This is a genomic window from Pseudomonas sp. P1_F1_2 (genome assembly GCF_056405815.1).
In genome coordinates this window covers 55,527-98,136 of the sequence record NZ_JBFUBK010000006.1, presented here as the reverse complement: position 1 = coordinate 98,136, position 42,610 = coordinate 55,527, and the positions used below count along the sequence as shown (strand labels likewise).

Sequence of the window (42,610 nt, the reverse complement as noted above, 5' to 3'; positions counted from 1 at the left end):
GCGGATAGCCCAGGTGGTGGCCGAGCTCAGCACTCAGGGCTCGCTCGATCAAAGCCTTCTTGAACGCCGCAGAGGCGTCCTCAATGGCTTCCGCTGTCATCGGTCCATCAGTGAATTGCTCGAGCAGCTCTTTCGGGATTTTCGGCAGCTCTCGCAACGCGGGTTTCTTCTTGGTTGGCATACATGCACCTCTTACTCATGTTATGCCCGAACACAAAATTTCTGACACCCCCGGCGGATACGTCACATTTGTCGGAACACCGACCGGATCTTGCTCCGGCCGGCATTGCGAAGTTGTTTTTGAACACTTAAGCCGTCGCCAGCGAGCCCTTCTGCGAAACACCCAAGAACCGCAGCAACGCCAACAGCGGAAACGCGCTGCCGACTATCACGATCCACAACCAGCCACCGTGCTCGTACACGGCGCTGGCCACCGAAGAGCCGAAGGCGCCGCCGATGAAGATGCTGGTCATGTACAGCGCATTCAGGCGGCTGCGGCTTTTGGCGTCGAGGGCGTAGACCGCGCGTTGGCCGAGCACCATGTTCATCTGCACACAGAAGTCGAGGACCACGCCGGTCACGGCCAGGCCAATGACGCTATAGAGCGGATGGATGAATGCCGGCAGAAAGCTCAGGCTGGCGAATAGCAGGGCCAGCAGCGAGGCGATGCGCGTGTGGCCGGCATCCGCCAGGCGCCCGGCGATGGGCGCCGCGATAGCGCCGATGGCGCCGACGAGGGCGAAGATCGCGATCTGGGTTTGCGACAGGCCGTGATTGCGCGCCAACTCCAGCGGCACGGCGGTCCAGAACAGGCTGAAGGTCGCGAACATGCAGCCTTGATAAAACGCACGCTGACGCAATACCGGTTGTTGGCGCAGCAATGTCCACAGCGAACCCAGCAATTGCCCATAAGACGCACTGTGATCAGGCTGGCGCTTGGGTATGGTCAGCGCCAGCACGATGCTGATCGCCGCCATCAACACCGCTGCTATCACAAACATCGCGCGCCAGCCGAAATAGTCAGCCACCACGCTGGACACCGGGCGAGCCAGGAGAATCCCCAGCAGCAACCCGCCCATGATCCCGCCGACCACGCGGCCACGCGACTCTTCCGGAGCCAGGTGCGCGGCCAGTGGAATCAGGATTTGCACCGACACCGAGCTGAAGCCCACCAGCAACGAAATCAGTAAAAACACATTGGGCTGATCGGTGAACGCGGCGCCCAGTAAACTCGCAATCGCCACCACGGTGGTGATGATCATCAGTCGGCGGTTTTCCAGCAAATCGCCCAGGGGCACGAGGAAGAAAAGCCCAAGCGCGTAGCCAATCTGCGTCAGTGAAACAATCAGGCTGGCCATGGTGTTGGTCAGGCCGATGTCTGGCGCGATCAGGCCGATGATCGGTTGGGCATAGTAGAGGTTGGCCACAATGGCGCCGCAACAGAAGGCGAAGAGCAGCACCATGCCTTTGGTCATTGTCGTGGCACCGTGAGGCGCCGGCGTCGCTGGATTCATAACGTGTCTCGCTGAACAGAAGGGAATGCGCGAAGGCTAAGCGGCAAGCCGGGACGGCGGAAGTGGGATTGAAGTGATAGTAATCATTCCATTGCGGAATGAGTGGCACCGGCATGTGCAGTTGGCCCATGCACCTTGCGTCCAAATAATCAGGTCCGATGATACATTCACTTACATCCTGTTCGATAGCGTGCTTATGTTCTCTCTCACGTTTCATCACCGCAAGGTACTTCCATGAATACGATGTTCCGTCACCTGATTCGCGGCGCTTCGGCCCTGACACTGATCACATTGTTCACCACAGGCCTGGCCCAGGCCGCCGACGCGCCGGGATTGCGTATCGGTGTTCGTGGCGAAATCACCGGGGTCAGCCCTGATGTGTTGAAGGTTCACGTCAACAGCGGCGAAAACGTCGTGATCAACCTGACCCCGGATACCAAAGTCCGCGCTGTCACGTTGGCCAATATCGACGACATCAAACCGGGCAGCTACATCGGCTCGGCGGCTATTCCTCAGGAGGATGGCACTCTCAAGGCGTTGGAAGTCCATGTCTTCCCACCGGAACTGGCGGGTAGCGGCGACGGGCATCGACCGTTCGACCTGGTCAAGGGCAGCAGCATGACCAACGGCAGCGTCGGCGATCTGGTGGTCAGCAACGGCCGGGTCTTGACGGTCAACTACAAGGGCGGCCAGCAGAAGATTCTGGTGCCGGAGGACGTGCCGATTGTGAACCTGATGCCGGGGGATCGCAGCTTGTTGAAAGTGGGGGTGAAGATCGTGACATTTGTGACACAGAGTGCGGACGGGACGCTGACGGCTCAGTCGATTTCTGCGGGTAAGGAGGGTGTGACGCCGCCGATGTAAGGGCTTGGCGAAATCCTTGTGGGAGCGGGCTTGCCCGCGAAGAAGGCGCTACATTCAGCATTGATGTGACTGATAAACCGCCATCGCGGGCAAGCCCGCTCCCACAGGATTGACGTCGTACAAGGAAACTGTAACCGCTGAAACCCACAAAAAAGGCGACCTGCAAAGGTCGCCTTTTTCATGGCCGCTCAGCGATTACTGACCGGTGTAAATCTGATCGAAAATCCCGCCATCATTGAAGTGAGTCTTCTGCACGGTGCGCCAGTCACCGAAGGTCTTCTCCACCGACAGGAAGTCCACTTTCGGGAAGCGATCGGTGTACTTGGCCAGCACCGCCGGGTCACGCGGGCGCAGGTAATTGGCTGCCGCAATTTCCTGGCCTTCCGGCGACCACAGGTACTTCAGGTATTCCTCGGCGGCGGCACGGGTGCCTTTCTTGTCGACGGTTTTGTCGACCACCGACACCGGTGGCTCGGCTTCGGCGGAAACGCTTGGGTAGATCACTTCAAACTGGTCGCGACCAAACTCGCGGGCAATCATTTCCGCTTCGTTCTCGAAGGTCACCAGGACGTCGCCGATCTGGTTGGTCATGAACGTTGTGGTAGCGGCACGACCGCCGGTGTCCAGCACCGGTGCTTGCTTGAACAGCTTGCCGACGAACTCCTTGGCCTTGTTCTCGTCACCGCCGTTCTTCAGCACATAACCCCAGGCGGACAAGTAGGTGTAGCGGCCATTGCCCGAGGTTTTCGGGTTGGGCACGATCACCTGAACGCCGTCCTTGAGCAGGTCAGGCCAGTCTTTCAGGGCTTTCGGGTTGCCTTTACGGACGATGAACACCGTGGCGGAAGTAAACGGCGCACTGTTGTTCGGCAGGCGCGTGACCCAGTTCTCCGGCACCAGTTTGCCGTTGTCTGCCAGGGCGTTGATGTCGGTGGCCATGTTCATGGTGATGACATCAGCCGGCAAGCCGTCGATGACTGAGCGCGCTTGTTTGCTGGAGCCGCCGAAGGACATTTGCAGGGTGATGTTTTCGTTGTGTTCGGCTTGCCAGTGTTTCTGGAAGGCAGTGTTGTAGTCCTTGTAGAAATCGCGCATCACGTCGTAAGAAACGTTGAGCAGGGTCGGTGCGGCCTGGGCCATGCTGGTCAGTGCCAGGCCAGCGGCCAGAAGTGAGGCGCCAAAGAGTTTTTTCACTGCGCAGTCCTTGTTCTATTTAAATTGAGGCAATTTGCCAGCGACTATAACTGGGCTCGCATAGAGCCTTAAAGATTAAAAAGCTCTTTGCTTATTCCTGTTTTTTGAACAGCGCATTGCCGCAGCGAGAGCAGAACGATGCTTCCTGTTCATGGTTGTCTTTGGTACACACCGGGCAATCGTGATGCAACTGGCCACCGCGCATGGCCGTGGCCAGTTCGGCGGTGAAGATCCCGGTGGGTACGGCGATGATCGAGTAACCGGTGATCATCACCATCGACGAAATCACCTGGCCCAACGCGGTCTTGGGCACGATGTCACCATAGCCGACGGTGGTCAGCGTCACGATCGCCCAGTAGATGCCTTTGGGAATGCTGGTGAAGCCATGTTGCGGGCCTTCAACCACATACATCAGGGTGCCGAACACCGTGACCAGGGTGCAGACGCTGAGGAGGAACACGAGGATTTTCTGCTTGCTGCCGCGCAGGGCATCGAGCAAGTAATGGGCTTGCTTGAGGTAGGGACCGAGCTTGAGCACGCGGAAGATGCGCAGCATCCGGATCACCCGAATGATCAGCAAGTACTGGGCGTCGCTGTAATACAGCGCGAGGATGCCCGGCACGATGGCCAGCAGATCCACCAGGCCGTAAAAACTGAACGCGTAACGCATGGGTTTGGGCGAGCAATACAGGCGCAGGAAGTACTCGCCCAGGAAAATCACCGTGAAGCCCCACTCGATGGCCGCCAGCAGGCCGGCGTAGTTCTGATGAACGTCATCGATGCTGTCGAGGATCACCACCACCAAGCTGGCGAAAATAATCAGCAGCAGGCTTGAGTCGAAGCGCCGTCCGGCGACGGTGTCGGTCTGGAAAATAATCACGTAAAGGCGATTGCGCCACGTGTCGTTGCTGTTCATTCAAATCGCCTTGGCCGCTAATCAGCGCAGCCTAGGTTGATTCTCCCCGGGAACGCAAGGCGCGCTTTCGACCGTGGCTTTGCCGAGCATCTGCACAACCGTGCGGATCAACCAGCCTGCGAGAATGAACGGCGCGGTCAGCGTGGGCAGGCCGATGGCGGCAAACACCGGCGTCAGTAACAGCGCCAGGCCGATGCCCACCAACGGCAGCCACGGTTGGCGACGCTGTGAGCTGAAGGCGAGGGCGGCGAGTACGGCGTTATAGCTCCCGAGACCGAGCAATGCGCTGTAGAAGTCGTGGTGCAACATACTCCAGCCCATGCCCGCGACAGACGCCAACAACGCCCAGCAGAATGCACGGCGATCTGCGATCAGCAAACCGACGGCAATCATCGCACCGGCCAGTGGATGGCCGAGGAACATCACCTGACCCACGCCTTTGAAGGGGGCGGCGAGCATGTTCAGCGTGTTGATTTCGATCAAATGCGCCGTTGTCGAGGGCGTGGCGAAGCACAGCAGCAACCAGCCCAGCCCGACGAAGGGCGCCGTGTAGGCCGGCAGGCATTGGCTGACCCGGACGCGCTTGAGCCACTGCTGGGTGATCATCGCGCTCAGACCGCCGGCGGCCAGAATTAGCGGTGGCATCATCGCCGACCAAGGGAAATACAAACTCAGCAACAGACCGAGCAGAACGCCGTTGTAGCTGAACAACCCGGCCTGACGATCAGCCTTGGCATAGTTGCGGCGTTGCGCAGTGAGCAAACCGGCGACACCGCCCAGCAGCGCACCGCCGAGCAACGTCGGCGCGGTAAACAGAATCGCCAACAGGCACAGCAGGCCGCACAGCGGATTGCGCTGGAGGAAGATCTGACTGAAGCCGTTGAGCAACGCTTCGGCCCAGTCGGGACAGTGGGTGTTGAAATGGTGGGCAGGCATTTTAGTTCAGTGTGTCAGTGGGACCGTGTCGCCTGCATCGCGAGCAAGCTCGGCTCCTACAGGTCCTCAACGAACCGTAGGAGCCGAGCTTGCTCGCGATGAGGCCGGATAGGCGCTAAATCAATGTCTCGATACGCAGTGAGTTAGTCGATCCCGGCTGCCCAAACGGCACACCTGCCGTGATCAATAATGTATCGCCACGCTTGGCCATGCCCTGTGCCTGGGCGATTTCCAGCGCCGTCGAGCACACTTCATCCACTTGCCGCAGTCGGTCATTGACCACCGAATGCACGCCCCACGCCACGGTCAAGCGGCGCGCGGTTTGCAGGTTCGGTGTCAGGTTGAGGATCGGCACCGTCGGCCGTTCCCGCGCCGCACGCAAGCTCGAGGTGCCGGACTCGCTGTAGTTCACCAGCACGGCCACCGGCAGCACGTTGCTGATGCGACGAATCGCGCAGCTGATCGCATCGGACACCGTCGCCTCGGCTTTCGGTCGGCTCACGTCAAGTTGTGCCTGATAGTCCGGGCCGTTTTCCACCTGGCGGATGATCTTGCTCATCATCTGCACGGCTTCCAGCGGGTACTCGCCGGAGGCGGTTTCCGCCGACAGCATCACCGCATCCGCACCTTCGGCCACGGCGTTGGCCACGTCGGTAACCTCGGCCCGGGTCGGGGCCGGGGAGAAGCGCATCGACTCCAGCATCTGCGTGGCCACCACCACCGGTTTGCCTAGCTCGCGGCAGAGGGTGATGATGTTTTTCTGAATCTGCGGCACGCTTTCGGCGGGCACTTCCACGCCGAGGTCGCCACGCGCCACCATGATCGCGTCGCTCAACTCGGCGATTTCCCGCAGTTGCGTCACGGCCGATGGCTTCTCGATCTTGGCCATCAAAAAGGCCTTGTCGCCGATCAGTTCGCGGGCTTCGCGAATGTCTTGCGGACGTTGCACAAACGATAGCGCGACCCAGTCCACACCCAACTCCAGACCGAAGCTCAAGTCGCGGCGATCCTTGGCGGTCAGCGGGCTTAGTTCCAGCACCGCTTGCGGCACGTTCACGCCTTTGCGGTCCGACAGTTCGCCGCCATTCAACACGGTGGTGTCGATGGCGTCGGAGTACTTGGTGACCACTCGCAAACGCAGCTTGCCGTCGTCCAGCAGCAAGTCCATGCCCGGCTCCAGCGCCGCGATGATTTCCGGGTGAGGCAGATTAACGCGGCGCTCGTTCCCTGGCGTCGGGTCCAGGTCCAGTCGCAGGGCCTGACCGCGATGCAGTTGCACCTTGCCCTCGGCAAACTTGCCGACCCGCAGTTTCGGGCCTTGCAGGTCCATCAGAATACCCAGCGGATAATTAAGCTGGCGCTCGACTTCACGAATCCACTGGTAGCGCTGTGCGTGGTCGGCGTGATCGCCGTGGCTGAAGTTCAGGCGGAAAATGTTGACCCCGGCCTGCACCAGTTCGCGAATGTCGTCGATCCCGTCGGTGGCGGGGCCGAGGGTGGCGAGGATTTTAACCTTCTTGTCAGGCGTCATTTTTTGGGTTCTCGAGAATCAGGATGGCGCGGAAGTCGTTGACGTTGGTGCGGGTCGGCTCAGTGACGATCAGGGCGTCCAGTGCCTCGAAATAACCGTAGCCATTGTTGTTGTCCAACTCGTCGCTGGCGCTCAGGCCCAGCGCCGTGGCACGGGCGTAGCTGTCCGGGGTCATGAGGGCGCCGGCGTTGTCTTCGGAGCCATCGATGCCGTCGGTGTCACCGGCCAGGGCATACACACCGGGCAGGCCTTTGAGGCTGTCGGTCAGGCTCAGCAGGAATTCGGCGTTGCGCCCGCCACGGCCATTGCCGCGCACGGTCACGGTGGTTTCACCGCCCGACAAAATCACACATGGCGCCGCCAGTGGCTGGCCGTGCAGGACCACTTGCCGCGCAATGCCGGCGTGAACCTTGGCCACTTCACGGGATTCGCCTTCCAGATCACCGAGGATCAGCGGGCTGAAACCGGCCTGCCGCGCTTTCACGGCGGCCGCTTCAAGCGATTGCTGTGGGCGGGCGATCAACTGGAAGTGGCTGCGGGCCAGGCTCGGGTCGCCGGGTTTGACCGTCTCCGATTCCGGGCTTTGCAGCCAGTTGCGCACAGAGACCGAAACGTCAATGTCGTAGCGCTTGAGGATCGCCAGTGCTTCGGCAGAGGTACTTGGGTCGGCCACGGTCGGACCGGAGGCGATGACCGTGGCGAGGTCGCCCGGTACATCGGAAATCGCATAGGTATAAACAGTGGCAGGCCAGCAGGCTTTGCCGAGACGGCCACCCTTGATCGCCGAGAGGTGCTTGCGCACGCAGTTCATCTCGCCGATGGTCGCGCCGGATTTGAGCAGGGCTTTGTTGATTGATTGCTTGTCGGCAAGGGTGATGCCGGCCGCCGGCAATGCCAGCAGGGCAGAGCCGCCGCCCGAAAGCAGGAAGATCACGCGGTCGTCTTCGGTCAGGTTGCTGACCAGTTCAAAGACCCGTTTGGCAACGGCCTGACCGGCAGCGTCCGGCACTGGGTGGGCCGCTTCGACCACTTCGATTTTTTCGCACGGGGCACCGTGACCGTAACGGGTCACCACCAGACCGCAGACTTCACCCTGCCAGCAACGCTCGACCACCTGGGCCATGGCGGCCGCGGCTTTGCCGGCGCCGATGACGATCACCCGACCGCTACGGTCTTTGGGCAAATGGGCTTCGAGGACTTGCTGTGGGTGGGCGGCGTCGATGGCTGTGGCAAACAGCTCGCGCAGGAATTGTTGCGGATCGACCGACATGGCGGGCTCCCGGAATTCTTGTTATTGGGGTTATCGAACGTGCACGATCCCTGTAGGAGCAAGGCTTGCCCGCGATGCAGACGCTGAGGTGTTTCTGCTGCACCGAGGCGATTCCATCGCGGGCAAGCCTTGCTCCTACAGAGGGCCAGTCAGGCCCTCTGTAGCGCAGGGCTTACTTATCGCGAATCGAGAAATTCGCCATGTGCTCCAGGCCCTTGATCAGCGCCGAGTGGTCCCAATTGCTGCCACCAATGGCTGCGCAGGTGCTGAACACTTGCTGGGTGTTGGCGGTGTTCGGCAGGTTGATGTTCAGTTCCTTGGCCCCTTGCAGGGCCAGGTTCAGGTCCTTCTGGTGCAGGCTGATGCGGAAACCCGGATCGAAGGTGCCTTTGATCATGCGCTCGCCGTGTACTTCGAGGATCTTCGAGGAGGCGAAACCGCCCATCAGTGCTTCACGCACCTTGGCTGGATCAGCACCGTTCTTCGAAGCGAACAGCAGGGCTTCAGCCACCGCCTGAATGTTCAGCGCCACGATGATCTGGTTCGCCACTTTCGCGGTTTGACCGTCGCCGTTGCCACCGACCAGGGTGATGTTCTTGCCCATGGCCTGGAACAGCGGCAGGGCGCGTTCGAAAGCATCGGCATCGCCGCCGACCATGATGCTCAGGCTCGCCGCCTTGGCGCCGACTTCACCGCCGGACACCGGTGCGTCGAGGTACTGGGCGCCTTTTTCATTGATTTTGGCGGCGAAAGCCTTGGTGGCAGTAGGCGAGATCGAGCTCATGTCGATGACGACTTTGCCTTTGCCAACACCGGCTGCAACGCCGTCGGCGCGGAACAGCACGTCATCGACCTGGGGGGTATCCGGCACCATGACGATGATGAATTCGGCTTCTTGTGCGACTTCTTTCGGGTTCGCCAGAGCAACGGCGCCGCCAGCAACCAAGTCGGCAGGGGCAGCGTCGTGGTGCGCCGACAGGAACAGGCTGTGGCCGGCTTTCTGCAGGTTCAACGCCATTGGGTGGCCCATGATGCCGGTGCCGATAAATCCGATTTTAGCCATGAGAAAATCCTCTTGTTTTTGTCTTGCTCAAGCAAATAGGGGGCGTAGCTTTTTGTAGGAGTGAGCCTGCTCGCGATTCAGCCGCTGCGGTACATCAGGTGTACCAAGGTGATTTCATCGCGAGCAGGCTCACTCCTACAGGGATCGGTGTCAGATCGCGTTATGGGTTTTCAGCCAGCCCAGGCCCGCTTCAGTGGTGGTCAGCGGCTTGTATTCGCAACCCACCCAACCCTGATAACCGATGCGGTCAAGGTGTTCGAACAGGAAGCGGTAGTTGATTTCACCGGTGCCCGGTTCGTTGCGCCCAGGGTTGTCGGCCAACTGGATGTGGTTGATTTCGCCCAGGTGCGTGGCCATGGTGCGGGCCRGGTCACCCTCCATGATTTGCATGTGGTAGATGTCGTATTGCAGGAACAGATTGGCGCTGCCGACCTGTTCGCGAATCGACAGGGCTTGCGCGGTGTTGTTCAGGTAGAAACCCGGGATGTCGCGAGTGTTGATCGCTTCCATCACCAGTTTGATGCCCACCGCTTGCAGCTTGTCTGCTGCGTATTTGAGGTTGGCGACGAAGGTTTTTTCCACGGTGGCATCGTCCACGCCTTGTGGGCGAATACCGGCCAGGCAGTTGACCTGGGTGTTGCCCAGCACTTGCGCGTAAGCAATGGCGAGGTCGACACCGGCGCGGAACTCTTCAACCCGATCCGGCAGGCACGCGATACCGCGTTCGCCCTTGGCCCAGTCACCGGCTGGCAGGTTGAACAGCACTTGGGTCATACCGTTGGCATCCAGCTTGGCCTTGATCTCGGCGGAGCTGAAGTCATACGGGAACAGGTATTCGACACCACTGAAGCCGGCCTTGGCGGCCGCTTCGAAACGGGCAAGAAAATCTTGCTCTGTGAACAGCATGGACAGGTTGGCTGCGAAACGCGGCATGGTGGTCTCCTGTAAAAATAGTTGCCTGTAGCAGCTGCCGAGGCACGAGGCTGCGTTGGGCTGCGAAGCGGCCCCCGAGGGCGGTCCTGCGGACACGCAACGCAGCCTCGTGCCTCGGCAGCTGCTACAGGTATCAGGTCTTCTTAATCAAGCAACGAAATCGCCGTTGGCGCATCGTTGCCGACCAGCGCCAGGTCTTCGAATTCGTTGACGGCGTTGATCTCGGTGCCCATGGAAATGTTGGTCACGCGCTCCAGAATAATCTCGACAATCACCGGCACCTTGAACTCTTCGATCAGTTCCTGAGCCTTGCGCAGGGCAGGCTGGATCTGGCTTGGTTCAAACACGCGCAATGCCTTGCAGCCCAGGCCTTCGGCCACTGCGACGTGATCGACACCGTAACCGTTGAGTTCCGGAGCGTTCAGGTTATCGAAGGACAGCTGCACGCAGTAGTCCATGTCGAAACCGCGCTGAGCCTGACGAATCAGCCCCAGGTACGAGTTGTTTACCACAACATGGATGTACGGCAGTTTGAACTGCGCGCCGACTGCCAGCTCTTCGATCATGAACTGGAAATCATAGTCGCCTGACAGCGCCACGACCTTACGGGTCGGATCCGCCTTGACCACACCCAGTGCCGCCGGAATGGTCCAGCCCAAGGGACCTGCCTGACCGCAGTTGATCCAGTGACGCGGCTTGTAGACGTGCAGGAACTGCGCGCCGGCAATCTGGGACAGGCCAATGGTGCTGACGTAGCAGGTGTCTTTGCCGAACACCTGGTTCATTTCTTCGTAGACGCGCTGCGGCTTGACCGGCACGTTGTCGAAGTGAGTCTTGCGCTGCAGGCTGGCTTTGCGCTGCTGGCAGTCTTGCAGCCAGGCGCTGCGATTTTTCAGCTTGCCGGCGGCTTGCCATTCACGAGCGACTTCAATGAACACGGTCAGCGCGGCTGCGGCGTCAGAAACGATGCCCAGGTCCGGGTTGAACACGCGGCCGATCTGCGTCGGTTCGATATCAACGTGAATGAACTTGCGGCCTTCGGTGTACACGTCGATCGAGCCGGTGTGGCGGTTGGCCCAACGGTTGCCGACGCCCAGTACCAGGTCGGATTTGAGCATCGTCGCGTTGCCGTAACGGTGCGAGGTTTGCAGGCCGACCATGCCCACCATCAACGGGTGATCGTCCGGGATGGTGCCCCAGCCCATCAGGGTTGGAATGACAGGGATGCCGGTCAGTTCGGCGAACTCGACCAGCAACTCGCTGGCGTCCGCATTAATGATGCCGCCACCGGCAACCAGCAATGGGCGTTCAGCCTGATCGAGCATGGCCAGGGCCTTCTCGATTTGCACGCGGTTAGCGGTGGGCTTGGCCAACGGCAGCGGCTGGTAAGCGTCGATGTCGAATTCGATCTCGGCCATCTGCACGTCGAACGGCAGGTCGATCAGCACCGGGCCTGGACGGCCGGAGCGCATTTCGTAGAAGGCTTTCTGGAACGCATAAGGCACCTGGCCCGGTTCCATGACGGTGGTTGCCCACTTGGTCACTGGCTTGACGATGGTGGTGATGTCGACAGCCTGGAAGTCTTCCTTGTGCATACGGGCGCGGGGTGCCTGGCCAGTAATGCAAAGGATTGGAATCGAGTCGGCCGAGGCGCTGTAGAGCCCGGTGACCATGTCGGTACCGGCAGGGCCGGAAGTACCGATGCACACGCCGATGTTGCCGGCCTTGGTGCGGGTGTAGCCCTCGGCCATGTGCGAGGCGCCTTCAACGTGGCGAGCGAGGACGTGATCGATGCCACCGACCTTCTGCAGGGCGGAGTACAGCGGGTTGATTGCAGCACCCGGGATGCCAAAAGCGGTATCAACCCCTTCACGGCGCATCACCAGAACGGCGGCTTCGATTGCTCTCATTTTGCTCATGGTTTTGTGCCTCTTACGTTTTGTAATTGTATACAAGTGGCTTTGCGCAGAGTGTATTCACGGCGGACGGCGCAGGTCAATCCATTTTCTCAAGCGACTGTTTCATTCGTCGGAAGCCCTTTAACGTGTGGCTTTTCGTCGCATGTGGCGCTTTTCGATAATTATTGTATACAAAAAAATAATTCATTGTGTTCTATTTGTTGCATCGGACTGCGGCACAACGGCGCAGCCCAACGGCTTTCCGAAAAACAAAATGAGGACGGCACCATGAGCGCTTTAACCTTGAAAGTCGCAGTCAACCTGATCGATCAGGCCATCTCTGCCGGGCGTGCAATCTCTGCAGCTCCATTGACCATTGCAGTACTGGATGCCGGCGGGCACCTGATCACCCTGCAACGCGAAGACGGCGCCAGCCTGCTACGCCCGCAGGTCGCCATCGGTAAGGCCTGGGGCGCCATTGCCCTGGGCAAAGGCTCGCGTCTGCTGGCGCTGGACGCACAACAACGCCCGGCGTTTATCGCGGCGTTGAACAGCCTGGGGCAGGGCAGCATCGTGCCGGCACCGGGTGGTGTGCTGATTCGCGATCTGGCAGGGAACGTGCTGGGGGCGGTCGGCATCAGCGRGGATCTGTCGGATGTTGATGAACAGTGCGCGATTAGTGCGATCGAGGCGTTGGGGTTGACGGCGGATGCTGGGGTAACGGCTTGATGTGAATTAAATCGATACTGCCGGCAGGACGCTGGTGACGAAGCGGGGCGGCCTCTATAGACTGCCGCCCCTCTCGTTTTTGTATCAAGGAAGATATGCGTGAAGACGCTGTTTGGCATCACCCTGGCTGCGACCATGACCCTCTGCCCCCCTTTTCTGCACGCCGACGAAGCGCTGGACGCCGATGAAATCGCTTTCCAGGCGCTCAGTCCTGTCGTCACTGCGTTGCTCAACGCCGAAGATGCAGAAGAGCTAATGGCCCGGGCTGAAAAACTGGAAGGTACCGACACCTTGCAGGCTATTGCTGTTTACCTGGCGGCGAGCCGCGAAGAACCCGAGCAGTTGATAGCGCCTTATCAGGTGGCGGCGCTGTTTGCCCGTCGCGGTGACAACAAGCTGGCGGAGCGCTTTTTGAAGGAAGCCGATGACCGCGGCATGTGGTTCGGTCCACTGATGGCGAGCGACGAGGACTTTGCCGATCTGCGCCAGACATCCACCTACAAGAACGTGTTGGCCAATGCCCAGCAACGCTATCAGAAAATTGCCCTAGGCAAGGTCGGAGCGATTTCAGTGCTCAATCCTTCCGCCACTATTCCTGTGCCCGCCGCGTGTCGGCCGGTGGTGGTCTGGTTGCACGGGTATGGCGTGAACGGTGAAGTCGATGAGGATTACCAGCCACTTGCGGACACCGGTGCCATTATCTTGGGCATTAATGGCACTGAAATGATCAATTCTGTCGACAGCTTCCGCTGGATCGGCCCGGGTTTTGAGGGCACGCATAAAGCGGTACAAAACGGTCTGAAGGAGCTGGCGGTGCAGCAATGCATCGACCGCAAACATGTTTACCTGATGGGCTTTTCTCAAGGCTCACAGCATGCCGGAGCGTTGTTGGCGCAACATCCGGATGATTACGCAGGCGCATTGTTGCTGTCACCCGGCGGTATGCAACCGACACCGACCACGAGCAAGGCGCGTGGCAAAAAGGTGTTTGTGATCAACGGGAAGATGGAAGGATCGGGCAACTTGCAAATGAGTGCCGATTTTCGTGCGTTATTCAGTGAGGGTAACGAGGTTAAATCCATTACCCATGATGGCGGGCACACGTTTCCGGACGGCTGGAGAACATCACTCCCGCAGGCATTGCGCTGGATGATGGGCGGTGAAGTTTAGGCTCAAAGATCGCAATCTTCGCCAGCGCGCGACTGCTGCATGGGCCGGTGATCTTTTCGCTTTGAACCGGTCTGTCAGTCCGGTTCACACCCCTTGAGCACCAACCGGATAATCGTCTGCGCCGCTGCTTCATAATCGGCCTCATCCAGTTTGGCTTTGCCGGTGATGGCGGTGATCTGCCAGTCAAAGTCGGCATAGGTCTGGGTTGCGGCCCAGATGCTGAACATCAGGTGGTTAGGGTCGATGGCGGCGATTTGGCCGCGGTCGATCCAGGTTTGGATGCAGTCGATGTTGTGTCTGGCCTGGCTGTTGAGTTGTTCGACCAGGTCGGCGCTCAGGTGCGGGGCGCCGTGCATGATTTCGCTGGCGAACACCTTGGAAGCGAAAGGCAGGTCGCGAGAGATGCGGATTTTCGAGCGGATGTAGCCGCTCAGCACTTCGCTGGGCACACCTTCAGGGTTGAACGGTGTCGAGGCCTGCAGAATCGGCTCGATGATACTTTCCAGGACCTCGCGGTAGAGGTTTTCCTTGGATTTGAAGTAGTAGTAGACGTTGGGCTTGGGCAATCCCGCCTTGGCTGCGATGTCGCTGGTTTTGGTCGCAGCGAAGCCCTTGTCGGCAAATTCTTCACTGGCGGCACGCAGGATCAGTTCTTTGTTGCGCTCGCGGATAGTGCTCATAAACCAGGGGGTTCCTTGCCTGTTCTGGCGGTTGCGCATGGTATCACCGGCCTCGCGCGCCGCTCAAGAATGCCCCGTGTGGCACTCGGCCGCGCTATGCTGCGCAGCATTCATTCAAGAAGGAAACCTGATTCATGGCAGGAAGCAGTTTGCTGGTGCTGATCGATGACATCGCCGCTGTGCTCGACGATGTGGCATTGATGACCAAAATGGCCGCCAAGAAGACCGCCGGTGTACTGGGCGACGATCTGGCGCTCAATGCCCAGCAGGTCAGCGGCGTGCGGGCCGAGCGGGAAATCCCGGTGGTTTGGGCGGTTGCCAAGGGCTCGTTTCGCAACAAACTGATCCTGGTGCCGTCAGCGTTGGCCATCAGCGCATTTATTCCGTGGTTGGTCACCCCATTGTTGATGGTCGGCGGCGCGTACCTGTGTTTCGAAGGCTTCGAGAAACTTGCCCACAAATTTTTGCACAGCAAGGCCGAGGATCAGGCTGAACATGCAGAGCTGGTCGAGGCTGTTGCCGATCCGGCGGTCGATCTGGTGGCTTACGAACAGGACAAGATCAAGGGCGCGGTCCGCACCGACTTCATCCTGTCGGCAGAAATCATCGCCATCACGTTGGGCACCGTGGCGGGTGCCTCGCTGACCCAGCAAGTGATCGTGCTCTCGGGGATTGCCATCGTCATGACCGTCGGCGTCTATGGCCTGGTCGCCGGCATCGTCAAACTCGACGACCTCGGTTTGTGGCTGACCCAAAAGCCTGGGCAGATGRCGAAAAGCATCGGGGGCGGCATTTTGCGCGCAGCGCCTTACATGATGAAAAGCCTGTCGGTGATCGGTACGGCAGCGATGTTCCTGGTCGGTGGCGGGATCCTGACTCACGGCGTGCCGGTGATTCATCACTGGATCGAAAGCGTCAGCGCCGGCGGTGCCGGGTTTATCGTGCCGACATTGCTGAACGCGGTGGCGGGGATTGTCGCGGGCGCGGTGGTGTTGGCGGGGGTGATGGTTGCCAGCAAGGTCTGGAAAGCGGTGAAAGGTTAAGAAACTCAAAGCGCCCACATTCCTTTCAGATTGTTCCTACAAGGCTATTTTTGAGGTTCTCGTAAACTTCGCTCCCCTGTTTGGGCTGCAATAGCCTGAATGGATTTTCCAGAAGCTAAAGGGTTTAGGGATGAAGTGGTATTTGCAGGTGCTGGGGAAATACGCAACGTTTCAAGGTAGGGCCGGCAGGAAAGAGTATTGGATGTTTACTCTAGTCGAAAATTGCTTGGTTCTATGCTGGTTGGCTTTTGGATTGTGGTCGGGTTTACTCGAAGAACGAGTCTACTTGCTGCTCCTTCCGGTGTATTCGGTGTGCACTATTTGCCCTCGGTTGGCGGTTACATGGCGGCGATATCATGATTTGAACAAAGGAGGGGTTAACTTTCTATGGATACTTATCCCTTTCATTGGCCCGCTTTTGGTTTTGATATCTATGGGGACCCGAGGAACCAAGGGTGAAAATGACTACGGCGCAGATCCCCAACAATCGCAAGTCATCCATGGGTGATTGAATAAAAAAAGGCCATTCGACTCACATCGAATGGCCTTTTTTGTTGCCGCCGGAATTACTCGGCGATCTGCAACTTACGTGACTCGGTATACACGTAACGCACTTTCTCGTACTCGAACGGCGAGTTCAGCTGGCCATAGCGGAAGCGGGTCTGGTTGCGTTTGTCGATGCCGCGCAGGATCCACACTTCAGGATGATTGGAGCTGACTTCGGAGACGTTCAGGTAGTTGATCGCCGACTCTACGGTGAAGTCGACTGCCAGGCCGCCGGTGTCGCGGATGTTGGACGGCCCGAGAATTGGCAAGACGAAGTAGGCGCCGCCTGGTACACCGTAGAAGCCCAGGGTCTGGCCGAAGTCTTCGTTCTGGCGCGGCAGGCCCATGGCGGTGGCCGGGTCCCACAGGCCGGCGATGCCGATGGTGGTGTTGAGCAGCAGGCGCGCAGAGGTTTCCATCGAACGCTTGCCCTTGAGTTGCAGCAGGCTGTTCACCAGGTTCGGCACGTCGCCGAGGTTGTTGAAGAAGTTGCTCACGCCGGTACGCAGGAAGCTTGGCGTGACGTAGCGATAGCCGTCGACCACGGGCAGGAACACCCATTGGTCGAAGCGGTAGTTGAAGTGATACACCCGGCGGTTCCACTCTTCCAGCGGGTCATAGACGGCCAGTGCGTTGAGCGTCGAGCGTTCGAACTCGCGCTGGTCCAGCCCGGGGTTGAACTTGAGTTTGCTCAGCGGCTCCTTGAAGCCGTCATTGTCGATCACGACGGGGGCGTTGGCTTTGCTGTTGTCGGCATTGGCGACGCCTGCACAGAGTAACGCAGCGATAAGCAGGAGATATTTAGCCACGGAAGAACTCCAGCATGGCGTCGCTGTTGACGCGGTAGTTAAGGTTGCCGCAATGGCCGCCGAGTGGATAAACGGTCAAGCGATCGCCGAAGGTCTTGCGCAGGAAACCGAGGTCGCCCGGGCCCAGGATCACGTCGTCGGCGTTGTGCATCACAGCGATTTTCGGGCTGTCGTGCAGGTAGTCCTTGAGCGCATACAGGCTGACCTGGTCGATCAGTTGCAGCAGGCTGCCGCCGTCAGTGCGGGCACGCCACATCGGAATGACCTGTTCGGTGATGTAGCAGTCGAAGTCGCATTGCAGCGCACGCTTGAGAAACGGCGTGAGGCTGGTGCCTTCGGTGATCGGGAATTTCGGCGGCGTAATCAGGCCGCGACGGTTGATCAGGTCCGAGGTGAAGGCAATGTCGGCAGCCGAGAAACGGAATGAAGTGCCGATCAGCATGGCCATCTGTTCGTTGGTCAGGTGTTGCTTGGACTGCTGGAAGTCGTAGAGCAGGGCATCGTTGAGGTCGATGTAGCCTTTCTGCTGGAAGTAGCGGGTCAGCTTGTTCAACACCAGCTCATAAAACGTAGTGCTGCTGGTGATGCCCTTGACCTCTGTCTGGACCAGTTTGTCCAGGTTGGTGATCGAGGTGTACAGGTTGACTGGCGGGTTGAGCAGCAAGACTTTCTTGAAGTTGAAACTGCGGCGGGTTTCGTCCAGATGCGCGACAAACGCCGCGTCGAGGGCGCCCAGGCTGTAACCGGTCAGGTAGTAATCGGTGACCGGCAGATTCGGGTTTTGTGCCCGCACGGCCTGCATCACTCGATACATGTCTTCGGCATCTTCCTTGGTTATGCCGGGGGTGGCGAAGCGAGAGGCGGCGGCGATGAAGTCGAAACTGGTCGGCGACGAGAGTTGCACCACGTGATAGCCGGCCTGGTAGTAGAGCTTTTTCAGGTATTCGTTGAGGGTGCTGTCATAACGGGCACCGGTGCCGGCAATCAGGAAGATCAGCGGTGCGGCTTTATCTTGCGTAGCGATGCGGTAGGTCAGCTTCTTCACGGCCCAGAAGTTGTCTGGCAGTTCGAAGGCGCGCTCCGGGCGTAGCGTGATGGTTTCATCCCGCTGATTGATGTCGTCGTCCAGCGGCAATTCCGGACGCAGGTCCGGAGGTGTCGTTGCGATGGTCGCCTCGAACGGGTTGGTCAAGGGGTAGCCATAACTGGCGGCGTCGATATCGACTGCCAGTGCGGACGCACTCAATATAAGGCCGCAAAACAGGGCGGCGAAGCGCAAGGAACGGAGCATGACTAGATCCCTTAGAAGAAGGTGCTGAATAAAGTTCGCAGGCTAAGACCACTTGTATTGCGCCAAAGTGCCACGCATCGGCACCAAAGAGGCTTATTTTCGGGTAATAGTAGCTGGACGATACACTTTGCAGCGGTTTCCTTACCAATTATCTGTTGCTCGCGTTTGCATACCGCTGTCGGGGGATTAAGCTGGCCGCCGTTTTCCCCTATTGGAGTGTTTCATGTCCCGCCGTCTGCCCGTGTTTTTGCTGCTCGTTTTGCTGCCTTTATGGCTGGCCGCCAGTTACGGCGCGCGTTATGGCTTCATGGAGGATGGGCAGTGGGTGGGCATCTGCGTGGACGAGGCTAACCGCTGGGAATGTGGGGTGCGTTCGAATCTGGGCTTGATGATTCACTTCAACGTGCTGGGCTGGGCGGCGATTTCGGCAGCGGTGCTTGGCTTCGTGCTGCCGGGCCGGGCAGGTTGGTGGCTGGCGGTGCTGGCGCTGGTGTTCGGGTTCCCGGCACTGGCGTTGTACAACACGACGCTGGCTGTTTTTGCGGTGGTGATTGCGGGTTTGCGGTTGGTTCGGGCTTCTCGTAGCGCCTGATAAATCGTCATCGCGGGCAAGCCCGCTCCCACAGGGATTTTGTCGTACACAAATGCTGCATTCGCTGCAGAGTCCTGTGGGAGCGTGGCTTGCCCGCGATGAGGCCAGAAGCTTCGCCGACGTTTACCTGTTGCGAACCCGCAAACTGCGCCATAACGCTGCAACCATCAGCCCGCTCACCAGCGCCCAGCCCCAGGCTTGCTGGTTGTGTAAACCTTCACGGAACAACTGCGGCGCAATGCCAGCCCCGATGATGAAGGTCAGCAACGCAATCTCGCGACGTGGCACGCTCACCGGGCGGCACAGGTAAACCAACGCCGGCAGGATGAACGCGACACTCGGGAAGCTGCGATAGCGCGGATCGAACACCAGTTCCAGCATCATCACCGCGGCGGCAAATCCTGCCGCCGCGAGTAACCAGCCAGCCCGGCGCTCCAGCGCATTGAAGGCGCGCTCACGCCAACCCGTGCGGGCGCTCAGCGTCAGTGCGGCATGGGTCAACACCAGCAAATTCAACGCCGTCAGCAGCGCCACCCACAGCCATTCGCTGGCAAACCGTGTGGTGACGCGAGCCAGATCACCCCACGCGCCAATCGAACAAGCCGCCAGTGCGCCGAGCAGTGGCAGTACCAACGCGGCGCGAGTGCTGCGAACGCGACCGCCAAGCATCAACGTGCCGAAAAAAATCACCACGCCCACCGCCAGCCACTGCGACCAGTACGGCACGTTCGACACCGGGCCTGCGAGCACGCCCTTGTCCTGGCGATCAGCGTCAAACAATCCCCAGTAGCCACCGACCGCACCTTCGCTGGCACGTTTCCATGGCTGGTCGAAGGCTTCGATCAGGTTGTAATGCCAGCCATGCTGTTCTGCCATCACGACAAAACCGCGAATGAACTTGGCTTCATTGACCCGGCTCGGCAGGGCGGTTTCCCGTTGGCGGCCTTCGCTCGGCCAACCGGTTTCGCCAATCATCACGTCTTTGGGCGCGAACTTGTTGCCGAAAACCTGGCGCACTTCGGCCACATGTTGCAGGGCCGCGTCGATGTTCGAGGGATCATCTTCCCAGTACGGCAGTAAGTGGATGGTCAGGAAGTCCACCGCCGGGGCGATTTCCGGGTGCTTGAGCCAGAACTCCCAGACGTCGGCGTAAGTGACCGGCTGCTTGACCTGACTTTTGACCTTGTTGATAAGCCTGGCCAGCTGCGCGCCGGTGACTTCTTTGCGCAGCAAGGTTTCATTGCCGACGATGACCGAGGTCACCACGTCGGCGTTGGCATTGGCCGAGGCGATCAGCAGGTCGACTTCTTTCTCGGTGTCCACCGGGTTGCTGTTGACCCAGGCGCCGATCATCAGTTTCAAGCCATGTTTGCGCGCCAGGTCGGGCAGGGCCTCGAGGCCGGTCATGGAATAGGTGCGGATGCATTCGAAGCTTTTGGCCAGCAGCGCGAGGTCGGCGTCCATGCGTTCCGGACGCAACTTGAACGGCACATCGAACGGCGATTGATCTTTGTCGAACGGGGTGTAGGAGGCGCATTGCAGTTTGTGTGTCGCGCTGGCCACGTCCGGCAGAATCACCGGTTTGCCGAGGCCGTACCAAAAGCCGCCGAAGGCAAACAACCCCAGCAGACAGGCGAACAGGTAAGCAAAAAAAGGAAAGCGTGATGTCGCGGGCATGGTCAGGCCGTCTGAGAGCAAAGCCGCGCATGTTACCTGCATTTCTCCCGGCTCAGGTGGCCTGCATGGTTTTGACATGCAAAGTTCGGGCGGGACGACCGAGGCGTTTGCGCCGCTCAAGATTAATGGCGTTCTGATGTCGTTTCTCGATGCCTTGATGTCGCTGGCAGAGCAGGTCGCTATTGTCGCGAGGTTGATTATCGAAGCATCAGTGCTCTCATAGATAAATCACGCTGATGTTCGAACGAGTTTGCGGTGGGCGTGATGAGGGCGCTGTGCACCATAACAATACGTTGACGCGACTCGGCATCCGTCGAGCGCAGCACTTTCGGGGAAGTAACGATGAAGATGCGACGACTTTTAGGTGCAGGTGCCGCTCTGGTGCTTGCGATTGGCTCCACCATGGCCAATGCCGAGAGCAAAACCCTGAGCATCGGTTACGTTGACGGTTGGTCCGACAGCGTCGCGACGACCCACGTAGCGGCTGAAGTGATCAAACAGAAACTGGGTTATGACGTGAAACTGCAAGCCGTCGCGACCGGGATCATGTGGCAGGGTGTGGCCACGGGCAAACTCGATGCCATGCTGTCGGCCTGGTTGCCGGTGACACACGGTGATTACTGGACCAAGAACAAGGATCAGGTCGTCGATTACGGTCCGAACTTCAAAGACGCAAAAATCGGCCTGATCGTGCCGGAGTACGTCAAAGCCAAAACCGTCGGCGATCTGAAAACCGACGACAGCTTCAAAAACCGCATTGTCGGCATCGACGCCGGTTCAGGCGTGATGCTCAAGACCGAACAGGCAATCAAGGACTACGACCTGACCGGGTATCAACTCAAGGCCAGTTCCGGCGCCGGCATGATTGCCGAGCTGACCCGTGCCGAGAAGAAAAACGAATCCATTGCCGTGACCGGATGGGTGCCGCACTGGATGTTCGCCAAGTGGAAGCTGCGCTTCCTGGAAGATCCGAAAGGCGTTTATGGCGCCGCTGAAACCGTAAACAGCATCGGCAGCAAAGAACTCGCCACCAAGGCACCGGAAGTGGCCAAGTTCCTGAAGAACTTCCAGTGGGCGTCGAAAGATGAAATCGGCGAAGTCATGCTGGCAATCCAGGATGGTGCCAAGCCGGAAGCCGCGGCGAAGGATTGGGTGGCCAAACACCCGGAACGTGTTGCCGACTGGACCAAATGATTTGATTTGACGCGTCTGGTCAGCACTTCTGAAGGCCGCTTGGCATAACCGCCAAGCGGCCTTTTGCGTTTCTGTAGGAGCCCGGCTTGCCTGCGATGGCGGTCTCAAAATCGCCATCGCCGGCAAGCCGGGCTCCTACAGGAAACAAAACAGTCATGTCGTTCTAATACTAAGGTCGTCTGGAACCTGTATCGCAGCCGCATAGAGTGGATAACGTTCTAACAATAATCTGTGCTGCGAGGATAAAAACAATGAACGACAGCATTTACCTCTCGATTCAAAACAGCCCGCGCTTCAAGGAGCTGGTCAGCAAGAGGGAGCGATTCGCCTGGATTCTTTCGGCAATCATGCTTGGGCTTTACTCCGGATTCATCCTTTTGATTGCTTACGGGCCGCAGGTGCTGGGGGCGAAAATCACCCCTGAGTCTTCGATTACCTGGGGGATACCCATTGGTGTCGGGCTGATTGTCTCGGCCTTTGTCCTGACTGCAATCTACGTACGACGCGCCAATGGCGAATTCGACGACCTGAACAATGCGATTCTCAAGGAGGCTCAGCAATGATCCGGCGTCTAATGGCTCTATTGAGCATCGCAGCCTTTGCCCCGGCCGTTTGGGCGGGTGAAGCCCTGACCGGCGAAGTGCATAAACAACCGCTCAACGTTTCCGCCATTTTGATGTTCGTGGCGTTTGTCGGTTTGACCCTGTGCATCACCTATTGGGCTTCCAAGCGCAATAATTCTGCTGCCGACTATTATGCGGCGGGCGGCAAGATCACCGGTTTCCAGAACGGTCTGGCGATTGCCGGTGACTACATGTCCGCGGCGTCCTTCCTGGGGATTTCCGCCCTGGTATTCACCTCCGGCTACGACGGCCTGATCTACTCGATCGGCTTCCTGGTAGGCTGGCCGATCATTCTGTTCCTGATCGCCGAGCGCCTGCGTAACCTGGGTAAATACACCTTTGCCGACGTGGCGTCCTATCGCCTGGGGCAAACCCAGATCCGCACGCTGTCTGCTTGCGGCTCGCTGGTGGTGGTGGCGTTCTACCTGATCGCGCAAATGGTGGGTGCCGGCAAGYTGATCCAGCTGCTTTTCGGTCTCGACTACTACGTTGCGGTGATTCTGGTCGGCATCCTGATGTGCCTGTATGTGTTGTTTGGCGGCATGCTGGCGACCACMTGGGTTCAGATCATCAAGGCKGTGMTGCTGCTGTCCGGTGCCTCGTTCATGGCACTGATGGTGATGAAGCACGTCAACTTCGACTTCAGCACGCTGTTTTCCGAGGCGATCAAGGTTCACCCTAAAGGTGAAGCGATCATGAGCCCAGGCGGCCTCGTGAAAGACCCGATCTCGGCATTCTCCTTAGGGCTTGCGCTGATGTTCGGTACCGCTGGCCTGCCGCACATTCTGATGCGCTTCTTCACCGTGAGTGACGCGAAAGAAGCTCGCAAGAGCGTGCTGTACGCAACCGGCTTCATTGGTTACTTCTACATCCTGACCTTCATCATCGGCTTCGGCGCGATCTTGCTGGTCAGCACCAACCCGGCCTTTAAAGATGCGGCTGGCGCACTGTTGGGCGGTAACAACATGGCGGCGGTGCACTTGGCCAACGCGGTGGGTGGCAGTATTTTCCTGGGCTTTATCTCGGCGGTCGCGTTTGCAACCATTCTGGCTGTAGTGGCTGGTTTGACTCTGGCCGGTGCTACTGCGGTGTCTCACGACCTGTACGCCAGTGTGATCAAGAAGGGCAAGGCTAACGACAAGGATGAAATCCGCGTCTCGAAAATCACCACCATCGCACTCGGTGTGTTGGCGATCGGCCTGGGCATTCTGTTCGAAAGCCAGAACATCGCCTTCATGGTGGGCCTGGCGTTCTCCATCGCGGCGAGCTGTAACTTCCCGGTGCTGCTGCTTTCCATGTACTGGAAGAAGCTGACCACGCGCGGTGCGATGATTGGCGGCTGGTTGGGGCTGGTCAGCGCTGTGGGCTTGATGGTGCTTGGGCCAACCATTTGGGTGCAGATCCTGCATCACGAGAAGGCGATCTTCCCGTATGAGTACCCTGCACTGTTCTCGATGGCGATTGCGTTTGTCGGTATCTGGTTCTTCTCGGTTACTGACAAATCGACCGCAGCTGACAATGAGCGTGCGCTGTTCTTCCCGCAGTTTGTTCGTTCGCAGACTGGGTTGGGGGCGAGTGGGGCGGTTGCGCACTAAGGTTTCAGTGGTATTTATGTAAGTTGCGTTAAATATGAAATGCCCTGGTCGAGAGATCGGGGCATTTTTTATTGGGCGGTTATCGGTCTGAATTTGGTTTTTTGTCGAGGCGGCCTGATAGCCGGCCTGTGTTTTGGTTGGTTGAGTACATATCCGTTGCTGCGGTAATGGCGGCTTAGGGTTTCGCCCTTACGGCGAGTCACTTTTAACAAACGCCTTAAAAGTAACCAAAAGCGCTCGCCCCGAGCGTCCGGCCCCTCGCTAAGGCTCGGCGTTCCTTCGCTCCGGTATCCCTCCGGGGACACTGCCCTCCGGTCGGCTTCGCTTCGACCTACATGCAGCGTGTTCGACTGCGTCGAACGGCGCTGCGCGCCACTCCCCGGATGAACACCTCTACTCAGCCTCCCGAAGGGGCGGGTGGATCAAGATCAAAAGCTGTAGGCGAGCTAACGCTCGGCCTGATGAGTGGTGAGGGGCAACAGCGGATGTGTGTTGTTTTGCTTTTTGTGGGAGCGGGCTTGCCCGCGATGGCGGCCTGCCAGCCGACCAGCCTTTTGCAGATGTACTCATTCCCTGTAGGAGCCGGGCTTGCCCGCGATTGCGGCCTGACAGCCGGCCAGCCTTTTGCAGATGTACTCATTCCCTGTAGGAGCATGGCTTGCCGGCGATGGCGGCCTGCCAGCCGACCCATCTCTAACAGATGTGTAGGATGATCGTTCCCACGCTCTGCGTGGGAATGCTGCCGGGGATGCTCTGCGTCCCGCTTTTTCCGGCGCGGCGAGGAGGGTGGTGGGATGAGGACTTTCAAAGCGCACAAACAAAAACGGCCTCTATATAAATAGAGGCCGTTTCCGGTGCAGTTAAGACGTTATCGCAAGACAGGTCTTATTTGCGGTCTTCCAGCTTGGTGATGTCACGCGACTCGTAGCCGGTGTACAGCTGGCGCGGGCGGCCAATCTTGTACGGGCTGGAGAGCATTTCTTTCCAGTGGGAGATCCAGCCAACAGTCCGCGCCAGGGCGAAGATAACGGTGAACATGCTGGTTGGAATGCCGATCGCCTTGAGGATGATCCCCGAGTAGAAGTCGACGTTCGGGTACAGCGAGCGTTCGATAAAGTACGGGTCGGTCAGGGCGATCTCTTCCAGGCGCATGGCCAGTTCGAGCTGCTTGTCGTTCTTGATGCCCAGTTCTTTCAGTACTTCGTCGCAGGTCTGCTTCATCACGGTGGCGCGTGGGTCGCGGTTTTTGTAAACCCGGTGACCGAAGCCCATCAATTTGAACGGATCGTTCTTGTCCTTGGCCTTGGCGATGTACTTGTCGATGTTCGATACATCGCCAATTTCATCCAGCATGGTCAGAACGGCTTCGTTCGCACCGCCGTGGGCAGGGCCCCACAGTGCAGCGATGCCGGCGGCGATACAGGCGAACGGGTTGGCACCCGAAGAACCGGCCAGGCGTACCGTAGATGTCGATGCGTTCTGCTCGTGGTCGGCATGGAGGATGAAAATCCGGTCCATGGCCTTGGCGAGCACCGGGCTGATCGGTTTGATCTCGCACGGGGTGTTGAACATCATGTGCAGGAAGTTTTCCGCGTACGTCAGGTCGTTGCGCGGGTACATCATGGGTTGGCCCATGGAGTACTTGTAAACCATTGCTGCCAGGGTCGGCATCTTGGCAACCAGGCGGATCGCAGAGATTTCGCGATGCTGYGGGTTATTGATGTCGAGGGAGTCGTGGTAGAAGGCGGAAAGCGCGCCGACTACACCGCACATGACGGCCATTGGGTGGGCGTCGCGACGGAAGCCGTTGAAGAAGGTCTTCAACTGCTCGTGAACCATGGTGTGGTTCTTSACGGTRCTGACGAACTGGGCCTTCTGTTCWGCGGTSGGCAATTCRCCGTTGAGCAGCAGGTAGCAGGTTTCCAGGTAGTCCGACTTTTCAGCCAGTTGTTCGATCGGGTAACCGCGGTGCAGCAGGATGCCGTTGTCGCCGTCGATATAGGTGATCTTCGACTCGCAGGAGGCTGTCGACATGAAACCAGGGTCAAAGGTGAAACGGCCCGTGGCCGTCAGGCCCCGAACATCGATAACATCGGGACCAACGGTGCCGGTTAAAATGGGCAGCTCGACGGGGGCTGCGCCCTCGATGATCAACTGCGCTTTTTTGTCAGCCATGTGGCCTCCTATTTATGCTTGAAATCATCAGACAGACCCCCCACGCAGGGCCCGCACCACTATAGTGAGATAAATTCGAATGTCAATTTGCCTAAAGTCTTGCTCCAGAAGGCTTTAACCGGACTTTTTCCTCGAAATTGACTGCCATTTACGCCTTTTATCCAACTTGTGCAATCAGCTATTAGGGGAAGGTGAACGCGTTGTCATTAGTAGCCTAACTGTCTATACTCGGCCACCGACCGCCAGGGGCTTTTGGGCCTGCTTTATTGGGGGTCGCATCCCTGGGTGGTGGTTACCTGACCAGTGCACTCCCCAACAACTTTGCCCTGATTGTTAGGGGCTCTTCAGTGTGAAAAAAAAGCCGTGAAAAGCCAACGACCTGTAAACCTAGACCTAAGGACCATCAAACTCCCCATCACCGGCGTTACGTCGTTTCTTCACCGTGTTTCCGGCATCATCCTCTTCCTGGGCCTTGGCTTCATGCTTTATGCATTGGGCAAATCCCTGGGTTCCGAGGAAGGTTTTGCCGAGGTGAAGGCATGCTTGACCAGCCCGCTGGCCAAGTTCGTAGCATGGGGCCTCCTGTCCGCTCTTCTGTATCACCTGGTAGCCGGTGTGCGCCACTTGATCATGGATATGGGCATCGGCGAGACGCTTGAAGGCGGCCGCCTGGGCTCGAAAATTATCATCGCCGTTTCCGTGGTGTTGATCGTTCTGGCAGGAGTTTGGATATGGTAACCAGCGTTACGAACCTTTCGYGTTCGGGCCTCTATGACTGGATGGCACAACGTGTGTCTGCGGTTGTTCTCGCGGCTTATTTCATCTTCCTGATCGGATACCTCGCGGCGAATCCGGGCATTGGCTACGGCCAATGGCATGGCCTGTTCGCCCACAACGGGATGCGTATCTTCAGTCTGCTGGCCCTTGTGGCCCTGGGCGCTCACGCCTGGGTCGGCATGTGGACCATCGCGACCGACTACCTGACGCCAATGGCGCTGGGCAAGTCCGCGACTGCAGTACGTTTCCTTTTCCAGGCAGTATGCGGCGTTGCGATGTTCGCTTACTTCGTCTGGGGTGTGCAGATTCTCTGGGGTATCTGATTCATGGCTAACATTCCAACGATTTCTTTCGACGCCATCATCATTGGTGGTGGCGGTGCCGGCATGCGCGCTGCGCTGCAACTGGCGCAGGGCGGTCACAAGACTGCCGTGATCACCAAGGTTTTCCCGACCCGTTCGCACACTGTATCTGCCCAGGGTGGCATCACCTGCGCCATCGCTTCGGCTGATCCGAACGATGACTGGCGCTGGCACATGTACGATACCGTCAAGGGTTCCGACTACATCGGTGACCAGGACGCTATCGAGTACATGTGTCAGGAAGGCCCGGCTGCCGTTTACGAGCTGGACCACATGGGCATGCCATTCTCGCGTACCGAGCAAGGTCGTATCTACCAGCGTCCATTCGGCGGTCAGTCGAAGGATTACGGTAAAGGCGGGCAGGCTGCTCGTACTTGCGCTGCGTCCGACCGTACCGGTCACGCGCTGCTGCACACCCTTTATCAGGGCAACCTGAAAGCCGGTACCGTGTTCCTGAACGAGTACTACGCTGTCGATCTGGTGAAGAACGGCGAAGGCGAGTTCGTCGGCGTGATCGCCATCTGCATCGAAACCGGCGAAACCACCTACATCCGTGCCAAGGCCACCGTACTGGCTACCGGCGGTGCAGGTCGTATCTACGCGTCCACCACCAACGCCCTGATCAACACCGGTGACGGCGTCGGCATGGCTCTGCGTGCTGGCGTGCCGGTACAAGACATTGAAATGTGGCAGTTCCACCCGACCGGTATCGCCGGCGCTGGTGTACTGGTTACCGAGGGTTGCCGTGGTGAAGGTGGTTACCTGATCAACAAGCACGGCGAGCGTTTCATGGAGCGTTATGCTCCGAACGCCAAAGACCTTGCAGGTCGTGACGTTGTTGCCCGTTCGATGGTTAAGGAAATCATCGCTGGTAACGGCTGCGGCCCGAATGGCGACCACGTAATGCTCAAACTCGACCACTTGGGCGAGGAAGTGCTGCACAGCCGTCTGCCAGGTATCTGCGAACTGTCCAAGACTTTCGCTCACGTTGACCCGGTTGTTGCTCCGGTTCCGGTTGTTCCGACTTGCCACTATATGATGGGCGGCGTTCCGACCAACATTCACGGTCAGGCAATCACCCAGAACGACGAAGGCGTCGACGAAATCATCCCTGGCCTGTTCGCAGTGGGTGAAGTGGCGTGCGTATCGGTTCACGGTGCCAACCGTCTGGGCGGCAACTCGTTGCTCGACCTGGTGGTATTCGGCCGCGCTGCCGGCCTGCACCTGGAAAAAGCACTGACCGACGGTATCGAATACGACGACGCCACCGACGCCGACATCAATGCGGCCCTGGCGCGTCTGTCTGCTTTGAACGAGCGTACCGAAGGCGAAGACGTGGCAACCCTGCGTCGCGAGCTGCAAAACTGCATGCAGAACTACTTCGGTGTATTCCGTACTGGCGAATACATGCAGAAGGGTATTGCCCAGCTGGCTGACCTGCGCAAGCGCATCGCCAACGTCAAGATCAACGATAAGTCGCAGGCGTTCAACACTGCACGTATCGAAGCTCTGGAGCTGCAGAACCTGCTGGAAGTGGCTGAAGCTACTGCCATCGCTGCCGAAGTACGTAAAGAGTCCCGCGGTGCTCACGCCCGTGAAGACTTCGAAGACCGTGACGACGAAAACTGGCTGTGCCACACCCTGTACTTCCCGGGTGACAAGCGCGTGACCAAGCGTGCTGTGAACTTCTCGCCGAAGACTGTTCCGACTTTTGAACCTAAGATTCGGACTTATTAAGGGTGGCCGCCATGTTGAAAGTCAGCGTTTATCGTTACAACCCTGATCAGGACGCCGCGCCGTTCATGCAGGAATTCTCGGTCGATACCGGTGGTAAAGACCTGATGGTGCTGGACGTGCTGGCCCTGATCAAAGAGCAGGACGAAGGTTTCTCCTATCGTCGCTCTTGCCGTGAAGGTGTATGCGGTTCCGACGGCATGAACATCAACGGCAAAAACGGTCTGGCGTGCGTTACGCCGCTGTCCGCCGTCGTAAAAGGTAACAAGTTGATCGTTCGTCCTCTGCCAGGTTTGCCGGTTATCCGTGACCTGGTCGTCGATATGAGCATCTTCTACAAGCAATACGAGAAGGTTAAGCCTTACCTGCAGAACGACACGCCGGCTCCGGCCATCGAGCGTCTGCAGTCCCCTGAAGAGCGTGAAAAGCTTGACGGTCTGTACGAGTGCATCCTGTGCGCTTGCTGCTCGACTTCTTGCCCGTCCTTCTGGTGGAACCCGGACAAGTTCCTGGGTCCAGCTGCTCTGCTGCAAGCTTATCGCTTCCTGGCAGACAGCCGCGACACCAAGACTTCCGAGCGTCTGGCTTCGCTGGATGACCCGTTCAGCGTATTCCGCTGCCGCGGGATCATGAACTGCGTCAACGTTTGTCCGAAAGGCCTGAACCCGACTAAGGCCATCGGTCACATTCGTAACATGCTTCTGCAAAGCGGCGTGTGATTCAGCTGTTGTACCCGTAAGACCGCTGTACCCGTAGATGCTACGGCGCAGGCTTCAACCGGCGCCGTAGTTTTAACCTGAGCAGCAGCTCACAAAGCTGCAGCTCTTATTTTGAAGAAATGAGACAAGCAGGGGCATCCGGGCTGGTACCCGGACTATCAGCGTGATCCTAAGTGGCTTGTTTTGGTCGCTGCATTCGGACTTCTGCAAGTTTGCTCGGTGTCGACGCCGGTGGTGTTCCCCTAACCGAGGGTGACCAAGCATGCAAGAAAGCGTGATGCAGCGCATGTGGAACAGCGCCTACCTGTCCGGTAGTAACGCTGCCTATGTGGAAGAGCTTTACGAGCTCTACCTGCACGACCCTAACGCTGTGCCAGAAGAGTGGCGCACCTACTTCCAGAAGTTGCCTGCTGACGGCAACACTGCCACCGATGTTTCGCACTCCACAATTCGCGATCATTTCGTCTTGCTGGCAAAGAACCAGCGCCGCGCCCAACCGGTTTCCGCCGGCAGCGTGAGCAGTGAGCACGAGAAGAAGCAAGTTGAAGTGCTGCGATTGATCCAGGCCTACCGTATGCGTGGCCACCAGGCAGCCCAGCTTGACCCGCTGGGGCTGTGGCAGCGTCCTGCACCTGCAGACCTGTCAATCAATCACTACGGCTTGACCAATGCCGATCTTGATACGACCTACCGTGCCGGCGACCTGTTCATCGGCAAAGAGGAGGCGAGCCTACGCGAAATTCACGAAGCGTTGCAGCAGACATATTGCCGCACCATCGGCGCTGAATTTACGCATATCACCGATTCCGAGCAGCGCCAGTGGTTCCAGCAGCGTCTGGAAAGCGTGCGCGGTCGTCCGACGTACTCCGCTGACATCAAGAGCCACTTGCTTGAGCGCGTGACCGCCGGCGAAGGCCTGGAAAAATACCTGGGCACCAAATACCCGGGTACCAAGCGTTTCGGTCTGGAAGGCGGCGAAAGCCTGATTCCGATGCTCGACGAACTGATCCAGCGTTCCGGCTCCTACGGCACCAAGGAAATCGTCATCGGCATGGCCCACCGTGGTCGTCTTAACGTGCTGGTCAACACCTTCGGCAAGAACCCGCGCGAGCTGTTCGACGAGTTCGAAGGCAAGAAGAAGGTCGAGCTGGGTTCTGGTGACGTTAAATATCACCAGGGCTTCTCGTCCAACGTGATGACCGCCGGCGGTGAAGTTCACCTGGCCATGGCGTTCAACCCGTCCCACCTGGAAATCGTTTCCCCGGTGGTCGAGGGGTCGGTTCGCGCCCGTCAGGACCGTCGTAACGATCCTACCGGTGAAAAAGTCCTGCCGATCTCCATCCACGGTGACGCTGCGTTCGCAGGTCAAGGCGTGGTCATGGAAACGTTCCAGATGTCGCAGACCCGCGGTTTCAAAACCGGCGGTACCGTGCACATCGTGATCAACAACCAGGTCGGTTTCACCATCAGCAACCCGCTGGACTCGCGTTCCACCGAGTACGCGACTGACGTTGCGAAAATGATCCAGGCACCGATCCTCCATGTGAATGGTGATGATCCGGAAGCTGTATTGTTCGTGACCCAGCTGGCCATCGACTACCGCATGCAGTTCAAGCGTGACGTGGTGATCGACCTGGTCTGCTACCGTCGTCGCGGCCACAACGAGGCCGACGAACCAAGCGGCACCCAGCCGATCATGTATCAGCAGATCACCAAACAGCGCACCACCCGTGAGCTGTATGCCGATCGCCTGACACAGAGCGGTGTGCTGGACGCAGAGCGTGTGCAGTCGAAAATCGACGAATACCGCAACGCACTGGACAACGGTCTGCATGTTGTAAAAAGCCTGGTCAAAGAGCCGAACAAAGAGCTGTTCGTGGACTGGCGTCCGTACCTGGGCCATGCCTGGACTGCGCGTCACGACACTCGTTTCGACCTCAAGACCCTACAGGAACTGTCCGCCAAGCTGCTGGAAATTCCAGAAGGTTTCGTGGTTCAGCGCCAGGTCGCAAAAATCTACGAAGACCGTCAGAAAATGCAAGCCGGCGGCCTGCCGATTAACTGGGGTTACGCCGAAACCATGGCGTACGCGACCCTGGCGTTCGAAGGTCACCCGATTCGCATGACGGGTCAGGACATCGGTCGCGGTACGTTCTCGCACCGTCACGCTGTCTTGCACAACCAGAAAGACGCGGGTACCTACATCCCGTTGCAAAACCTGTACAACGGCCAGCCACGTTTCGACCTGTACGATTCGTTCCTGTCCGAAGAAGCCGTACTGGCGTTCGAATACGGTTACTCGACCACCACGCCTGATGCGCTGGTGATCTGGGAAGCCCAGTTCGGCGACTTCGCCAACGGTGCCCAGGTGGTTATCGACCAGTTCATCACCAGTGGCGAACACAAGTGGGGCCGTCTCTGCGGTCTGACCATGCTGTTGCCGCACGGTTACGAAGGTCAGGGTCCTGAGCACTCCTCGGCACGTCTGGAGCGTTACCTGCAATTGTGCGCCGAGCACAACATTCAGGTAGCCGTACCGACTACGCCGGCTCAGATCTATCACTTGCTGCGTCGCCAGGTCATTCGCCCGCTGCGCAAGCCATTGATCGTTCTGACTCCGAAGTCGCTGTTGCGCCACAAACTGGCCATCTCGACGCTGGAAGATCTGGCCGAAGGTTCGTTCCAGACCGTGATCCCGGAAATCGATGCTCAAGATCCGAAAAAGGTCGAGCGCATTGTTCTGTGTAGCGGCAAGGTCTACTACGACCTGTTGGAAAAACGCCGTGCCGAAGGTCGTGACGACATCGCCGTCGTGCGTATCGAGCAGCTGTACCCATTCCCTGAGGACGACTTGAAAGAAGTCCTGGCTCCTTACACCAACGCCAAACATGCCGTTTGGTGTCAGGAAGAGCCGATGAACCAGGGTGCCTGGTACTGCAGCCAACACCACTTGCGTCGCAGCATCAGTACCCTCAACAAGTCTCTCGTACTCGAGTACGCGGGCCGTGAGGCTTCTGCTGCACCGGCATGTGGTTATGCATCGATGCACGCCGAACAGCAGGAAAAACTGCTGCAAGACGCCTTTACTGTTTAACGCCTTCGCGCACCTGAAACCGAATTTAAGGACTCACAGATAATGGCTATCGAAATCAAAGCCCCCACTTTCCCGGAATCGGTTGCCGATGGCACCGTTGCCACGTGGCACAAGCAACCGGGCGACGCCGTCAAGCGTGACGAACTGATCGTCGACATCGAAACCGACAAAGTCGTACTGGAAGTTCTGGCTACCGCTGATGGCGTGTTGGGCGCAATCGTCAAGGGCGAGGGCGAGACCGTCCTGTCCGACGAAGTTCTGGGCTCCATCGTAGAAGGCGGCGCTGCAGCCGCTGCTCCTGCTGCCGCTCCGGCCGCTGCACAAGCGGCTGCTCCAGCTGCTGATGGCGAAGACGATCCTGTTGCTGCACCGGCTGCTCGCAAGCTGGCTGAAGAAAACGGCATCAACATCGCTTCCGTTGCCGGCACCGGCAAAGGCGGTCGTGTGACCAAGGAAGACGTAGTAGCCGCTGTCGCTGCCAAGAAAGCCGCTCCGGCTGCCGCGCCTGCCAAGGCTGCTGCCCCGGCTGCCGCTGCTCCTGTGTTCGCCGCCGGCGACCGCGTCGAGAAGCGCGTACCGATGACCCGCGTTCGCGCTACCGTGGCCAAGCGCCTGGTAGAAGCTCAGTCGAACATGGCGATGCTGACCACTTTCAACGAAGTCGACATGACTGAAGTCATGGCCCTGCGTTCGAAGTACAAGGACCTGTTCGAGAAGTCCCACAACGGCGTACGCCTGGGCTTCATGTCGTTCTTCGTCAAGGCCGCTACCGAAGCGCTGAAACGCTTCCCGGCTGTCAACGCGTCGATCGACGGTGGCGACATCGTTTACCACGGCTACGCCGACGTCGGTGTTGCTGTTTCCAGCGACCGTGGTCTGGTTGTACCGGTTCTGCGTAACGCCGAACTGATGAGCCTGGCTGAAATCGAAGGCGGCATCGCCACCTTCGGCAAGAAGGCTCGTGACGGCAAACTGTCGATGGACGAAATGACCGGCGGCACGTTCACCATCACCAACGGTGGTACCTTCGGTTCGATGATGTCGACCCCGATCGTCAACCCGCCGCAAGCGGCTATCCTGGGCATGCACAACATTCTGCAGCGCCCTATGGCGATCAACGGTCAGGTCGTTATCCGTCCGATGATGTACCTGGCTCTGTCTTACGATCACCGTCTGATCGATGGCAAAGAAGCTGTGACCTTCCTGGTTACCATCAAGAACCTGCTGGAAGACCCGGCTCGTTTGTTGCTGGATATCTGATAGAAGCGGCTGCAGGTTTCAAGGTCCAGGCTGCACGAAAGGGCAGTCTGGCTTGAGGCTTGCGGCTTCAAGCTTGCCGCAAAAAAGAGGATTTTTTGAATGTCGCAGAAATTTGACGTAGTAGTGATCGGCGCGGGCCCTGGCGGCTACGTTGCTGCCATCAAAGCAGCCCAGCTGGGTCTCACCACTGCCTGCATCGAGAAGTACACCGACAAGGAAGGCAAACTGGCCCTCGGCGGTACTTGCCTGAACGTCGGCTGCATTCCATCCAAGGCGCTGCTGGACAGCTCCTGGAAGTTCCACGAAGCCCAAGACGGCTTCGCGATCCACGGTATCAACCACGCTGGCGTGACCATGGACGTGCCAGCAATGGTCGGCCGTAAAGCCAACATCGTCAAAGGCCTGACCTCGGGTGTTGCCACCCTGTTCAAGGCTAACGGCGTGACCTCGATCCAGGGCCACGGCAAACTGCTGGCCGGCAAGAAAGTCGAAGTCACCAAGCCTGACGGTTCGGTAGAAATCATTGAAGCCGAGAACGTGATCCTGGCTCCAGGTTCGCGTCCGATCGACATTCCGCCAGCTCCGGTTGACCAGAATGTGATCGTCGATTCGACTGGCGCACTGGAATTCCAGTCCGTACCTAAGCGTCTTGGCGTGATCGGCGCTGGCGTGATCGGTCTGGAACTGGGTTCGGTATGGTCCCGTCTGGGCGCTGAAGTCACTGTTCTGGAAGCCCTGGACACGTTCCTGATGGCTGCCGACGCTGCTGTGTCCAAAGAAGCTTTGAAAACCCTGACCAAACAAGGTCTGGACATCAAACTGGGCGCTCGCGTTACCGGTTCCAAAGTGAACGGCGACGAAGTCGTTGTGAACTACACCGATGCCAAAGGCGAGCAGAACATCACTTTTGACAAGCTGATCGTAGCCGTTGGTCGCCGTCCAGTGACCACTGATCTGCTGTCCGCTGATTGCGGCGTGACCCTGGACGAGCGCGGTTTCGTGCACGTTGACGATCACTGCGCCACCACCGTACCGGGCGTTTACGCTATCGGCGACGTGGTTCGCGGCATGATGCTGGCACACAAGGCCTCGGAAGAGGGCATCATGGTCGTCGAGCGCATCAAGGGCCACAAAGCCCAGATGAACTATGATTTGATCCCGTCTGTTATTTATACTCACCCGGAAATCGCGTGGGTCGGCAAAACCGAGCAGACCTTGAAGGCAGAAGGCGTTGAAGTTAACGTTGGCACCTTCCCGTTCGCAGCCAGTGGCCGTGCCATGGCTGCCAACGATACCGGCGGTTTCGTAAAAGTTATCGCCGATGCCAAGACCGACCGCGTATTGGGCGTCCACGTGATTGGCCCGAGCGCTGCAGAACTGGTTCAGCAGGGCGCGATCGGTATGGAATTCGGCACCAGCGCTGAAGACCTGGGCATGATGGTTTTCTCCCATCCGACCCTGTCTGAAGCCTTGCACGAAGCTGCTCTGGCAGTGAATGGCGGCGCCATCCACATCGCCAACCGCAAGAAGCGTTAAGACAATAAGAAACCACGGCGGAATGGCCCGTCGTGAGCCTTGCATGCAAGACTCACCGCGGAATATCCGCTGGACGCAGTCTTGCGTAGCTGCACCGGATGCCCGGAAAGGCTACGCAAGCAGCAGTCACAGGTGGTGCGGCACTTGAATGAGTGCAGCACCGAATGCGCAGTACCTAACGAAGACGGTAATAAGCATGAATCTTCACGAGTATCAGGGTAAGCAGCTGTTCGCTGAATACGGCCTGCCAGTTTCCACCGGTTATGCAGTAGACACCCCGGAAGCAGCAGCAGAAGCTTGCGACAAAATCGGCGGCGCCGAGTGGGTTGTCAAAGCCCAGGTCCACGCTGGTGGTCGCGGTAAAGCGGGCGGCGTAAAGCTGGTTCGCAGCAAAGAAGACGCTAAGGCATTCGCACAGCAGTGGCTGGGCAAGCGTCTGGTGACTTACCAGACTGACGCCAATGGTCAGCCAGTCACCAAGATCCTGGTTGAATCGTGCACTGATATCGCTAAAGAGCTGTACCTGGGCGCTGTCGTTGACCGTTCGAGCCGTCGTATCGTGTTCATGGCTTCCACCGAAGGTGGCGTGGACATCGAGAAAATCGCTCACGACACTCCAGAAAAAATTCTGAAAGCCACTATCGATCCACTGGTTGGCGCTCAGCCATTCCAGGGTCGCGAGCTGGCATTCCAGTTGGGTCTGGAAGGCAAGCAGGTTGCTCAGTTCGCCAAGATCTTCGTAGGTCTGGCCAAGCTGTTCAAGGATCACGACCTGGCTCTRCTGGAAGTGAACCCGCTGGTGATCAAGGCTGACGGCGATCTGCATTGCCTCGATGCCAAGATCAACATCGACGCCAACGCCATGTACCGTCAGCCTAAGCTGAAGACTTTCCACGATCCGTCGCAAGACGATCCGCGCGAAGCGCACGCTGCCAAGTTCGAACTGAACTACGTAGCACTGGAAGGCAACATCGGTTGCATGGTCAACGGTGCTGGCCTGGCCATGGGTACCATGGACATCGTCAACCTGCATGGCGGCAAACCAGCCAACTTCCTCGACGTGGGCGGCGGTGCTACCAAAGAACGCGTTACCGAAGCGTTCAAGATCATTCTGTCCGACACCAACGTCGCTGCAGTATTGGTTAACATCTTCGGCGGCATCGTTCGTTGCGACATGATTGCCGAAGGCATCATCGGCGCTGTGAAAGAAGTCGGCGTGAAAATCCCGGTTGTTGTTCGCCTTGAAGGCAACAACGCTGAGCTGGGCGCTAAAGTACTGGCAGAAAGCGGTTTGAACATCATCGCTGCTACCAGCCTGACCGACGCTGCTCAACAAGTTGTTAAAGCTGCGGAGGGCAAATAATGAGCGTCCTGATCAATAAAGACACCAAAGTTATCTGCCAGGGTATTACCGGTTCGCAAGGTAGTTTCCACACCCAGCAAGCGCTCGAATACGGCACCAAGATGGTTGGCGGCGTAACTCCGGGTAAAGGCGGCACCGAGCACCTGGGTCTGCCAGTGTTCAACACCGTGAAAGATGCTGTAGCTGCCACTGGCGCCACCGCCAGCGTGATCTACGTTCCAGCTCCTTTCTGCAAGGACTCCATCCTGGAAGCAGCATTCGGCGGCATCAAGCTGATCGTTTGCATCACTGAAGGCATTCCTACCCTGGACATGCTGGATGCCAAGGTCAAGTGCGACGAGCTGGGTATCACCCTGATCGGCCCTAACTGCCCAGGCGTGATCACTCCAGGCGAATGCAAGATCGGCATCATGCCAGGTCACATTCACTTGCCAGGCAAGGTCGGTATCGTTTCCCGTTCCGGCACCCTGACCTACGAAGCTGTGAAGCAGACTACTGACGCCGGTTTCGGTCAGTCGACTTGCGTCGGCATCGGTGGTGACCCGATCCCGGGTTCGAACTTCATCGACATCCTGAAGCTGTTCCAGGAAGACCCGAAGACCGAAGCGATCGTGATGATCGGCGAGATCGGCGGTTCGGCTGAAGAAGAAGCGGCTGCCTACATCAAGGCACACGTGACCAAGCCGGTTGTTTCCTACATCGCTGGTGTGACTGCCCCTGCGGGCAAGCGCATGGGCCATGCTGGCGCAATCATCTCTGGCGGCAAAGGCACTGCAGACGAGAAGTTTGCTGCCCTGGAAGACGCAGGCGTTAAAACCGTGCGTTCGCTGGCAGACATCGGCAAGGCTTTGTCCGAGCTGACCGGTTGGGCGATGAAGTAAGCCTCGCGCTTAATTCACGCTTCACCAAACAAAGGCCACCTTCGGGTGGCCTTTGTCGTTTCCGGGTGATCGTCCCCACGCTCTGCGTAGGAACGATCAATCATCGGTTGAACGCCCCAAGTCTTGTGGCAGCGGGCTTGCTCGCGAAGACGGATTTACAGGCATCCACCATTTACATGCATAAACGCGACACAGAAACGTCGCGTATCGGATAGTTCGCCCTCTAACAGTGCGTTTGTCGGGCAAATTCGTTAGGCTACTCGCCATTTTTGCGTCCGCGTCCCACAAGGTTGCTACGCGCTAAAGGGTCAGTCCTATACGGACCGACAGCATTTCCCTCACCCCCAAGGGAAGTCCCTCTCTAAATTCCGATTCAGTAGTGTGGTATTTCCTTAATGAAAGTGTTGAAAGGCCAGGACATCCTGGCACTTGGTTTTATGACGTTTGCCCTGTTTGTCGGGGCTGGCAACATCATCTTCCCGCCTATCGTCGGTTTGCAGTCCGGGCCTAATGTCTGGATGGCGGCGCTGGGCTTTCTGATCACCGCAGTCGGTTTGCCGGTGGTCACGGTGGTTGCGCTGGCAAAAGTCGGCGGGGCAATGGATGCCCTGAGCAGTCCTATCGGCAAAATCGCCGGTGGCCTGCTGGCTGCCGCGTGCTACCTCGCCGTCGGCCCGTTGTTCGCGACACCACGTACCGCTACCGTATCGTTCGAAGTAGGCCTGGCGCCGTTGACCGGCGAGAGCCCGTTGGCGTTGTTTATCTACAGTGCCGTGTACTTCCTTGTGGTGTTCTTCATCTCGCTCTATCCGGGCCGTTTGCTGGATACCGTCGGACGTTTCCTCGCGCCGCTGAAGATCATCGCCCTGGCCGCGCTTGGTATCGCCGCGTTTGCATTGCCTGCCGGTGATATCGGCATGGCCACGCCTGAATATGTGGCGGCACCGTTCTCTCAGGGCTTCATCAATGGTTACTTGACCATGGATACCCTGGGCGCGCTGGTGTTTGGCATTGTCATCGTCAACGCGATCCGTTCCCGCGGTGTGGAATCGCCGGCGCTGATTACCCGTTACGCGATCATTGCCGGCCTGATTGCCGGCGTGGGCCTGGCGCTGGTTTATGTCAGCCTGTTCCGCCTCGGTTCGGGCAGCCATGAAGTGGCCGCCGGTGCAACCAACGGCGCGGCCGTGTTGCACGCCTACGTTCAACACACCTTCGGTTCGTTGGGCAGTGGTTTCCTGGCGGTGCTGATCTCGCTGGCCTGCCTGGTGACGGCGGTCGGCCTGACCTGTGCCTGCGCCGAGTACTTCAGCCGCGTGTTGCCACTGTCCTACAAGACCCTGGTCATCATCCTGGCGGCGTTCTCCTTGCTGGTGTCCAACCTGGGACTCACCAAGCTGATTGCGTTCTCGATCCCGGTACTGACCGCGATTTACCCGCCGTGCATCGCCCTGGTGGCGCTGAGCTTCTGCAAGGACTTCTGGCATGAGCAGGGCCGCATTGTCGGTCCGGTGATGCTGGTGTCGTTCATCTTCGGCCTGATCGACGCGCTCAAGGGCGCCGGTCTGGCAGACTGGATGCCGACTCAGCTGTCCCATTTGCCGCTGAGCGAGCAGGGCCTGGCGTGGCTGGTGCCATCGGTCATGACCCTGGTCGTCGCAGTGGTTTGCGATCGTCTGCTGGGCAAGCGCGAAGAAGTGCTGGCTTAAGTCGCGCAATGGCCCGCCACAAGCGGGCTGTCACGCTGAAACAGAAATGCCCCGTATCAATCGATACGGGGCATTTTTTATGGGCGTCAGGCAGTGTCTTTTTCCTTGAGCTAACGTCGAAGCACTACCTGTAGGAGCAAGGCTTGCCCGCGATGGCGATTTCCAAGGCCCTATCGCGGGCAAGCCTTGCTCCTACGGGGATTACCAATGCCAACGTCTCACAAGGAATTGCATGTCGTTCATCCACGCCAACCTGATCCACATCCTCGCCGCGCTCTGGTTTGTCATCTGCTGGGGTGGTTACACCCGCTATGCCTCGTGGAAGGGCCGCGACACCGCGTGCCTGGCCAGTGTGTTGCACCTTTACCGGGAAGACTGGATGCGTCGCATGTTGCTGCGCGATAACCGCATTGCCGACGCCAGTGTGATCGGCAACCTGGAGCGCAACGCTTCGTTCTTTGCCTCCAGCACATTGATTATCCTGGCGGGTATTTTGACGGTACTCGGTGCTTCCGAAAGAGCAGTGTCGTTACTGGCGGATATCCCGATGGTGCAGCAGGCGTCCCAGGGCATGTCCGAAATCAAGTTGCTGTGCCTGGCAATGGTGTTTGTCTACGCGTTCTTCACGTTCAGCTGGTGCATGCGTCAGTACAACTTTGCGGCGATCCTGATTGGCTCGGCGCCGATGGTGGGTGAGCGCCATGTGTCCGAACAGGAGCGCAAAGCCTTTGCTGCCCGAGCGGCTCGCGTTATCTCGATGGCGGCGAACCAGTTCAACTTTGGCCTGCGTTCCTATTACTTCGGCATGACCATGCTGGCCTGGTTTGTCAGCCCGTGGTTGTTCATGTTGATGAGTGCCGGCGTGGTGCTGGTGTTGTATCGCCGGGAATTCCATTCCGACGTGCTCGACGTGATGGTCTATACCCCTACAGAGGCCCCCTTGCCCGAGGCGAACAAAGAGGCCGCTTGATGAGTATTCCGTTCTGGTGTGTGTTTATCAGCGCATTACTGATTTACGTGGCCCGCATGCCGGTGGCCAAGGCGATGAAAGAGCAGGGTGGTTACAACAATCACTCGCCACGCCAGCAACAGGCACAACTTACCGGTTTCGGCGCCAGGGCGGTGGCCGCGCATCAAAACTGTTTTGAGGCATTCATATTGTTTGCGGTGGGCGTGTTGATGGCGCATACCACACAAACTGCAGGATGGTTGATCGATGTGTTGGCGATCATTTTTGTGATCACACGGGTTATTTACTTGCTGTGTTACTGGGGGGATTTGGCCTGGCAGCGCAGTCTGGTCTGGTTTGTGGGTTTCGTCTGTTCGTTGTTACTGATGATTAGTCCGACTTTTAGAAGCGTTTTGCTCTAACGCAGCAAATCACAAATAAAAGAAAACCCGCACTTGGCGGGTTTTCTTTTGTCACGCTAAAAACTGTTTTAGTTTTTAGGTGCTTCTTTTGCAGCAGCTTCGTTCGATTCAGCCTGAGCTTTGGCAGCTTCGGCGTTTTCTTTTGCCGCGTCGTTCACTTTATCCTGAGCTTTGCTCATATCTTGCTGAGCTTGCTCAGCATGTTTGGCAGCATCTTGAGCTTTGTCCTCGGATTTTTTATCGCAGGCAGCGAGACCGAGGGTAGCGGTCAACATCAAGGCAATAGCTAAAGTCTTACGCATGGGGTGTTTCTCCTTATGGAAATAACTACTGGCCTTTCGAGCACGCTCCATAGCGTTAAGTTCCTCAATTCGTTCAGATATATAAGTTTGTTAGGTGATGGAACTTTTCCCCGCTGACGAGCTACTTTGACCGAACATTAAGAAGAGTTTTAAACACATGGCCGAAAACCCCGTTTTTGAGCGTGCGACGCGATTCCTGTCGGCGCTGCGTCATTGTCAGGTCCTCGGGCTGCGGGTTCACAGCGCCAGCAGTGACGGACTAACGGTCATCTTGCCTTACAGTCCGCAAATCGTGGGGAATCCAGAAACCGGGGTCATTCATGGCGGGGCGTTGACATCGTTGATGGATACCGCGTGCGGTATGTCGACACTGTGTGTGCTGCCCGAATTCGAAGTCTGCCCGACCCTCGATTTGCGCATCGATTACATGCATGCCGCCGAGCCACATAAAGATGTCTACGGCTTTGCCCAATGCTATCGGGTGACCACTGACGTGATCTTCGCTCGCGGCTTTGCCTATCAGGATGATCCCGAGCAACCTATCGCTCATGTTGTCGGTACATTCATGCGCATGGGCAAAGGCATTAAGGGCACCAAAAGTTTTGGCGGCGCGATTGCCGGAGGTGCGCAATGACGGACGCTTTCAAGGAACAACTTCAACTGGCCCATGAGCAGGGTGACTACGCCTCGCTGCTGCACCTGATTCCTTACGCCAAACTGATCGGCGTCGAATGTTCGCGGGTAGGGGATGACCTGCTGTTTCGCCTGCCGGCCAACAAGGACAACATTGGCAACCCTTTATTGCCGGCGATTCATGGCGGCGTGATCGCCGGGTTCATGGAACTCTCGGCTGCGCTGCACTTGCTGATTTTTACCGGCTCACCGGGTGTGCCGAAAATCATCGACTTCTCCCTCGACTACCTGCGCGCCGGGCAGTTTCGCGATACCTGGGCCAAATGTCAGGTTTGCCGGCAGGGGCGCCGGGTCGCCAACGTGGCCGTGACGGCCTGGCAAAGCACCGAATCCGAGCCCATTGCCACGGCCCGCGCGCATTTCAAAATTGAAGAGCCCTTGAAATCCTGAACACAGCCCCCAACTCTGATGACATCCCGCCGCCGACCCTCAAGGTCGCGGCTTAGCCATCTGATTGGAGTTTGATGACCATGAGTGTGGAAACTCAAAAGGAAACCCTGGGCTTCCAGACCGAGGTGAAGCAGCTGCTGCACCTCATGATCCATTCGCTGTATTCCAACAAGGAA

Annotated in this window: 40 protein-coding genes and 1 pseudogene (1 of these 41 running past the window's edge); 25 read left to right on the top strand and 16 right to left on the bottom strand. The window is 58.2% G+C overall.

What is annotated here, in order from left to right:
• Together AC1D2P_RS03235 and AC1D2P_RS03230 are read right to left on the bottom strand one after the other, a co-directional pair.
• A pseudogene (locus AC1D2P_RS03235) lies at positions 1-181 on the bottom strand (IS256 family transposase); the annotation flags it as partial.
• 127 nt (positions 182-308) lie between these two features.
• Positions 309-1,514 (bottom strand): MFS transporter, encoded by a 1,206-nt coding sequence (locus tag AC1D2P_RS03230; RefSeq protein ID WP_477758470.1) that lies wholly within the window; start codon positions 1,512-1,514, stop codon positions 309-311.
• Between the two features lie 234 nt (positions 1,515-1,748).
• Between AC1D2P_RS03230 and AC1D2P_RS03225 the strand changes: the two genes are divergently transcribed.
• Positions 1,749-2,378 (top strand): hypothetical protein, encoded by a 630-nt coding sequence (locus AC1D2P_RS03225; protein ID WP_175648954.1) that lies wholly within the window; start codon positions 1,749-1,751, stop codon positions 2,376-2,378.
• Positions 2,379-2,573: 195 nt separating this feature from the next.
• Here AC1D2P_RS03225 and AC1D2P_RS03220 read toward each other — a convergent pair whose 3' ends face one another.
• The 8 genes from AC1D2P_RS03220 to gcl all read right to left on the bottom strand — a co-directional run bounded on the left by AC1D2P_RS03220 (position 2,574) and on the right by gcl (position 12,140).
• Complete coding sequence (locus AC1D2P_RS03220) at positions 2,574-3,572, bottom strand: sulfate ABC transporter substrate-binding protein (RefSeq protein ID WP_109786426.1); 999 nt, start codon at positions 3,570-3,572, stop codon at positions 2,574-2,576.
• Positions 3,573-3,663: 91 nt separating this feature from the next.
• Complete coding sequence (locus AC1D2P_RS03215; RefSeq protein WP_046032868.1) at positions 3,664-4,488, bottom strand: ion transporter; 825 nt, start codon at positions 4,486-4,488, stop codon at positions 3,664-3,666.
• A gap of 21 nt (positions 4,489-4,509) precedes the next feature.
• Positions 4,510-5,424: an urea transporter gene (locus tag AC1D2P_RS03210; RefSeq protein ID WP_046032869.1), complete on the bottom strand. Its 915-nt coding sequence runs from the start codon at positions 5,422-5,424 to the stop codon at positions 4,510-4,512.
• A gap of 115 nt (positions 5,425-5,539) precedes the next feature.
• Positions 5,540-6,955 carry a pyruvate kinase gene (gene pyk / locus AC1D2P_RS03205; protein WP_046032870.1) on the bottom strand — a complete coding sequence of 472 codons (1,416 nt, stop codon included), beginning with the start codon at positions 6,953-6,955 and terminating at the stop codon, positions 5,540-5,542.
• Positions 6,945-8,225, bottom strand: a complete 1,281-nt coding sequence (locus AC1D2P_RS03200) for a glycerate kinase type-2 family protein (RefSeq protein ID WP_077430651.1) — start codon at positions 8,223-8,225, stop codon at positions 6,945-6,947. The genes pyk and AC1D2P_RS03200 overlap by 11 nt, the downstream gene beginning before the upstream one ends.
• 172 nt (positions 8,226-8,397) lie before the next feature.
• The gene (locus AC1D2P_RS03195; protein ID WP_077430650.1) at positions 8,398-9,288 is read right to left on the bottom strand and encodes a 2-hydroxy-3-oxopropionate reductase; all 891 of its coding nucleotides are present in this window, start codon (positions 9,286-9,288) and stop codon (positions 8,398-8,400) included.
• A 150-nt stretch (positions 9,289-9,438) separates the two neighbouring features.
• Positions 9,439-10,221 (bottom strand): hydroxypyruvate isomerase, encoded by a 783-nt coding sequence (gene hyi, locus AC1D2P_RS03190; RefSeq protein ID WP_477811306.1) that lies wholly within the window; start codon positions 10,219-10,221, stop codon positions 9,439-9,441.
• Positions 10,222-10,364: 143 nt separating this feature from the next.
• Complete coding sequence (gene gcl / locus AC1D2P_RS03185; RefSeq protein ID WP_077430648.1) at positions 10,365-12,140, bottom strand: glyoxylate carboligase; 1,776 nt, start codon at positions 12,138-12,140, stop codon at positions 10,365-10,367.
• 267 nt (positions 12,141-12,407) lie between these two features.
• Between gcl and AC1D2P_RS03180 the strand changes: the two genes are divergently transcribed.
• Positions 12,408-12,848, top strand: a complete 441-nt coding sequence (locus tag AC1D2P_RS03180) for a GlcG/HbpS family heme-binding protein (RefSeq protein ID WP_477811305.1) — start codon at positions 12,408-12,410, stop codon at positions 12,846-12,848.
• Positions 12,849-12,947: 99 nt separating this feature from the next.
• The gene (locus tag AC1D2P_RS03175) at positions 12,948-14,018 is read left to right on the top strand and encodes an alpha/beta hydrolase (protein ID WP_477758468.1); all 1,071 of its coding nucleotides are present in this window, start codon (positions 12,948-12,950) and stop codon (positions 14,016-14,018) included.
• A gap of 74 nt (positions 14,019-14,092) precedes the next feature.
• Here AC1D2P_RS03175 and AC1D2P_RS03170 read toward each other — a convergent pair whose 3' ends face one another.
• Complete coding sequence (locus tag AC1D2P_RS03170) at positions 14,093-14,698, bottom strand: TetR/AcrR family transcriptional regulator (RefSeq protein WP_109786432.1); 606 nt, start codon at positions 14,696-14,698, stop codon at positions 14,093-14,095.
• A 134-nt stretch (positions 14,699-14,832) separates the two neighbouring features.
• Here AC1D2P_RS03170 and AC1D2P_RS03165 point away from each other — a divergent pair, with 134 nt between their 5' ends.
• Positions 14,833-15,741 carry a DUF808 domain-containing protein gene (locus tag AC1D2P_RS03165; RefSeq protein ID WP_477811304.1) on the top strand — a complete coding sequence of 303 codons (909 nt, stop codon included), beginning with the start codon at positions 14,833-14,835 and terminating at the stop codon, positions 15,739-15,741.
• A gap of 130 nt (positions 15,742-15,871) precedes the next feature.
• A complete protein-coding gene (locus AC1D2P_RS03160) occupies positions 15,872-16,249 on the top strand; it encodes a DUF805 domain-containing protein (protein ID WP_109786434.1) in 378 nt (125 codons plus the stop codon).
• A 58-nt stretch (positions 16,250-16,307) separates the two neighbouring features.
• Here AC1D2P_RS03160 and AC1D2P_RS03155 read toward each other — a convergent pair whose 3' ends face one another.
• Together AC1D2P_RS03155 and AC1D2P_RS03150 are read right to left on the bottom strand one after the other, a co-directional pair.
• A complete protein-coding gene (locus AC1D2P_RS03155; protein ID WP_046032879.1) occupies positions 16,308-17,096 on the bottom strand; it encodes an MlaA family lipoprotein in 789 nt (262 codons plus the stop codon).
• Positions 17,089-18,387 (bottom strand): serine/threonine protein kinase, encoded by a 1,299-nt coding sequence (locus AC1D2P_RS03150; protein ID WP_046032880.1) that lies wholly within the window; start codon positions 18,385-18,387, stop codon positions 17,089-17,091. Before AC1D2P_RS03150 ends, AC1D2P_RS03155 begins: the two co-directional genes overlap by 8 nt.
• Before the next feature lie 223 nt (positions 18,388-18,610).
• On the opposite strand from AC1D2P_RS03150, the gene AC1D2P_RS03145 reads away from it, so the two are divergent.
• The gene (locus AC1D2P_RS03145; protein ID WP_046032881.1) at positions 18,611-18,979 is read left to right on the top strand and encodes a hypothetical protein; all 369 of its coding nucleotides are present in this window, start codon (positions 18,611-18,613) and stop codon (positions 18,977-18,979) included.
• 123 nt (positions 18,980-19,102) lie between these two features.
• On the opposite strand, the gene AC1D2P_RS03140 is transcribed toward AC1D2P_RS03145, so the two are convergent.
• The gene (locus AC1D2P_RS03140; protein WP_077430645.1) at positions 19,103-20,698 is read right to left on the bottom strand and encodes a glycoside hydrolase family 17 protein; all 1,596 of its coding nucleotides are present in this window, start codon (positions 20,696-20,698) and stop codon (positions 19,103-19,105) included.
• Positions 20,699-20,732: 34 nt separating this feature from the next.
• Between AC1D2P_RS03140 and AC1D2P_RS03135 the strand changes: the two genes are divergently transcribed.
• The 4 genes from AC1D2P_RS03135 (at position 20,733) to AC1D2P_RS03120 (ending at position 24,068) form a co-directional block, all read left to right on the top strand.
• Positions 20,733-20,879 carry a hypothetical protein gene (locus tag AC1D2P_RS03135; protein ID WP_223522602.1) on the top strand — a complete coding sequence of 49 codons (147 nt, stop codon included), beginning with the start codon at positions 20,733-20,735 and terminating at the stop codon, positions 20,877-20,879.
• Positions 20,880-20,998: 119 nt separating this feature from the next.
• Entirely contained in the window at positions 20,999-21,850 is an 852-nt protein-coding gene (locus AC1D2P_RS03130) for a glycine betaine ABC transporter substrate-binding protein (protein WP_046032883.1), read from the top strand.
• 251 nt (positions 21,851-22,101) lie between these two features.
• Complete coding sequence (locus tag AC1D2P_RS03125) at positions 22,102-22,413, top strand: DUF485 domain-containing protein (RefSeq protein ID WP_109786436.1); 312 nt, start codon at positions 22,102-22,104, stop codon at positions 22,411-22,413.
• Entirely contained in the window at positions 22,410-24,068 is a 1,659-nt protein-coding gene (locus AC1D2P_RS03120; protein ID WP_477811303.1) for a cation acetate symporter, read from the top strand. The genes AC1D2P_RS03125 and AC1D2P_RS03120 overlap by 4 nt, the downstream gene beginning before the upstream one ends.
• Before the next feature lie 885 nt (positions 24,069-24,953).
• Here AC1D2P_RS03120 and gltA read toward each other — a convergent pair.
• Entirely contained in the window at positions 24,954-26,243 is a 1,290-nt protein-coding gene (gltA, locus tag AC1D2P_RS03115; protein ID WP_007945132.1) for a citrate synthase, read from the bottom strand.
• A gap of 363 nt (positions 26,244-26,606) precedes the next feature.
• On the opposite strand from gltA, the gene sdhC reads away from it, so the two are divergent.
• From sdhC to AC1D2P_RS03055, 12 genes are all read left to right on the top strand, one after another.
• Complete coding sequence (gene sdhC / locus AC1D2P_RS03110) at positions 26,607-26,981, top strand: succinate dehydrogenase, cytochrome b556 subunit (protein WP_015096190.1); 375 nt, start codon at positions 26,607-26,609, stop codon at positions 26,979-26,981.
• On the top strand, positions 26,975-27,343 hold the full coding sequence (gene sdhD, locus AC1D2P_RS03105; RefSeq protein ID WP_477811302.1) for a succinate dehydrogenase, hydrophobic membrane anchor protein: 369 nt from the start codon (positions 26,975-26,977) through the stop codon (positions 27,341-27,343). The genes sdhC and sdhD overlap by 7 nt, the downstream gene beginning before the upstream one ends.
• Before the next feature lie 3 nt (positions 27,344-27,346).
• Positions 27,347-29,119 (top strand): succinate dehydrogenase flavoprotein subunit, encoded by a 1,773-nt coding sequence (sdhA, locus tag AC1D2P_RS03100; RefSeq protein WP_046032886.1) that lies wholly within the window; start codon positions 27,347-27,349, stop codon positions 29,117-29,119.
• A gap of 11 nt (positions 29,120-29,130) precedes the next feature.
• Positions 29,131-29,835, top strand: coding sequence for a succinate dehydrogenase iron-sulfur subunit (locus AC1D2P_RS03095; protein WP_046032887.1), 705 nt, complete (start codon positions 29,131-29,133; stop codon positions 29,833-29,835).
• A gap of 262 nt (positions 29,836-30,097) precedes the next feature.
• Complete coding sequence (locus AC1D2P_RS03090) at positions 30,098-32,929, top strand: 2-oxoglutarate dehydrogenase E1 component (RefSeq protein WP_046032888.1); 2,832 nt, start codon at positions 30,098-30,100, stop codon at positions 32,927-32,929.
• Positions 32,930-32,971: 42 nt separating this feature from the next.
• Complete coding sequence (gene odhB / locus AC1D2P_RS03085) at positions 32,972-34,189, top strand: 2-oxoglutarate dehydrogenase complex dihydrolipoyllysine-residue succinyltransferase (protein ID WP_046032889.1); 1,218 nt, start codon at positions 32,972-32,974, stop codon at positions 34,187-34,189.
• Between the two features lie 99 nt (positions 34,190-34,288).
• Positions 34,289-35,725, top strand: a complete 1,437-nt coding sequence (lpdA, locus tag AC1D2P_RS03080; RefSeq protein ID WP_046032890.1) for a dihydrolipoyl dehydrogenase — start codon at positions 34,289-34,291, stop codon at positions 35,723-35,725.
• Between the two features lie 196 nt (positions 35,726-35,921).
• Positions 35,922-37,088 (top strand): ADP-forming succinate--CoA ligase subunit beta, encoded by a 1,167-nt coding sequence (gene sucC / locus AC1D2P_RS03075; RefSeq protein ID WP_477758466.1) that lies wholly within the window; start codon positions 35,922-35,924, stop codon positions 37,086-37,088.
• A complete protein-coding gene (gene sucD / locus AC1D2P_RS03070) occupies positions 37,088-37,969 on the top strand; it encodes a succinate--CoA ligase subunit alpha (protein ID WP_109786438.1) in 882 nt (293 codons plus the stop codon). The genes sucC and sucD overlap by 1 nt, the downstream gene beginning before the upstream one ends.
• Before the next feature lie 395 nt (positions 37,970-38,364).
• Complete coding sequence (gene brnQ / locus AC1D2P_RS03065; protein ID WP_046032892.1) at positions 38,365-39,678, top strand: branched-chain amino acid transport system II carrier protein; 1,314 nt, start codon at positions 38,365-38,367, stop codon at positions 39,676-39,678.
• Between the two features lie 232 nt (positions 39,679-39,910).
• Positions 39,911-40,648, top strand: a complete 738-nt coding sequence (locus AC1D2P_RS03060) for a DUF599 domain-containing protein (RefSeq protein WP_046032893.1) — start codon at positions 39,911-39,913, stop codon at positions 40,646-40,648.
• Entirely contained in the window at positions 40,648-41,049 is a 402-nt protein-coding gene (locus tag AC1D2P_RS03055) for an MAPEG family protein (protein WP_046032894.1), read from the top strand. The genes AC1D2P_RS03060 and AC1D2P_RS03055 overlap by 1 nt, the downstream gene beginning before the upstream one ends.
• Before the next feature lie 68 nt (positions 41,050-41,117).
• Here the strand turns inward: AC1D2P_RS03055 and AC1D2P_RS03050 are convergent, their stop codons facing one another.
• Positions 41,118-41,351 carry a hypothetical protein gene (locus tag AC1D2P_RS03050; RefSeq protein ID WP_046032895.1) on the bottom strand — a complete coding sequence of 78 codons (234 nt, stop codon included), beginning with the start codon at positions 41,349-41,351 and terminating at the stop codon, positions 41,118-41,120.
• Between the two features lie 157 nt (positions 41,352-41,508).
• Between AC1D2P_RS03050 and AC1D2P_RS03045 the strand changes: the two genes are divergently transcribed.
• The 3 genes from AC1D2P_RS03045 to htpG all read left to right on the top strand — a co-directional run.
• A complete protein-coding gene (locus AC1D2P_RS03045; protein ID WP_046032896.1) occupies positions 41,509-41,985 on the top strand; it encodes a PaaI family thioesterase in 477 nt (158 codons plus the stop codon).
• The gene (locus tag AC1D2P_RS03040) at positions 41,982-42,434 is read left to right on the top strand and encodes a PaaI family thioesterase (RefSeq protein ID WP_046032897.1); all 453 of its coding nucleotides are present in this window, start codon (positions 41,982-41,984) and stop codon (positions 42,432-42,434) included. The genes AC1D2P_RS03045 and AC1D2P_RS03040 overlap by 4 nt, the downstream gene beginning before the upstream one ends.
• Before the next feature lie 80 nt (positions 42,435-42,514).
• Positions 42,515-42,610: the start of a molecular chaperone HtpG gene (gene htpG / locus AC1D2P_RS03035; RefSeq protein WP_046032945.1), read on the top strand. It continues 1,809 nt past the right edge of the window; the window shows 96 of its 1,905 coding nt (coding positions 1-96); it begins with the start codon at positions 42,515-42,517; the stop codon falls past the right edge of the window.

Coding starts and splice junctions, on each gene's coding strand:
- AC1D2P_RS03230 (WP_477758470.1), bottom strand. CDS start 1,514: ATGAATCCAGCGACGCCGGCGCCTCACGGTGCCACGACAATGACCAAA.
- AC1D2P_RS03225 (WP_175648954.1), top strand. CDS start 1,749: ATGAATACGATGTTCCGTCACCTGATTCGCGGCGCTTCGGCCCTGACA.
- AC1D2P_RS03215 (WP_046032868.1), bottom strand. CDS start 4,488: ATGAACAGCAACGACACGTGGCGCAATCGCCTTTACGTGATTATTTTC.
- AC1D2P_RS03210 (WP_046032869.1), bottom strand. CDS start 5,424: ATGCCTGCCCACCATTTCAACACCCACTGTCCCGACTGGGCCGAAGCG.
- pyk (WP_046032870.1), bottom strand. CDS start 6,955: ATGACGCCTGACAAGAAGGTTAAAATCCTCGCCACCCTCGGCCCCGCC.
- AC1D2P_RS03200 (WP_077430651.1), bottom strand. CDS start 8,225: ATGTCGGTCGATCCGCAACAATTCCTGCGCGAGCTGTTTGCCACAGCC.
- AC1D2P_RS03195 (WP_077430650.1), bottom strand. CDS start 9,288: ATGGCTAAAATCGGATTTATCGGCACCGGCATCATGGGCCACCCAATG.
- gcl (WP_077430648.1), bottom strand. CDS start 12,140: ATGAGCAAAATGAGAGCAATCGAAGCCGCCGTTCTGGTGATGCGCCGT.
- AC1D2P_RS03170 (WP_109786432.1), bottom strand. CDS start 14,698: ATGAGCACTATCCGCGAGCGCAACAAAGAACTGATCCTGCGTGCCGCC.
- AC1D2P_RS03160 (WP_109786434.1), top strand. CDS start 15,872: ATGAAGTGGTATTTGCAGGTGCTGGGGAAATACGCAACGTTTCAAGGT.
- AC1D2P_RS03150 (WP_046032880.1), bottom strand. CDS start 18,387: ATGCTCCGTTCCTTGCGCTTCGCCGCCCTGTTTTGCGGCCTTATATTG.
- AC1D2P_RS03145 (WP_046032881.1), top strand. CDS start 18,611: ATGTCCCGCCGTCTGCCCGTGTTTTTGCTGCTCGTTTTGCTGCCTTTA.
- AC1D2P_RS03140 (WP_077430645.1), bottom strand. CDS start 20,698: ATGCAGGTAACATGCGCGGCTTTGCTCTCAGACGGCCTGACCATGCCC.
- AC1D2P_RS03135 (WP_223522602.1), top strand. CDS start 20,733: ATGCAAAGTTCGGGCGGGACGACCGAGGCGTTTGCGCCGCTCAAGATT.
- AC1D2P_RS03130 (WP_046032883.1), top strand. CDS start 20,999: ATGAAGATGCGACGACTTTTAGGTGCAGGTGCCGCTCTGGTGCTTGCG.
- AC1D2P_RS03125 (WP_109786436.1), top strand. CDS start 22,102: ATGAACGACAGCATTTACCTCTCGATTCAAAACAGCCCGCGCTTCAAG.
- sdhA (WP_046032886.1), top strand. CDS start 27,347: ATGGCTAACATTCCAACGATTTCTTTCGACGCCATCATCATTGGTGGT.
- AC1D2P_RS03095 (WP_046032887.1), top strand. CDS start 29,131: ATGTTGAAAGTCAGCGTTTATCGTTACAACCCTGATCAGGACGCCGCG.
- AC1D2P_RS03090 (WP_046032888.1), top strand. CDS start 30,098: ATGCAAGAAAGCGTGATGCAGCGCATGTGGAACAGCGCCTACCTGTCC.
- odhB (WP_046032889.1), top strand. CDS start 32,972: ATGGCTATCGAAATCAAAGCCCCCACTTTCCCGGAATCGGTTGCCGAT.
- lpdA (WP_046032890.1), top strand. CDS start 34,289: ATGTCGCAGAAATTTGACGTAGTAGTGATCGGCGCGGGCCCTGGCGGC.
- sucD (WP_109786438.1), top strand. CDS start 37,088: ATGAGCGTCCTGATCAATAAAGACACCAAAGTTATCTGCCAGGGTATT.
- brnQ (WP_046032892.1), top strand. CDS start 38,365: ATGAAAGTGTTGAAAGGCCAGGACATCCTGGCACTTGGTTTTATGACG.
- AC1D2P_RS03060 (WP_046032893.1), top strand. CDS start 39,911: ATGTCGTTCATCCACGCCAACCTGATCCACATCCTCGCCGCGCTCTGG.
- AC1D2P_RS03055 (WP_046032894.1), top strand. CDS start 40,648: ATGAGTATTCCGTTCTGGTGTGTGTTTATCAGCGCATTACTGATTTAC.
- AC1D2P_RS03050 (WP_046032895.1), bottom strand. CDS start 41,351: ATGCGTAAGACTTTAGCTATTGCCTTGATGTTGACCGCTACCCTCGGT.
- AC1D2P_RS03045 (WP_046032896.1), top strand. CDS start 41,509: ATGGCCGAAAACCCCGTTTTTGAGCGTGCGACGCGATTCCTGTCGGCG.
- AC1D2P_RS03040 (WP_046032897.1), top strand. CDS start 41,982: ATGACGGACGCTTTCAAGGAACAACTTCAACTGGCCCATGAGCAGGGT.